Origin of the sequence: Thioclava indica (genome assembly GCF_000714545.1) — a bacterium.
Lineage (GTDB): Bacteria > Pseudomonadota > Alphaproteobacteria > Rhodobacterales > Rhodobacteraceae > Thioclava > Thioclava indica.
Genome location: NZ_AUNB01000021.1, coordinates 1 through 52,566, shown reverse-complemented (window position 1 = coordinate 52,566; position 52,566 = coordinate 1). Strand labels below are relative to the sequence as shown.

Here is a 52,566-nt window from a genome sequence, read left to right as displayed (position 1 = left end):
TCCCCGCCAATGACTTCCACCTGTTCCATGTCCGTTTTTATCCTCGATCTGCTCTTGCCCACACCCAAAGCGCCGTGCCTGCAAATATTTGCAGCCTGTTTGCAACTGGCCGGAGTGCCCCGTAGCGACAAGACTGTAGGGCGAATATGGTGTGAATATGGCACGATCAGGGGGCTTTCTGGGCTTGCGCGCAGGCTATAGCCGAATATAACCCGCACCAATTTGCGCGTCCCTCTACTTGGGGCGCGCGCGTTAGCCTGCGCCGAATCATCAAAGGGGAATCCCATGCCGAAGAGAACCGACATCAAGTCCATCCTCATCATCGGTGCCGGGCCTATTGTGATCGGGCAGGCTTGCGAGTTTGACTATTCCGGCGCTCAGGCGTGTAAGGCGCTGCGCGAAGAGGGCTACCGGGTGATCCTGGTGAACTCTAACCCGGCCACGATCATGACCGATCCGGGCCTTGCCGATGCGACCTATATCGAACCGATCACCCCTGAAATCGTTGCCAAAATCATCGAGGATGAGCGCCCCGACGCGCTGTTGCCCACGATGGGCGGGCAAACGGGGCTGAACACCTCGTTGGCGCTGGCAGATATGGGCGTGCTGGAAAAATTCGGGGTCGAGCTGATCGGGGCGAACCGCGGTGCCATTGAAATGGCCGAGGATCGCAAGCTGTTTCGCGAGGCGATGGACCGGATCGGGATCGAGAACCCCAAGGCCACGATCATCGCCGCCCCGAAACTGGATAACGGTCGTTACGATATCAATGCAGGCGTTGCCGAGGCGATGAACGCTCTTGAACATATCGGCCTGCCCGCGATCATCCGCCCCGCCTTTACCCTTGGCGGCACCGGCGGCGGCGTGGCCTATAACCGCGACGATTACGAGGCGATCTGCCGCTCGGGGCTGGATGCCTCGCCGATGGCACAAATTCTGGTCGATGAATCGCTCTTGGGCTGGAAAGAGTTCGAGATGGAGGTCGTGCGCGACCGTGCCGATAATGCGATCATCGTCTGTGCGATTGAGAACGTCGATCCGATGGGCGTGCATACCGGCGATTCGATCACTGTCGCCCCGGCCCTGACGCTGACGGACAAAGAATATCAGATAATGCGCAACGGCTCGATTGCCGTGCTGCGCGAGATCGGCGTCGAAACCGGCGGCTCGAACGTGCAATGGGCGATCAACCCCGAAGATGGCCGCATGGTCGTGATCGAGATGAACCCGCGGGTGTCGCGCTCCTCCGCGCTGGCGTCGAAAGCGACCGGTTTCCCGATTGCCAAGATCGCGGCGAAACTGGCGGTCGGCTACACGCTGGATGAGTTGGACAACGACATCACCGGCGTCACGCCCGCCAGCTTTGAGCCAACGATTGACTATGTCGTCACGAAAATCCCACGCTTTGCGTTTGAGAAATTCGCAGGCTCGAAAGCCGAACTCACCACCGCGATGAAATCGGTGGGCGAGGTGATGGCGGTTGGCCGGACCTTCCACGAGTCGATGCAAAAGGCGCTGTGCTCGATGGAAACGGGCCTCAGCGGCTTTGACGAGATCGACATCCCCGGCGCGCCCGAAAAGGCGGCTGTGATCAAGGCGATTTCGGCGCAGACGCCGGACCGCATCCGGCTGATTGCACAGGCAATGCGCCACGGCCTCAGCGACGACGAAATCCAGCACGCGACCGCCTATGACCCGTGGTTCCTTGCCCGCATCCGCGAGATTGTCGATGCCGAGGCCGAGGTTCGCAAACAGGGCTTGCCGCTGGACGCCAAGGGGCTGCGCGCGCTTAAAATGATGGGCTTTGGCGATGCCCGTCTGGCGACGTTGACGGGGCGCGACGAGGCACAGGTGCGCCGCGCGCGTCGCAATCTGGGGGTACAGGCCGCGTTCAAACGCATCGACACCTGCGCCGCCGAGTTCGAGGCGCAAACGCCTTACATGTATTCCACCTACGAGGCCCCCGCGATGGGCGATGTGGAATGCGAGGCCCGCCCGAGTGATCGCAAAAAGGTCGTTATTCTGGGCGGTGGCCCGAACCGGATCGGCCAGGGGATCGAGTTCGATTACTGCTGCTGTCACGCTTGTTTCGCGCTGACGGATGCGGGCTATGAAACGATCATGATCAACTGCAACCCCGAGACGGTCAGCACCGATTACGACACCTCGGACCGGCTGTATTTCGAACCGCTCACGCTCGAACACGTCCTGGAAATCCTGCGCGTCGAGCAGGACAACGGCACGCTGCATGGCGTGATCGTGCAGTTCGGCGGGCAGACGCCGCTCAAGCTCGCTAACGCCTTGGAGGCCGAGGGAATCCCGATTTTGGGCACCACGCCCGACGCGATTGATCTGGCCGAAGACCGCGAGCGCTTCCAGAAGCTGCTCAACGATCTTGATCTCAAGCAGCCGGTGAACGGGATCGCCCACTCCGACGCCGAAGCCTTTGAAATTGCAGGCCGCGTCGGCTATCCGCTGGTGATCCGCCCGTCCTATGTTCTGGGCGGGCGCGCGATGGAAATCGTGCGCGATCTGGACCAGCTCAAGCGCTATATCACCAACGCCGTGGTCGTGTCGGGCGACAGTCCTGTGCTGCTTGACAGCTATCTGTCGGGCGCGATTGAGGTCGATGTCGACGCGCTGTGCGACGGGGAAACCGTGCATGTCGCGGGCATTATGCAGCACATCGAAGAGGCAGGCGTGCACTCGGGCGACTCGGCCTGCTCGCTGCCGCCCTATTCGCTTGATGCCGCGACCGTGGCCGAGCTGAAGGTGCAGACCGAAAAGATGGCCTTGGGGCTGAATGTGGTCGGCCTGATGAACGTGCAATTCGCGATCAAGGATGGCGTGATTTACGTTCTTGAGGTCAACCCGCGCGCCTCGCGCACCGTGCCCTTTGTGGCCAAGGCGACCGATAGCGCGATTGCCTCGATCGCCGCGCGTCTGATGGCGGGCGAAAAGATGGCGGCTTTCCCGGCGCGCGCGCCCTACCCCGCAGGTGTTGGCCCCGACACGCCGCTGCCCTTCGCCGACCCGCTGACGCTGGCCGATCCGATCACGCCGTGGTTCTCGGTCAAAGAGGCGGTGATGCCGTTCGCGCGCTTCCCCGGTGTCGATACGCTGCTGGGGCCGGAAATGCGCTCGACCGGCGAAGTCATGGGCTGGGATCGCGACTTCCCGCGCGCCTTCTGGAAAGCGCAGCTTGGCGCGGGCACGGTTCTGCCCGATGCGGGCCGCGTGTTCTTCTCGATCAAGGATAGCGACAAATACGAAGAACTGGCCGATGCCGCGCGCGATCTGATCACGATGGGCTTTGAAATCGTGGCGACCAGCGGCACCGCGAAATGGCTGGCCACGCATGGTGTCGAGGCGCAATCGGTGCTCAAGGTCTATGAGGGCCGCCCCAATATCGTGGACCGTCTGAAAAACGACGAAATCGCGCTTGTATTCAATACCACCGACGGCTCGCAGGCGATTTCCGACAGCCGCGACATCCGCGCCGTCGCGCTTTATGACAAGATCCCCTATTTCACCACGGCGGCGGCAAGCATTGCTGCGGTGTCGGCGATCAAGAGCCGTAAAGAGGGCGATGTGAACGTGCGCAGCTTGCAGTGAGCGCGCGCTTAGCCCTACAAACAGCCAAGGGGACCAAGACATAAACGACATTCCAGAGTTCTTTGAGACAGACGAACAGCATGATGTTTTGCACTCGTTAGAACACGTTTTGCTTTGCAAAGAGAGACTCGAAGAAAATCCGGCGTCGGTTAAGTGGTTGCTGATTGCGCTGCAGTCAGCCCTGCAGGGAGCCTTGGTTTGCTATTTGTCAGGAACGATGAATACCGGTGCCCTGCGCGTCGACGCGGGGAAGGCATGGAACACTTATCTCAACGGGAAGTCTGGCCCGCCCGCAAAAGAGAAAGAGCTAGCGCCGCTCGGAAAATTGTTCGAGCGTGCGGTTTACGGAGTTCAAGATCGGAAGCATCCCGACAAGATTGGCTTTTCCCGCGACCGTGAATTCCCACTACTGCAAGTGAATGACGCTCAAACATGGCATGTCATGAATCTGATAGAGTTGCGAAATCAGTTCGAGCATTTTGGCCCGACCGGATGGATTATCGAACTCAGCGGGATACCGGAAAAAATCGAAGCCTGCGTCAATATCATCGAACAGATTGAGCACGATGGTTGGGCATTTCGTCATCTTGAAACTTCAGATCGAGCTCGCCTCGTCGCTTGCCTAAAAAAATTGCGCGATAGCATCGCCTGACCGTGCTATTTGCGCCCCACACTCACTGCCTCCGCATCGCCAGCCAGTTTTGCCACGCCGCGTCCGAGCCGTGAAACGCGTTCATGTCTACCGTGCCGGGCACGCCGGGAACCACGCCAGTGCCGCTATATTGCCAGAACGTCCAGCGCGCATCAGCGTAGCGTGAGGACGGATGCCCCGCGACCGAGCGCAGCCAGAAATCATAGCCTCGGAACTGATCGAGGCCGTTATCTTCCCAGAAATCAATCGTCGTGTAGATCACCGGTTTCGTCCCGTAATGCGCCTCAAGCGTGCGCAGGAACACCCGCATCTCGTCGCGCACTTTGGCGGCGTCAGGGCGGCGTTGGCAGCTAGGCGAGGTGTGGTTCCACTCGATATCCAGCACCGGCGGCAGGTCGCCCGAGTGGCGCTTGACTTGTTTGATGAACCAACGCGCCTGCTCGACAGCGGGGCGGCAGAAATAGAAAAAGTGATAGCCCCCTACCGGCACCCCAGCGGCCCGTGCCGCGCGGGCATTTTGATGAAAACCGGGGTCGATATGATCCCCCCCTTCCGAGGCCTTGAGCCATGCAAACGACACCCCGGCCGCACGCGCACGCCGCCAGTCGATCACACCCTGATAGCGCGCCGCGTCAATGCCGTGGATCGGCTGATTGATCGGGGACATGCCCGACCAACCATGCGGCGCGGTATCGCCGAAGCGCGCGGGAATACCATCGGCGCGAAACTGCATCGCGTTCAGCATCTTCGGCTCCATCAGCCGGGCCGATTTAGGCTTGCTCCCACATCCGGCAAGCGTCAACGCCGCCCCCGAGAGGAAAATCCGTCTTGAAAGGTCCATACGCCGCTCCCTGATACCGCACTGCGATCACGATTTCATGAGTAGGCCCGGCTGTCACGGGGGCAGTCGGGCCTTTTTAGGGATTCAGCGGTAATGCGCTGGCTATACTACAAAGCGCCAGGCCCATTGCGCGCGGCCAAAGCCCGCCGCCGTGATCATCCCATCCGCATTGCGATACATGCGGCAGGTGCAGGCGATTTCATCGCAGCGGACCATGCTTGGTGATGCCTATCGTCCAAGCGAAACGGCCCGCGCCTTTCGACGCGGGCCGGACACTATGTCGGATTAGGGGAGGTTCAGCCCTTGGCAGCCGCCAGCTCGTCCCAGCATGCCATCGCGTGACCGGCATACATGACGCCCGGTCCGCCACCCATCTGGATCGCCATCGCCAGCACATCACCCAGTTCCTCACGCGTGGCACCCGCTTTCATCAGCGCCTCGGTGTGGAACATGATGCAAGGCTCGCAGCGCAGCACGACCGCCATACCCAGCGCGATGAATTCCTTGGTTTTGGTATCCAGCGGGCCGTTATCCTTGACCGCTTTGGAAAGCGTCGCAAAGCCGCTCATCGTGTCGGGAATAGATTTGCCCATCACGCGCAGCTCGTTGCGCATTTCGTCGATCTTGGCTTTGTAGCTCATGTCAAAAATCCTTTTCGTTTCGCTTGTGGTCGGTGTCGCATGTCACGGTTAGCATAGCGTTGACTTGCATCAAGATTCCTCTGCAGCCCCGCTATGCCGCAATCGCATAGCGGCCGCGCAGCCGCCCATCAGGCGTGTCCGGCAGCCGCCGACAGCGTGCGCGGATCGACCCCCATCGCGGCCAATGCGCGGGTCCATTTCGTGGTGTAATCGTCATCAAGCGCAAGATCGGCATCGCCCTCGCTTGTCAGCCAGCCATTTTCTAGGATCTCGGCCTCAAGCTGGCCTGGCCCCCAGCCCGCATAGCCCAGCGCCATCAGCGCGCGATCAGGGCCACGCCCGGCGGCAATATCTTCCAAGATATCGCGCGTGCCCGTCATGCGCAACCGGTCGGAAATCCGCATTTGCCCCTCCTCGGCCCCCCAATCGGGCGAATGCAGCACAAAGCCGCGCCCGGTCTCAACGGGACCGCCAAACAGGATTGGCGCGTGAATCGCGTGATCGGAATTGGGTGGGGTAATGCCGAGATTTTGCAACAGTTCCGGCAGGTCCGGCTTGGGCAAAGGTTTGTTCACGATCAGCCCCATCGCGCCCTCGGGCGAATGGGCGCAGACGGCGACGACCGCGTGCTCAAAGCGTGGATCGCCCATTCCCGGCATCGCAATCAGCAGTTTTCCGGTCAAATCCATCGCCAAACCCCTCTCGCGCGGGATGCGCGTCTTTCTAAGGTGGTCCGACTGGGCCGCAGGTTCAAGGCCGAAGACATGTCACGACTGCCGCGTTTCTGCGACGGCGCGAAAAACGGCAATGCGCGCAATTGTTGCAGCCTTCTGTCGCGTTTGTGACTTTGGTCGCGCGCTTTGTGAGGCTAACCAAGGCAGATGATCAAACTTTTGTCCGTTCTCGCCCTCACCCTCGCCGTGTGTCCGCATTTGGTCGCGGCACAGCAAAGCGTTGAGCATCCCGCACCGCCACCACCGCCGGGAGTGGAGGGCGCGCAACTCCTGCAAGGCTGGATGCGCGCCGATGGCAGCCGCATGGCGGGGCTGTCGATTGATCTTAAGCCGGATTGGAAAACCTATTGGCGCGCGCCGGGCGATGCGGGCATCCCGCCCCAGATTGATTTCAAAGGCTCTGAAAACGTCGCGAACATCACGCTGCACTGGCCTGCGCCAGAGGTGTTTCAGTCCGCGGGAATGCGCACGATTGGCTATCAGGGCGATCTTCTTTTGCCGATTGAGATTACGCCCAAAGACCCCGCCAAGCCCGTCGATCTAAGCGCCCATGCAGCGATCGGGATTTGCGATCAGATTTGTGTGCCTGTGTCGTTGCATCTCCACGCCCATATCGCGGGCGACGGTCGCCCCGATCCGCAGATCAAGGCCGCATTGCAGGCCGAACCCAAGACGATTTCACTGCATGCAACGTGTAAAACGACGCCCGTGCGCGATGGTGTCAAACTGACCGCACGCTTTGATCTGCCCGCGGCTATCGGCCCCGAGGCGACCTTGTTTGAACTGCGCTCGACCCCGGTTTGGGTGTCCGAAAGCACCAGCCGCCGCGAAGGCGATACGCTGGTCGCGACGGCGGATTTCGTGCCGCCCGAGGCCAAACCGTTCGACCTTGATCTCAGCGATCTGCGCATCACCGTGCTGTCAGATCGCGGCGCGGTGCAGTTTGACGGCTGCACCGAATAAACGCGGCTCGCCCGAGCCTTAGGCTTCGGGGGGCGCAACGTGGCGAATATGCCCGCGCAGCAAGCGCGGCGCGATAATTCCCGCCCCGACCACGATCATTGCAGAGATCAGCGCAAAGCCCCCGAAAGCGGGCATCAACGCGCCCCCGTCCAGCATCGCGCGCCCCAGCGTGATCACGAACCCGACCACCAGCAGCGCCGCAACGCCTGCCAGAACGCCGCGCAGCCGCAAGACCCGCGTCCCATGGCGCACCGCCGTAATCTGACGCCCGAAATCAAGCTGGATGGCCAGCATCGCAGGCACCACGACCAATACGATCACCATCCCGAAACCAAGCCCGTAAACCAGCGTGACCACGGTAGATTTCAGGAATAGCGCCGAACTCGATTGTTCATACAACAGCGGTGCAAGCCCTAGAACGGTGGTTAATGTGGTCAGTAAAACCGGGCGCAGACGGTCTGATACCGCATCCACGATGGCAGGAATAATGCCACGTTTCTCAGCGTATTCATCGACGGTCGAGATCAGCACGATAGCATCGTTAATGATGATCCCGATCATCCCGATCCCGCCAACAACGGCAAACATCGACATCGGAAGTTGCCAGATATAGTGCCCCCAGATCGCGCCCACCGCGCCAAAGGGAATGACCGACATCACAACGACGGGCCGCGTCCAACTGGCGAAAATCCACGCCAGCACGATGTAAATCCCGATCAGACACATCGTCAGCCCGACCAGCGCATCCGACATGAAATCGCGCTCTTGCTGGGCCTGTCCCGACAACACCCAAGCCACGCCGCGTTCCTCGGAAATGCGCGGCAGGATCACGTCTTCGATCTGTCGGCTGATTTCATTGGCGCGCGCGGGATCGTCCTCGGAGATATCGCCGGTGACAGCCACCTGACGCACCCCGTCCTCGCGCCGGATCGTGGAAAACCCGGTTTGCGAGCGCACCGAGACGATATCGGCCAGCGGCACCCATTGCCCCGCAGGCGTGCGCAACTGCATCCGGTCGATGAAATCGGCGGCCAGTTCCTCGGGGGGCAGTTCCACCCGGATCGTGGCCGAGCGCACCCCGTCAGGAAAACTCGCCGCCTCGGTGCCATTGAGGCGCGCGCGCAGCTCACTACCCAAAGAGGCGATGTCAAAGCCCAGCGCCTCGCCCTGCGGCGTCAGATCCAGCGTGAGTTCCTGTTTGTCGTAGGCAAGGTTATCCTCGACCGCCGAGACCTCGGGGAACTGCGCCAGTGCGGTTTTGAAATCTTCGGCGGCATCCTTGAGGTCGCGCGTTTGCGCGCCCGAAAATTGTACCGCGATCCCGTCATCGGCCCCGCCCGAACGGAAGCGGCGGAAGCTAATCTCTTCGACCAACGGCAGGCGCGGCATTTCCTGTTGCAGCCGCGCGACGAAATCAAAGCTGGAATAGGGCCGGTAATCGGGGTCGATCACCTCAATCGAGATCGAGCCCAGCAGATCCGTGTCTTTGGTGTCGGCTGATGCGAGAGAGCGCCCCGATGCGCCCCCGATCTGCGCGATGGCATATTCCACCGGATTGACGCCGTATTCGTCCTCAAACTCCTTGGCGACGCGATCAATCGTGACCTGCATCGTGCGCATCATCTCGGTCGTGTCCGCACGTGTCGCGCCCTCAACCATCGAGAACGCACCGTTCACCGTGCTTTGCTCGGGCGGGTTAAAGAACCGCCATTGCACCTTGCCCCCCATCACGAACGACACCTGCCACGCCAACAGCGCAATCGCCGCTGCAATCACCGGATAGCGCAGCTTGACCACCGCGCGGGTGAACGGCTTCATCGCGCGGGCACGGAACCAGTCCAGCCCGGCATTCACCTTGCGCGAGGGCCAGTCATACCATTTCTGATCCGCGCTATGGGCCAAAGCGTGGCTCATGTGATTGGGCAGGATCAGGAAACATTCAATCAGCGAGGCCAGCAGCACCGCGATCACCGTGTAGGGAATATCGACAATCATATTGCCCATGCGCCCGCCGATCACGGTCAGACCGGCAAAGGCAATCACCGTGGTCAGCGTCGAGGCAAAGACCGGGGCCGCCATGCGCCGCGCACCGTGTTCGGCCGCGATCACTGGTGCCTCTCCCAAATGGCGCGCGCGGAAATCGGCATGCTCGCCCACCACGATCGCGTCATCGACCACGATCCCCAGCGTCAAAATCAGCGCAAAGATCGAGATCATGTTCAGCGTCATGCCGGAAAAATACATCACCGCCAAAGCCGCCGCCATCGAGGTCGGAATCCCCATCGCGACCCAAAACGCGGTGCGCGCATTGAGGAACAGGAACAGCAGCGCCAGCACCAGACCAAGGCCCAAAATCCCGTTGCCTAGCAACAAATCCAGACGCTGCGTGATCTTGTCCGAGCGCGTGCGCACGAGGTCCATTGACGTGCCCGCAGGCAGCGTGGGCTGCATCGTGTCGATGACACTTTCGACCTGTTTCTGGATCGCAATCGCATCCCCCGCAGCCGAGCGCGCGATGTTGATCACCACTGCCGGATGATCACCGACGAAATAGGCGCGGTTGCGATCTCCGCCATCGACGCGGATCTTGGCGACATCGCCCACGGTCAGTTGCGAACCATCATCCTCGGTGCGGATCACCAGCGCTGCAATTTCGGGCGCGGAACGCCGCTCGGTGCCAGTGGTGACACGCGCGGCGCCGCTTGCGACATCGCCTGCGGGATCGGTGGCGGCCTCGGCCGAAATCACGCTGATGATCTGGCTTAGCGTCACGTCATGGGCCATCATCGACACGGTGGGCACTTCGACCACCGTTTCAGGCGCGGCAATTCCCGCCAGCGCGGTGCGCGTCACGCCCTGCTGATAGAGCCGCACCACGGTTTCATCGCCCAAACGCCCAAGCTGTTCGGGCGAGAGTGGCCCGGTGATCACCAGATCGGTCACCGTGTCGCGCCAGACACCGCGTGAAACTTCGGGATCTTCAGACCCCTCGGGCAAATCGCCCGCCGTCGCCAGCGCGTTTTCGACGTCATTCACCGCGCGCGACATATCCCAGTCAGGTTCAAATTCCAGCGAAATGCGCGCCGATCCTTCCGAGGCGCGACTTTCCGAACTTTCCACCCCCTCGACCGCGATCAGCGAGGGTTCGAGCACCTGCACAATCGCGCGGTCCACCTCTTCGGCCCCCGCGCCTTCCCATTGCACCGAAACCGTGATCGATTCTTCGACCGAGTCGGGAAAGAACTGCGCGCGCATCCGCGGCACAGCCACGATCCCGGCGCAGAGCATGACCACCAGCACGATATTGGCCAGCGTGGCATGGCGCGTGAACAGACCGATCAGGCCGCGCGATTCCGGCAAGCCTTTGGTTTTGTTTGGATCGGCCATCTTATCCCCCGATCCGCGATTCTAGTTTTTCAACGGTGGCCACCGGCACTTCGTCTTGGTTTAACTCGGCCAGAAACCGTTTTTTGGCATTGTCGGGCATCGCCGTGTTGGCCTGCACGAAGGCGACCAGCTTGGCGCGGCGCTCGGCATCAAGAGTGACGGTATCGGCAGGTTCGGGCGCGCCGACCTGCCCCGGACGCAACGGACGTAGCTTGATCCCGCGCCCCAAAAGCGGCGTGCGCTCGGCCACGATCTCGGTCCCGGTTTTGAAATCGGCGCGAATAATCACATCATCGCCCTGACGGCGCAGCACGGTGACGGGGGCCTCTTGCAGACGGTCCTCAACGCCCAGCACCAGTACGGTATTTTGCGCATCCACTGCCGATGACGGAATCTCGGCCACGTTGTTCAAAGCAGGTTCTGCGAGGCGCACCGTCACGAAATCACCGGGGCGCAGCACCTGCGCGCCCTGAGCAATCGTGGCAAACAGCAACCGACCCGTCACCCCGGCCTCGACAGCGGCAGACACGCGCGAGAGCGTTCCTTGCGCCTCAATCGCGCCCCCTGCTGAGTCAAGCGAGACCGTAACCGGCAAATCGCGCAGATTGCCCTGCGCGTCAGTCAGGCGCGAGAATTGCCCGGTCGAGACGCGAAACGCCACTTCCAAAGCGCTTGGATCAATCAGCATGCCCAGCATTTCATTGCTCGACACCAGCCCGCCCCGAACGGCATTCACATCTGCCAGACGACCGCTGAACTCGGCGCGAATTTCGGTGTCGCGCAGCTTGCGCTCGGCCTCGGTGAGGGTGATTTTGGCACGCGTCAACCCGGTGCGCGCGCTGTCAAGTTGCGCCTGCGCCAAGGACAGGGCCGAACGGCGATTGAGCACCGCCTGATCGGCGGCCGATGCGGCCAGTTCCGAGGTTTCCAGCGTGGCCGTCGCACCCACGCCACGATCCGAAAGCGATTGCTGGCGGGCCAGCGCCTGAACGCGCAATTCGGCCTGACGCTGCGCGGCGATCACGTCATCACGCGAAATCGCCAGCGCGCGCTCAGATTGTGCCAAAGCAGCCTCTGCCTCAGAGACCGAGGCCACAGCACTGTCGCGCGCTGCCTGTGCCTCTGCGGGATCGAGCTTGACCAAAAGCTCCCCCTTCTCGACCGATGCGCCATCTTCGAAATTGGCAGCCAGTTCGACAATTGTGCCTCCGCTTGCGGCGCGCAATTCCAGCTCACGCGTCGAGTTCACCTCGCCATAAGCCGTCAGTGTGGGCGACAACGTGGTAAATTCCACCGCCATCACATTGGCCGCAAAGACGCGTTCACGCGCCGTCGGGGCGCGCCCTGCGCCCGCTTTGCGGGCCTCGATCGCGCTATAAATCGAAAACCCGCCGATCGCCAAAAGGCCAAGCGTCAGCGCCAGCAAAAACAGCCCCATCAGGGAACGGGTCAGGAACCGCATATCGTCTCCAGTGTCATCCTAGGTGGGGCGTTTCACAAACGCCCACAATCGCGCGAGGTCATGTTATCCTGCCAAACAAGGGCGAGGGAATGACTTTCTATACGCATCAAGGCGTCATTTCCGTCACTTTTTCACGAAACTGCGACCGTTTATCGCGCTTTAGCCTTGCTGATCCAGCCGCGCACGGATCGAAAGCAGATCGGCCCAGGCCTCGCGCTTGGCAGCCGGGTTGCGCAGTAGATACGCCGGGTGGAGCATTGGCAGAACGGGACGCCCGAACGCCTCGGCCCATGTGCCACGCAGCCGGGTGACCCCGCGTTTGCCCAAACCTGCCATGCAGGCGCCATTGCCCATCAGCACCACCAGATCGGGATCGGCCAGATCGACATGACGGGTCAGAAACGGCAACATCTGTGCGATTTCATCTGGATGAGGGTCGCGATTGCCCGGTGGCCGCCACGGCAAGACATTGGTGATATAAAGCCCCGCCAACGCATCGGGCGCGTCACGCGACAAGCCGATGGCCGCAAACATCCGATCCAGCAACTGCCCTGCCTGACCGACAAACGGCCGCCCCTTTTGGTCTTCCTCGCGCCCCGGTGCCTCGCCTACAATCATGACCCGCGCACGCGGAGCGCCATCGGCAAACACCGTGTTGCGCGCGCCCTTTTTGAGATCGCACAAATCATAGTCGTCAAGCGCGGCGCGCAATGCCTCAATCGACTCCGCCTTGCCCGCAAGATCGCGCGCATGTGCCAACGGATCGGGGCCGACAGCTTGCGCGATTTCGGCCACAGGGGGTAGATTCGCGCCAGCAGCAGTGGACTCGGGGGTGTCCGGCTTCGCCTCGACCCGCTTTTCCGGCAACGCGTAACAATCGACGGGATCATCGCCAATCGCCGTATCCACGCCCATCTCAAGCTGCCATTCCAGCGCAGCGAGGGCGGCGTAATAGTCCAGTTCGGGCGGGGCGTGAGTCTCCATCAGGCCAAGTTACGCGCGCGCGGGGCTGCGGTAAAGCGGCTGGACGCGCGCGCGCCCTTTTGCCATAAGCGGGCACAGTGAAAATCGGAGCAATCGCATGGCTTTTCGTCCACGCCACCTTCTGGGGATTGAACATCTCAGCCCCGAAGACATCCGCACCGTTCTCGACTTGGCCGATCAATATGTCGATTTTAACCGCCGCACGGTGAAAAAGACTGACGCGCTGGCGGGCATGACGCAAATCAACATGTTCTTTGAAAACTCGACGCGCACGCAGGCGAGTTTCGAGCTGGCCGGCAAGCGGCTGGGCGCGGATGTGATGAACATGGCGATGCAGACGAGTTCCGTGAAAAAGGGCGAGACGCTGATCGACACCGCGCTGACGCTGAACGCGATGCATCCCGATTTGCTGGTGGTGCGTCACGGCAGTTCAGGCGCGGTCGATCTGCTGGCGCAAAAGGTTGAATGCGCGGTGATCAATGCCGGGGATGGCAAGCACGAACACCCCACGCAGGCGCTGCTGGATGCGCTGACGATCCGGCGCGAAAAGGGGCGCATTCACCGCCTGACCGTTGCGATTTGCGGCGATGTGGCCCATTCGCGTGTCGCGCGCTCAAACCTGCTTTTGCTGGGAAAAATGGAAAACCGCGTGCGTCTGATCGCGCCGCCCACCCTGATGCCCTCGGGCGTGGCAGAGTTCGGCTGCGAGGTTTATGACGACATGCGTGAGGGTCTGAAAGACGCCGATGTGGTGATGATGCTGCGCCTTCAGAAGGAACGCATGGATGGCGGTTTCATCCCGTCCGAGCGCGAATATTTCCACCGCTACGGGCTGGATGCGGAAAAGCTCGCCTACGCCAAGGAAGACGCCATCGTGATGCATCCCGGCCCGATGAACCGGGGCGTGGAAATCGACGGCACGATTGCCGATGATATCCACCGCTCGGTTATTCAGGAGCAGGTCGAGATGGGCGTTGCGGTGCGTATGGCGGTGATGGATCTGCTGGCGCGCAACCTGCGTGAGGATCGCGGACGTGCGCTGGCAGGAGAAACCTATGTCTGAGATCGAACGCGACGAGGTTCTCAACTATCGCCCCGGCCCCGACAGCGAATTGCCGCTGGATGAGGGCGAGCACGTCGTCGCAACCTTCCTGCCCGACCGCAAACGCTACTGGACCGATCACGCGATTCTGGCGGTGCTGGGGGCGGTGCTGGTCTCGGCGGCGCTGTTTTGGCTCAACCGTCCCGCGCAAGTGCCGATTGCGGGCTTTGCCATTGTGATCGGGATGGCCGCGCGCGGGCTGTATTTTCGCTCTGAAGCCTTCGCGCGGCGTTGGCAACTGACCGACCGCCGCCTGATCGGCCCGCAGGGGCGTCAGGTGATGCTGCTAGAGCTTGCCACCGTGCGCGCGCTGATGGGCGATGTGCAACTGGTGACAAAATCGGGCGGCAAGCATCTGATCCGCCACCTCGCCGACGCCGGCCCCGTGGTCGCGCAGATCGAGCGTATGAAAAACCAACGCGCTGCCCAGCGCGCGACCGAGGGCGACGTCGAATGAACCCCGATCTCGCGCGCATCGACATCTTCCGCCTCAAGGAGGCCATGGCATGACCCTGTTCTTACAAAATGCCCGCCTGATCGACCCCGAGGCGCTAAGCGAAACCACCGGAAATATCGTCATCGATAACGGCAAGATCGCCGCGATCGGCGACATGTCCGCCCCGCCCGACGCGCAGGTGATCGACTGTGGCGGGAAATATCTGGCCCCCGGTATCGTCGATCTGGGCGTCAAGATTGGTGAACCCGGTGAGCGGCACATGGAGAGCTTCCGCTCTGCTGCGATGGCGGCGGCGGCGGGCGGGGTCACCACGATTATCGCGCGCCCTGACACGGCGCAGGCCATCGACAACCCCGAAACGCTTGAATTCGTCACCCGGCGCGCCGCTGACGCCCCCGTGCGCATCCTGCATATGGCGGCGCTGACCAAGGGGCGCGAAGGTCGCGAGATGACCGAGATCGGCTTTCTGCGCGATGTGGGCGCTGTGGCCTTCACCGATGGCACGCATGTCTGCGAGCAAACCAAGGTCTTGCAGCGCGCCTTCAGCTATGCTGCCAGCCTCGGCGCGCTGGTGATCGGCCATCCCCAAGACCCCGGCCTGTCCAAAGGCACGGTCGTAACATCGGGCAAATTCGCCAGCCTGCGCGGCCTGCCCGGCGTCTCGCCGATGGCCGAGCAGATGGGGTTGGAACGCGACCTCGCGCTCGTGGAAATGACAGGGCTTGCCTATCACGCCGACCAGATCACCACTGCGCGCGCCCTGCCCGCGCTGGCGCGCGCCAAGGCGGCAGGGTTGGATGTCACGGCGGGTGTGTCGATCCATCACCTGACGCTGAATGCCCTGGATGTGGGCGAGTATCGGACCTTCTTCAAACTCACCCCGCCTCTGCGTGACGAAGACGACCGGCTGGCCGTGATCGGCGCGGTGGGCGATGGCGTGATCGACGTGATCTGCTCCTTGCACACCCCGGCGGATGAAGAATCCAAACGTCTGCCATTTGAGGAAGCCGCCTCGGGCGCGGTCGGACTGGAAACGCTGCTGCCCGCCGCAATGCGCCTCTATCACGCGGGTCAGTTGACCCTGCCGCAACTGTTTCGCGCGATGTCATTGAACCCGGCGCGCCGCCTTGGCCTGCCCCAAGGACGGCTGGCCGAGGGCGCGCCCGCAGACCTCGTGCTGTTTGATCCGGATGCTCCCTTCGTGCTGGATCGCTTCAAATTGCGCTCGAAATCGAAAAATACACCTTTTGATACCGCCCGCATGGAGGGCAAAACACTTGCGACTTTCGTCGCGGGCGTGCAAGTTTATACCAGCGAAGAATAAAAATAACGCGAGCAGAGGCGAGGGCAGGCAATGCCAGGAGTTGAAAACGGGGCCACCTGGCTAGGGTTGGTGGCCGCTTTAGGCTATTTATTAGGGTCTGTGCCGTTTGGTATGGTCATCACGCGCATGCTTGGCATGGGCGATCTGCGCAAAATCGGATCGGGCAATATCGGCGCCACCAATGTGCTGCGCACCGGGAATAAACCGGCGGCGCTGGCAACCCTGCTGCTCGATAGCGGCAAGGGCGCGATTGCGGTGCTGATCGCGCGGTATTTCTTAGGCGAGACAGCGGCGCAGGTCGCGGGCGCCGCCGCCTTCATCGGTCATATATATCCGATCTGGCTGCGCTTTCACGGTGGCAAGGGCGTTGCGACCTTTCTTGGCACAATGATCGCGCTGGCTTGGCCTGTCGGGCTGGCCGCCTGTGCGGTGTGGCTGCTGACAGCGGTGGTGACACGGATCTCGTCGCTGTCTGCGTTGGTCTCGGCGGCGGCGACGGTGCCACTCGCCTATGCCTTCGGGCATCGCGACCTGATGATGCTGGCGGCGGGGCTTTCGGTGCTGATCTTTTGGCGCCATCGCAGTAATATCGCACGACTGGCCGCGGGCGTTGAGCCCAAAATCGGCAAAAAGGGCTAAACCCAAAGTGAGGGACCAAGTATGATGAGTTTCGGTGACAGCGTTCGCACCTGCGTAAAACAGAAATACGCAACCTTCGCAGGCCGCGCCCCGCGTGCGGAATTCTGGTGGTTCACCCTATTCTACACGCTCGTGCAAATTGCCACCAATATCCTCGACACGCTATTCTTCGGGGCCGGAGAGGTCGCAAGCGGCCCCGGCTTTTGGGCCTATAACAGCCAAGGGGGCCCGCTCTCGATTATCGCAGCTTTTGCACTTTTGGTGCCAGCGCTCGCCGTCACGGTGCGCCGGTTGCACGACAATGGGAAATCGGGTTGGTGGGTGCTGCTGTCCCTGATTCCGCTGATCGGCGGATTAATATTGCTGTTCTGCTTCGTGCAGCGCTCCCAGCCCGGTGACAATGCCTACGGCCCCGACCCGCACCGTCAGGTCTGAACCATCTTTCGGGGGCTCTGCCCCCGGCCTGCGGCCTCCCCCGGGATATTTCGCTCAAGAGGAAGACAGGCCGTTTTCCAACTTCCTCTTGATCCAAATATCCTGCGGGGGTCCGGGGGTGCAAAACCCCCGGCGCTCACCACCCGCGCTGCGCCAAATGCCGCAACCCGTTGGTGACATCCGCGCGCACAGCCAGTCGCAGCGCAGGCTCATCGCCCGCGCGCAGGGCGGCAAGGATCATGCGGTGATGACGCGGCGGCTCGTTGCGCTGCACCCGGCCGTAAAGCGCGCGCATCGTCGGCCCCAGTTGCAGCCAGACGGTCTCGGCGACAGCCAGAATCGCGGGCGATTGGGCGCGCAGATACAACGTGCGGTGAAAGTCCAGGTTGGTGCGGATATAGCTCACCGCATCATGTTTCGCGACCGCCTCGGCATTGGCGGTGTTGATCGCGCTCAGCCGGTCAATCAGCGCGAAATGGGCGCGCGGCAAGGCGCGGGCCGAGAGCTCCGGCTCGATCAACGCGCGCAGCGCGGCCAGCTCCTCGATACGCTCGTTGGACAGCTCGGGCGTGCTGACCCGCCCCGAGGCCGTCAGCGTCAACGCCCCCTCCGCCACCAGCCGGCGCAAAGCCTCGCGCACCGGCGTCATCGACACGCCATGCTGCTTGGCCAGACCGCGCAGCGTCAGCGCCTGACCGGGCAACAACTCACCCACCATGATCTGCTGGCGCAGGTAGCGATACAGCCGATCATGCGCGGCGGTTTCAATGGGGCGGGTGGAGATCGTCGTCATGGCAGGATTTGTGATCACATTCACACGCGCCGTCAATCGCGAAAGGTGCAATCACGCACAAGATCAGTCGCGAAACCGGATCGCATGCAGGCGCGAGCCCTCGCGTTTCAGCCAAGCACGTTCCGCCTTGAAGCTGGGTCGCAGACGCGCCACCTGCGCCCAAAACGCGCTGGAATGGTTCATCTCGACCAGATGGGCGACCTCATGCGCGGCGACGTAATCCAGCACGTCAGGCGGTGCCATGATCAGCCGCCAGCTATAAGACAGCGCCCCGGTGTGGCTGCAAGATCCCCAGCGCGAGCGGGTATCGCGCAGCGTGATTCGCGCAATCGGGCGATCAAGCATGGCTGCGTAATCCGCGCTCGCCTGATGCAGGCGCAAACGCGCGGCATGTTTGAAAAATGTCTCGATGCGCAAACCCAGCTTTTCGGGATCATTCGGGGCCAACAGCCGGTCCCCTTCAAGGCGCGGCGCGCGCAAGGTGGCGGGCTCCAACAGCAACTCGCGCCCCTCAAACGGCACAGTCTCGCCGAATCGCAGCACACGCGCGGGCGCGATCCCCCCAAGCGTGCGGCGCAGCCACTCGGCCTGACTGCGTGCAAAGGCCAGCGCCTCGCGCTCCGATGCCCCTTTCGGGATCGTCAGCGCCACGCGCCCATCCGCCCGCGACACCCGCAACGAGAACCGCCGCGCCCGCGCCGAGCGGCGCAAGACCAGCTCCAGCTCGGGCAGTTCGGGAATATGGGGCGGGCTGGGCACGCGGGCTCTCCTTAGGCAGTTGGGACGCAGATCGCAGATAACCGCACGAAAGGCTTTGACACCCAGCGGGAGGTGTGGCAGTTGGCTGCGACTCTGATATTACCAGCGCAGGAGATTTCCATGCCTAAAGAGGAATGGGGCGTCAAGCGTCTGTGTCCGCATTGCGCGAACCGCTTTTACGACCTGAACAAAGACCCGATGACCTGCCCGGTCTGCGCCAACAGCTTTACGCTGGAAAGCCTGACCTCGGCACGCGGCCGCACGCTTGTGTCAAGCAAGGCAAGCCCTGCCAAGGCTGATGAACCGGTTATCGAGGAAGAAGAAGACCTCGACACCGATACCAATGATGTCGAACTCGACGATGATCTTCTGGAAGATGACGACGACGACGATAACGTCTCACTCGACGAGATCGCCGATGTGAGCACGGAAGACAAAGAAGACAACTGATCACGGTTGACTTTGGATGGCATTGATAGGCGCGGCAGGGAGACCTTCCGCGCCTTCAGTCTGTATGCCGCAGGATGCCCCCACAGCGCGCATTGGGTGCATGCCAATTTTCCCCGTCGCGCAGAAAAACCCTCTTGCACCCGCGTGGCGCTTTGCCTATACGCCTCCCACGCAGCGCGGCCTTGGCCGATGCAGCACTACGATGGGGCCTTAGCTCAGCTGGGAGAGCGCCTGCATGGCATGCAGGAGGTCAGGGGTTCGATCCCCCTAGGCTCCACCAAATATTCCCATAAATGAATAGTGATACATCACGGCCGGCCCGCTTTTTTGCCATCTGATCCGCACGAAAACCCTGTGATAGCGCGGAAATGCTTGCATCATCGCGGCGGCGCGGCCATGCAGGTCGGCGTGACCCATTTTAATGATCAACCCGCGCTTTCTTTGGCTGACCTTGGCTGGTCGGCGTTTTTTGCTGATCAACTCACGCCTGAGGAAACCGCGCTGACCTGCATGCGCATCGCAAGCGTTCATCGCTCGCGGCTGACGGCGCAATCGCAAACGGGCGCGGTGCGGCTGGCCCTTGGGCATCAGGTCAAAACGACGGATTTTGCGGTTGGCGATTGGGTCTTGGTCGATCCGGAAACCCTGACGGTGCAACGCCGCCTGAGCCGCAAATCCTTGCTCGAACGCCACACTGAAGGGGCGCGCGTGCCGCAACTGATCGCGGCCAATGTGGACACGCTGTTCATCGTCACGTCCTGCAACGAGGATTTCAATCCCGCCCGGCTGGAGCGCTATCTCGCGCTGGCCAATGAGGCGGGCACGACCCCGGTGATCGTACTAACGAAAAGCGATCAGGCCGAGGATCCAGCGCAGTATCAGAAACAGGCCGAGGCGCTACAACGCGATCTTGTTGCGGTGACGCTGAATGCCAAGGCCGCAGATGCGATTGACACCTTGGCGCCGTGGTGCGGGGCGGGGCAGACGGTGGCCTTGGTGGGCTCATCCGGCGTCGGAAAATCGACCTTGCTCAATACGCTATCGGGCAAATCAGGGGACGCGGCCCAGCCCACCGGCGCTATTCGCGAAGATGATGCGAAGGGGCGTCACACGACCACCTCGCGCTCGCTCCATGCAATTGCGGGGGGCGGTTGGGTGATCGACACGCCTGGGATGCGCTCGCTGCATGTCAGCGACTCGGCGGCGGGGCTGGATATGCTGTTCGCCGAGATTACCGAGCTGGCCCCCAACTGCCGCTTTCGCGATTGCACCCATGCGCATGAGCCGGGTTGTGCGGTGCGCGCGGCGGTGGACGCAGGCACGCTTGACCCCGCGCGGCTAGAGCGGTGGCGCAAGCTGCAAGATGAGAACCGCCTGAATACGCCCGTGCTAACGGGGCCGCGTGGCAACCGGACCACGGTGCCACGCAAACGCCGCTGAGGCCCCCAGATCAGCGCCTAGACGTGCTGACCTGCGTTGACCTCAATCTCGGTGCCCGTGACATAGCTTGAGGCATCCGAGCACAGGAACCAGATTACATCGGCCACTTCCGAGGGCTGCCCAAGACGGCGCAGCGGCAGCGTATCGACGATCTTTTGCGTCCCCGGCGACAGGATCGAGGTCTCAATCTCTCCCGGCGCAATCGCGTTCACCCGCACACCAAGCGGGCCAAAATCATGCGCCATCTCGCGCGTCAGCGCTTTCAGCGCGGCTTTTGACGTTGAATAGGCCGCCCCCGCGAACGGATGCACCCGCGAACCCGCGATCGAGGTCACATTGACCACCGCGCCGCCTGCGGCGGACAACTCCTCAACCAGCCCACGCGCGAGCACGATGGAGGAGAAGAAATTGACGTGAAACACATGGCCCCAAGTCATCAGATCGGTATCGAGCGTATTCAGCCGCCCGCCATCGTCTGCCTTTGGTGAAATGCCCGCATTGTTCACCAGCGCATGTAGCTTGCCGCCATCAAGACGCTCACGGATCACCTCTACCGCGTTGATCGTGTCGGCGGGATCAGAGAGATCAATCTGAATGTGATCCTCACGCCCACCGCCCCACGGGCATTGCTCGGGGAAGGGTTGGCGTGAACAGGTAATCACCCGCCAGCCCTCGGCGGCAAAGCGTTTCACCGTGGCATGTCCGATGCCCCGGCTCGCCCCCGTCAGCAACATCACCTTGCGGTCATCCATATGTTCGTTTCTCCTTGCGCTGGGGCGACCCTATTGTGTTTTGGCACATGCGCAACGCCCTCGCTCTTTTCAAGGTGAAATTTAAGGGCTAGCAAGTGGAGGTCCGCGCCCCTCCTCAGGAACCAGCAGATGAGAAAACAGACGATGAACCAAGACTGGATCGCCACCGCCCGCACCTTGTCTGAGGCGCTACCCTATCTGCAACGCTATTCCGGCGCGGTGGTGGTGGTGAAATTTGGCGGCAACGCGATGGGCGATGAGGATGCGATGGCGGAATTTGCCCGCGATATCGTGCTGATGCGTCAGGTCGGCATGAACCCGGTCGTGGTGCATGGTGGCGGCCCGATGATCAACGAGATGCTGGGCAAGCTGGGGATCGAAAGCAAATTCGTGCGCGGCAAACGGGTGACTGACAAAGCCACGGTCGAGGTGGTCGAGATGATCCTCTCGGGACTGGTCAACAAGCGCATCGTGCAAGCGATCAACGATCAGGGCGGGCGCGCCGTGGGCATCTCGGGCAAGGATGACGACCTGATGGTATGTGAGGCCGACGACCCCGAACTGGGCTTTGTCGGGCGTCCGGTCGAGATGAACGTGCAGGTGATCCGCGATCTTTACAACGCCGGCATCATTCCGGTGATTGCGCCGGTTGCCACAGGCATGGCCGATAACGAGACCTTCAACGTCAATGGCGACACGGCTGCGGGGGCCATCGCGGGCGCGCTGCAGGCGGATCGTCTGTTGCTGCTGACCGATGTGGCAGGCGTGAAGAACAAGGATGGCGAAGTGATCACCGAAATGACGCCCGACGACATCGAGGCGCTGATCGGCGATGGCACGATTGCGGGCGGGATGATTCCGAAAACCGAAACCGCGCTCAAGGCGCTGAGCGAGGGCGTGCGCGCGGTGGTGATCGTGGACGGGCGGGTGCAAAATGCCTGTCTGCTGGAACTGTTCACCGAACATGGCGCAGGCTCGCTGATCCGCTCAACCACGCCGCGCGTGACCCCGCGCAGGCGCTGAGGGCATGCTCCCCGGCTTGCCCGAGGCCCTGGCCAGCCACCACCTTTTCGTCTCGGGCGCGCTGCATGAGGGGGCGCAGACGATTCTGCTGATCTCACCTGACGAGCCGGGCTTTTGGGCGCATGTCACCGCCCAACCCGAATTTCACGACAGCGCCCCAGATCCGCTGGATCGCTGGTCAAGCCGCGTGATCACGACGCTTGCGACACAGTTCGACGCACAGGCACGCTTTCCCTTTACCGGCCCGCCATGGCACCCGTTCGTGGCTTGGGCCATCGCCTCGGGGCAAAGTTTCGACTCGCCCATTCACTTGATGGTGCATGCGCGCATGGGGCTTTGGGCAAGTGTGCGCGGCGCGCTGGTAGTGCCATACCATCTGCCCCTGCCCACCTCCGCCGCCAATCCCTGCATCCGCTGCACCGCGCCCTGCACCACCGCCTGCCCCGTCGCAGCCCTTGGTCCGCAGGGCTATGACGTGCCCGCCTGTCACGCCCATCTCGACGCGCCCGACGGGGAAGCCTGTCGAAATTCGGGCTGTCTTGCACGGCGCGCTTGCCCCGCCGGTCAAAGCTATGGCAGGCTGGAAAAACAATCCGCATGGCATATGAGGCAATTTCACCCATGACCCCAATCGGCTACCGCCGCCTGATCCTCACCCGCCACGCAAAATCGAGCTGGGATGATCCGCGCATCGAAGACCAAGACCGCCCGCTCAATGCGCGCGGCCGCCTCGCCGCCACCGAGTTGGGCGATTTTCTCGCCTCGCGCGGGCTGGAACCCGAAGAGGTCATTTGCTCAACCGCGCTACGCACCCGCGAAACATGGGAGCGCGTGGCCGGTGCCGTGATCGAGACACGCCCCGAACTGCATTTTAGCGAGCGTCTCTATCACGCAGGCCCCGAGACCCTGCTTGAGGTGCTCAAAACGGCCCATGCGCCCACGGTGATGATGCTGGGCCACAATCCCGGCATTGCGGAATTTGCCCGCACATTGCTTGCGCGCGAGGTTCTTGACCCGGATTTCCGCCGCTTCCCGACCTGCGCCACGCTGATCGTCGATTTCCAAATCGAAAGTTGGGGCGATCTGGAATTGGGCCAGGGCGCGATGCTCGATTTCTTCACGCCCACGCGGTGATAAAAAAGGGCCGGGAAACCCCGACCCTTCTTCGCTCTTGAGAAATATCCCACGGGGGTCTGGGGGTGTGAAACCCCCAGCCTGTCCGCTTAGTGCCCCAGAATCTGGCTTAGGAACTGCTTGGTGCGATCCGATTGCGGGTTGTTGAAGAAATCATGCGGGTTGTTTTGCTCAACGATCTGACCGTCGGCCATAAAGATCACCCGGTTCGCCACGGCCTGCGCAAAGCCCATCTCGTGGGTCACACACAGCATGGTCATGCCCTCTTCGGCCAGCTCGATCATCGTATCAAGCACCTCTTTGATCATCTCGGGATCCAGCGCCGAGGTCGGCTCGTCAAACAGCATGATGCGGGGCATCATGCAGAGCGAGCGCGCAATCGCCACGCGCTGCTGCTGACCGCCCGAAAGCTGGCCGGGATATTTATCCGCCTGCTCGGGGATTTTCACCTTTTCAAGGAAATGCATCGCCGTTTCGATGGCTTCCTTCTTGGGCGTTTTACGCACCCAGATCGGGGCCAGCGTCAGGTTCTCAAGGATCGTAAGATGCGGGAACAGGTTGAAGTGCTGGAACACCATCCCCACTTCGCGCCGGATCTTATCGATATTCTTGAGGTCATTGGTCAGCTCAATCCCATCGACAATAATCTTGCCCTGCTGATGCTCCTCAAGCCGGTTGATGCAGCGGATCAGCGTTGATTTCCCCGAGCCGGACGGCCCCGCGATAACAATACGCTCGCCGCGCTGCACGGTCAGGTCGATATCGCGCAGAACATGAAACTGGCCATACCATTTGTTCATATTCTCGATTTGGATCGCGACCTCATCGCTGACCTGCATGTGGCTACGGTCAACTTCGCGTTCAAAATGTGGTTCGGTCATGTGCGTTCGCCCTTAGTGATTGTCACGTTGCAGCCGGTTCTCGAGATGCATCGAGTAGCGCGACATTGCGAAGTTCAGGATGAAGAAGATGGCACCGACAAAGACGAAGGGTTCCCAGTAAATCCCTTTCCAGTTGAAGTCGGCGCGGATGAAGTCGGGAATGCCCTTGAGCGGGTCAAACAGGCCCACAAAGACGACCAGCGTGGTGTCTTTGAACATCCCGATAAAGGTGGACACGATGCCCGGAATCGAGATTTTCAGCGCTTGCGGCAGAATGACCAGCCGTTGCGCCTTCCAGTAATCCAGACCCAGCGCATCCGCTGCCTCGTACTGACCGCGTGGCAGGGCGGCCAGCCCGCCCCGTATCACCTCGGCGATATAGGCAGCGGCAAACATCGTCACGAGGATCATCACCCGCAGAATGATGTCAAAATTCGTGCCCGGCGGCAGGAAGTAGTTCAGCAACAAAGAGGCGACGAACAGCAGCGTGATCAGCGGCACGCCGCGGATGAACTCGATGAAGATGATCGACAAACCCTTGACCAGCGGCATATCCGATTGCCGCCCCAGCGCGAGGATAATTCCCGCAGGCAACGACATCGCAATGCCCCCGACGCCCAGCGTGATCGCCAGCAAGAAGCCCCCGAACTTGGCCGAGTCGACATGCTCGATCCCCAGCGGGATGATTGAATGAAACAGATCAATCAGCGGCCCGACGGCGAGAAGGAAATACAAGATTGTCACGATCGCGCCGGCCGAGAAGCCCGCGATAGGGCCGAACTTGCCCACAAAGCTGAACACGATCCAGCCCAGGACGAACCCGGCTAGAACCAACAGCGGAGCCCAGACCGAGCCGCCCCAAAGCAGCCAGACGGCGAGGAACGGAAAGACCAGCGTGAACCAGACGACCTTTTTGGGCACCCACTGAAACATCAACGGGCCGACGGCCACGAACAGCAGCGCAAAGGTCAGAACCGGGCGCCAATACAGTTCGGACGGGTAAAATCCAAAGAGGAACTGGTGCCAGCGCTCGTGGATCATGGCCCAACACGCGCCGGTAGCCCCCGCGCCGTAGCGGTCGGTGATGATAGCGCGACACTCTTTAAGCGAGTTCGCATCCCAAACCCCATGGGCGAACCACGGGTAGAAATGCATCACGAAGCTATAGGCGACATAGAGACCCGCGAGCGTGAGAAGCGTGTTGACCCAGCCCGAGAACAGGTTCTCGCGCAGCCATTTGATGACCCCCGACTGACCAGTTGGCGCGGCCTGTTGGGGAAGCATTGTCTCGCGCACATAGGCGACGGTTTGGGCGTGCGTGTCGCTCATATCACCGCTCCTTCAGCTTGACGCGATTGTTGAAAATATTCATCCCGCCCGAAATCAGCAGCGAGATCACCAGATAGATCAGCATCATCAGCGTGATCGCTTCTAGCTCGCGCCCCGTTTGGTTCAGCGTGATGCCCCCAAGCGTGCCGCGCAGATCAAGATAGCCGACCGCGATGGCCAGCGAGGAGTTCTTCGTCAGGTTCAAAAACTGCGAGATCAACGGCGGGATAATCACCCGCAGCGCTTGGGGCAAAATCACCAGACGCATCGTGCGACTGGGCCGTAGCCCAAGCGCGAAGGCGGCTTCGGACTGTCCCTTTGACACAGCCATAATACCGGCGCGCACGATCTCGGCGATGAAAGCGGCGGTGTACAGGCTTAACCCCGCCCAAAGCGCCACAAAGGCGTTCGAGACGTTCGTACCCTTGGTAAAGTTAAAGCCCTTGAGCACCGGCTCCTCGGGGTTAATGCCCAGGACAGTGACAACGATTGCGACCGGAAGCAGCCAGATCAGCGCATTTTGCCACCATGTCGTGGGACGGACACCCGTGGCCGCCTGCACCTTCGTCGCGTTCTTGTTAACCGCTTTGGTGACAAACCAACTCGCCAGCAGCACCAGCACAATCGCGAGGAAATTCAGCGAAATCGGGGCCAGCGCGGTATCAAGAGAGCCGAGGCTGCGATCGAAATGGATTGAGGGGATCGCAGTATACCGGTTGGTAAAGGCAACCGATTCGAACAGCATCGAGGTTTTCGCCTCACCGGTCGCCGCGTTCACCTTATATTGGTTGGGGGACGGCGCGACTTCCGTCAGCAGCGCGAGCGCAACCAAGATCCAGAGCAGCACGGGAATGTTGCGAAACACTTCAACATAGATCGTCATCATGCGCGCAACGAGCCAGTTTTTCGACAGGCGCAGCACCCCGATGATAACCCCAAGAACGGTTGCCGCGATACAGCCCAAGAATGACACCCACAGCGTATTGAGCAACCCGACCAATAGCGCGCGGCCATGGGTCATGTCGTTGTTATACGGGATCAGGGCGTTGCCGATATCATAGCCGGCGCGTTGTCCGAGGAAACTGTAGTTGAAATCCTTACCCAGCGCGTTGAGGTTCTGGATCGTGTTATCGACCAGCCAGCCGACAAACCCCATCACCAGAAACAGCACCACAATCTGGATCGTCATCGAGCGATAACGCGTATCATATATAAGTTGGCTGAGCCGGAAGCCTTGGTGCTCCGGCGCGTCTGGCGCAGTCGTCATCTGTATTTCCCCTGTTGCCGTAGCGCTTGTTTTTATGTGGCCATTCTATGTCGGGCCTTGGGGATGCTGTCTTCCCCGCGCACGGTCTTTTGATAAAAGGTCAGGGGCGCGGAATGAACCGCGCCCCTGACAATGTTATCTTAGCGGAAGGGAGGAGCGTACATCAGGCCGCCCTGCGTCCACTGGGCGTTCAGCCCGCGGGCCAATCCGATCGGGGTCTGCTCGCCGATGGTTGCCGCAAAGATCTCGCCGTAGTTACCGTTGGCTTTGATCGCGTTCACAGCCCAGTCTTTGTCCAGACCGACCATTGCGCCAAGATCACCCTCGACACCAAGCAAACGCTTGATTTCCGGGTTGTCGGTGCTTTTTGCCAGCTCGTCGATATTGGCCGAGGTCACGCCGTATTCTTCGGCTGCGATCAGCGCATAAACCGTCCAGCGAACGATATCGGTCCACTGGTCGTCACCCTGACGAACGGCCGGAGCGAGCGGCTCTTTCGAGATGATTTCCGGCAGAATAACGTAATCGCTCGGGTTTGCGAAGGCTGCGCGCGTGGCAGCCAGCCCCGATGCGTCGGTGGTGTACGCATCACAAGCGCCAGCAAGGAACTGCTGCTCGCCTTCAGCATTCGAATCGACGGTGATCGGCTGATAGCTCATGTTGTTGGCTTTGAAGTAGTCCGCCAGGTTCAGCTCGGTCGTGGTGCCGGTCTGGATACAGATGGACGCGCCGTCGAGTTCCTTGGCCGAAGTCACGCCGGAATCTTTGCGCACCATGAAGCCCTGACCATCGTAGTAGTTGGTCGCGGTGAATTGCAGCTTCAGGTCGGTGTCGCGCGAGAACGTCCAAGTAGTGTTACGCGCCAGCAGATCGACTTCGCCCGAACCCAGTGCGGTGAAACGCGTCTGACCCGAGGTCGGCACGTATTTCACTTTCGAAGGATCGCCAAGCACGGCACCCGCGACAGCCTGACAGATCGCGACATCAAAGCCCGACCAGTTGCCGTTTGCATCGGGAGCGGCAAAGCCGACAAGCCCGGTGTTGACACCACAGATCAGCTCGCCGCGCGCTTTCACGTCGTCAAGCGTCGCTGCACCAGCAACACCGGCAGCCAAGGTGGCCGCAGTCAGCGCGCCGATAAACACGGATTTCTTCATTTTTACCTCTTCCTGTTTCGCCGTCCTGTGGGGAACGGTTCTTGGACGGCCCGCAATGGACCAAATTACAGTGCCCAGTGACACATCGTAACGAAAGTGTGGTCCAGATCAGGAAAGAAGGTCAAGGCTGCTTTCAGCTTTCCGTGAGACCATCTGCACAATTGATCGGCAATAGCCGTTGAATTAGGCGCATTCTTGGTCGGAAATGAAATCGCGCAGTCTCACGAATGGGCGAGCGACCAAATTCGCGCCGCTTGTAACAGCGCCTCATTTTTCAGAGAGGCGAGGTCATCGGCGTCTTCATCCGCGCCCCATTGCTCGCGCTGCCAGTCTTCGTCGATGCGTGACAAGTCCCACGCCTGCTGCGCATCCAACCGCCCGCGCGCCACGGCCAGCCCCAAAACAAGCGACCCGGTGAGCGAAATCAGATCATGCATCGCTGCCAGTGCAAACGGGCTGAGCGCGGCCAATTCGGCACGCAAACGCGCCATTGCTGCCGCGTCCTGATCGACCGGAATCACCCCGGATGTGACAGCAAGCCGCGCGTTAAATTCGTCGTCCGCCCAATCCAGCAGCGCATCCCAAGCCTGCGCCTGACGCGCCACCAGCTCTTCGGGGCCATCGGCGCGATAGCTTAGCAAGTCGGTGCCGCCATATTCGGCCAGCATGTCGACCACCTCGTCAAACTGCACCGCGACCTTGTCTATCGCAGCATTGGCCGAGCGGGTGACGGGCATGGTTTCAGGGCGGATCGCGCCGTCCTGAGACTCCCATTCCGCCACAATCGCCTGCGCCATAGCGCGGGTCGGCACGCGCAGTTCTGCCTTGGCGGGTGTGCGCAGCCGGCGACCATCCAGCAGGATACCGAAATCCTGCGCGCCGGCATCGACGCTCGCCTCTTTCCAGAATCGCTTCGCGGCCCATTCGCTCATGCGCGCATCCCCCACTCGTCAAACAGCGCCGTTTCCAGCGCGCCGAAATCATCGACCATGCGATGCGCACCCGCAGCTTCCAGCTCGACGGCGGGATGATAGCCCCAACGCACGCCGATGGTGCTGACCCCTGCGGCGCGGCCCATCTCGATATCATAGCTCGTATCGCCAATCATCACCGCATCCCCTGCCCCGACGCCCGACTCAGCCAGCGCGGTGGCGATCATCGACGGGTGCGGTTTGGAGGGGTGATCATCGGCCGTTTGCAGGCTGACGAAAATCCCCTCAAGCCCGTGATGTTCGATCAGCGCGCGCAGGCCCCGGCGCGATTTACCCGTCGCCACCGCCAGCAGCAGATCATCGCGCTTAGCCAGGCGATGCAGCAGTTCCGCCGCACCGGGATAAAGCGGCGCAGGATCGGCGGCGCGCGCGCTCATGTAGCTTTGCTTATAGCCCTCGACGATGCGCGCCTGCGTGTCGCCATCCAGATCCGGCGCAAGGCGCGCCACCGCGACGGGCAGCGACAGCCCCACGATCTGCAACACCGCCGAGGCTGCAGGGGCCGCCTGCCCCGCCGCCTCGAACCCCAGCCCCATCGCGTGGGTGATATGGGTCTGGCTGTCCGAAATCGTGCCATCGACGTCAAAGATCGCCAGCTTCATGCGAGATCCTCAAACGGGTCGGCGGGCACATCGCGCTCGTTCCAGCCCAGTGTGTTCCACGTGCGCTTCATGTGATCGGGCATCGGCGCGACCAGAGTGATCCGCTTGCCGCTGATGGGGTGATCGAAACTGATCTGGCGGGCGTGTAGGTGCAGCTTGCGGCTGATCTCTCCGCCCAGTTGCGCGCCCCAGCCATCGCCCAGATTTTCCTGCCCAGAGCCGCCATATTTGCCATCGCCCACAATCGGGTGGCCGATCTCGGCCATATGCGCGCGTAGCTGATGGGTGCGTCCGGTGATCGGCACCAGCGCCACCCAAGACACCCGCGTCCCCAGCGCATCCAGCACCGCGTAATCGGTTGTAGCGCGCTTGGCATATTCGGTCTGATCGACTTTCGAGGGGTGGATGCAATGCATCTTTTCGCCCTCGCCACCGCGCCCGTGCCCCGGCGCTTTCACCAGACCGAAACGGACCGTGCCCATTTTCGGGTTGGGCACACCGGCAACCGCCGCCCAATAGATCTTGCGCGTGGTCTTGGAGCGAAACGCCTCGGACAGGCGGCGCGCGACCCGATCCGTGCGCGCCAGCAGCAGCACGCCGGACGTGTCCTTATCCAGACGATGCACCAGCTTGGGCTTGTCCTTGTAGCCAAAGGTCAACGCCTCGGACAGTCCGTCAACATGGCGATTGCCCTGCCCCGAGCCGCCCTGACTGGGCAGCCCCGCGGGCTTGTTGAGCGCGATGATATGTTCATCCTTCCACAACACGCAGCCCTGAATGAACTGCGCATCAGCGTCAGAGATTCCCGCAACGTCATTGGGCGGTGGCGCATCGGGAATCGGCGGCACGCGCACGGTCTGGCCCGGCGCGATCCGCGTGTTGGCCTTGACCCGCCCGCCATCGACACGCAGATCGCCCTTGCGGCACATCTTTTCGATCATGCCTTGGGAAAGCTGCGAGAATCGCCGCTTGAGAAAGCGATCAAGACGTTGCTCGCCCTCATCCTCGGTGACCTGAACATGCTGCACACCGCTCATAATACTGCCCTCATCATTGACACGCCCGCAAACAACCCGACCAGCGCGACAAGAACCGATAACGCGATATAGCCAACCGCCATTCCGGTCTGGCCGCGCTCGATCAGCCGGTAGGCTTCCAGCGAGAATGAGGAAAACGTCGTGAAGCCGCCCAACATTCCGGTCGCAAGAAACGCGTTCCAATGGGTTAGCTGCCTGTCGCCCAGAAACACGATCAGCGCCCCCATGAAAAACGACCCGAGGATGTTGGCCGTAAGCACGCCCAGCGGCATCGGCTGCGGCCCAAAGGTGCGCATCACGCCCACCCCCAAAAGATAGCGCCCCGAAGCGCCGATCGCGCCGCCAAGCGCGACCTGCAAAACCGTTGTCAGCATTGGTGTCTCCTTTGTCGCCCTTGGACCGAAGGGGGCGGCAAATGTCAAGTTTGGCGGCGTGTGCGCTGTTTGGAGAACCAGTCGAGGCGCTTTTTCAGCTCACGTTCAAAGCCGCGCTCGACGGGTTGATACAGAACCGGACGCTTCATCGTCTCGGGAAAGAAGTTCTGCCCTGAAAAGCCGTCCTCGGAATCGTGATCATATTGATAGCCCGCGCCAAAGCCCTGCTCTGACATCAGCTTGGTTGGCGCGTTCAGGATATGCTTGGGTGGCGGTTCGGACCCCGTTTGCTTGGCCGCCGCGCGCGCCGCTTTATAGGCAACATAGCCCGCGTTCGATTTCGGCGCGAGCGCAAGATAGAGCACCAGTTGCGCCAGTGCCAATTCGCCCTCGGGGCTGCCAAGGCGCTCGTATGTATTCCACGCGTCGATGCTCAGGGTCTGCGCCTGCGGATCGGCCAAGCCAATATCCTCGACCGCCATGCGCGTCAGTCGACGCGCCAGAAAGCGCGGGTCTTCGCCGCCCTCCAGCATCCGCGCGAACCAGTAAACGGCGGCATCGGGGTCGCTGCCGCGCACCGATTTATGCAAAGCCGAGATCAGGTTGTAATGCTCATCGCCCGATTTGTCGTATTTCGCCGCGCGTTTCATCAACCGCGTTGAAAGGGCGTCGACATCAAGCGGCTTGTCCAATTTCCACGCCGCCACCTGTTCAATCAGGTTCAGCAGCGCGCGCCCATCGCCATCAGCCATCTCAAGCAGCGCCTCGCGCGCGGGCCCCGTCAGCGGCAAGGCCCGATCCAACGCCTGTTCAGCGCGCTGCGCGAGGCGTTCGAGATCGGCCAGATCAAGCCGCTCAAGGATCATCACCTGCGCGCGGCTTAGCACAGCGGCGTTCAGCTCAAAGCTGGGGTTTTCGGTCGTGGCCCCGACGAGAAGGATCGTACCATCCTCCATATGCGGCAAGAAGCTATCCTGCTGCGCCTTGTTGAAGCGATGGATCTCATCGACAAACAGCAAGGTGCCACGGCCTTGGGTGGCGCGCAGCTTGGCGGCTTCAAAGACTTTGCGCAGATCGGGCACGCCGGTAAAAATCGCGGAAATTTGCACGAAGGCGCGATCAGATGCATCCGCCAACAGCCGTGCAATCGTGGTTTTGCCCACACCCGGCGGCCCCCACAGGATCAGCGACCCAAGCGAGCCCGCCGCCAACATCGCGCCGAGCGGCGCATCGGGGCCAAGCACTTGCTCTTGCCCGATCACCTCGGACAGGGTGCGCGGACGAATACGGTCGGCCAGCGGGCGCGGGGCCTGCGGCGCGTCAGTGGAGGGATCAGAGGGGGTGTCAAACAGATCGGCCATAGGGGCGCAATCTAGTGCTTGCCGCGATCCGAGGAAAGCCCCCGCGCGAGCAGCCGCGCGGGGGAATGGCAAGCAAGTTCAGTGTAGGTTTTGCGAGAAGTCCATCGACACGACCTGATTGTTGATCCCGTCGATTTCCATCACCGGACCCATCGCGGTCATATCGACCCCGACACGCCCCGCCCAACGCGGCCAGTTCGCGTTGAGCAAAGTCAGAGCCGAGCGCGCGCCAAGACGCCGTGCGGCACTGCCGATCTCCATCACCAGCTTGGCATGAACGCGACGCCGGATTCCGGCAGGCACGTCATGGGCCACGAACAGACGCGAGCTTTCCCAGACGGTTTCAGACACCGGTGCCTCATCATATAGCAGGTTGGAGGGAATCGTGGCCAACAGCCCGCGCTGCGCATCGCGGATCATGTAGCTATAGATGCCGCATTTAGTGGTGGTGGGCGTCAAACGGTTGCCTGCCAGCACCTTGCCCAGCTCATCATGCACGACAACCCAGCGGCTGGCGGGGGTGTCATACTGGTCGTATTCCATGCCCATCGCCTCGGGCAGATCCCATTTGTTTTGCACGATGAACAGTTCGCGCCGCGCACGAAGCATGTTGGCGAACAACGTGCCGTGGTTGTGGAAATTATCGAATGAAAGTGTGGTGGTCTGCATGTCTTCCTCCTGCAGGGTTGGTTGGTCAAACAGCCGTGCGGAGGGCAACAAACACTAAAGCAGTCGATAGTCCTTTGCGCGTTGGATAGCTTCGGCCGTTGTTCTGGCCATCAACCTCGTTCGCGCAGAATTCAGCCGCGCCTTAAGGGCGCTTTCTGATATCCCCAGTTTCGCGGCTGCTGCCGCATGTCGATCGCCCCCAGCAACACAGCGCAGCGCCTCGATCTGGGCTTTCGTCAGGCTCTCGGGAGGCTGGGTCATCTCGTGTAATTCGGACACGATTCCGCCCAGCGCCGCGATCTCTTCGTCACTATATTCCCGGTCGTCGCGCGCGAAACTTGCGATGGTACGGGATTTAATCGGGCCACAGGAAATTGTGCACCCGAATTTGAGGCCGAATTTTCGCGCCTCGACGAAAAGATGAAACGGATCAGGCAGACCCGGATCACTCCATCGGATCGAACCGTTGACAGAAAACCCCCAGGCCGTCATTGGATCGCGCAACACAAACCCGTTTTCCGTGTAATGATCCAACCAAGCCTTACTATAGGTTTGGTAGGTCATTAGCGGGGCGGTAAAGCGGATATGCAATCCAACAAAATACCCAAGCGGCGCCCTGCGGCCCAGCTCTTTTAACTTCAGATCGATTCTGCTCTGTATCGACATATCTTTTTAGACAGGTTGGGGAAAAATCGGTCAACTTTAAAGTGAATTATACCGAGGCTTTTCTCGTTTCTTTTTAGATGACTACGCAATTTTTCACGGCTTGCAAAGTGCAGGATGTCAAAGTTCTTCAAGAATGATTAGGCCATTTCTAGGGCAAATCGCCATAAGCGCATAAAAAAACCCGCCGATGAGGGCGGGTTTTCGTCTTAGCCACTTTTTTAAGCGGTGAGCAGGATGCCCGAGGATCAATCCTCGGCGGCTTCTTCTGCTTCGACGCGGGCTTTGTCAGCTTTGCCTTTGGCAGCCGGATCACGGTCAACAAATTCGATGATCGCCATCGGAGCCATGTCGCCGTAGCGGAAGCCCGCCTTGAGGACGCGAACATAGCCACCCTGACGCTCTTTGTAGCGCGGGCCGAGGATTTCGAACAGTTTCGCAACATACTGATCTTGCTTGAGCTGGCTGGCAGCCTGACGGCGTGCGTGCAGATCGCCGCGCTTGGCAAGTGTGATCAGCTTTTCGATGACCGGGCGCAGTTCTTTGGCTTTGGGCAGGGTCGTTTTGATCTGCTCGTGCTCGATCAACGAGCCAGCCATGTTAGCAAACAGCGCTTTGCGGTGTTCGTGGGTGCGGTTTAGACGGCGGTAGCCGCGAGCGTGACGCATGTGAAGTCTCCAAATCTAGCGTTTTACTTTGTCAGGCTGGCGATGCGTGTCACCAACTCACCTTGGGATCTTTCGATCCAGATCGTCCCCGGCAGGTCCGGGCATTTGTGAGGGGCGTTTATCCAACGCCCCCCTATTCGTCAATCAGAACTGGTCTTCGAAACGTTTGGCCAGATCTTCGATGTTTTCCGGCGGCCAGTCTTCGACTTCCATCCCGAGATGCAGGCCCATGCCCGAAAGCACTTCCTTGATCTCGTTAAGCGACTTGCGCCCGAAGTTCGGCGTGCGCAGCATCTCTGCTTCAGTTTTCTGGATCAGATCGCCGATATACACGATGTTGTCGTTCTTGAGGCAGTTTGCCGAACGCACCGACAATTCCAGCTCGTCCACTTTCTTGAGCAGAAGCGGGTTGAACTCGAGACCGTCATCCGCGTCTTGCTTGCCAGCCGATTCCGGCTCGTCGAAGTTGACGAAGATCGACAGCTGGTCTTGCAGGATGCGCGCCGCGAATGCCACCGCATCATCTGCCGACAGCGAGCCGTCGGTTTCGACCTTCATCGTCAGCTTGTCATAATCCAGAACCTGACCTTCGCGGGTCGGGTGGACTTCGTAGGCAACCTTTTTGACCGGCGAGTAGATCGCATCAATCGGGATCAGACCGATCGGCGCATCTTCGGGACGGTTTTTGTCGGCTGCAACATAGCCCTTGCCCGTGTTGACGGTCAGTTCCATGAACAGATCGGCGCCGTCATCGAGATGGCAGATCACATGCTCTTTGTTGAGCACTTCGATGCCAGAAGTCTCGGTGATGTCGCCAGCCGTAACCACGCCCGGCCCTTTGGCCGAGATCGAGAGGCGCTTGGGCCCTTCGACATCCATACGCAGCGCCACACCCTTAAGGTTCAGCACCATGTCGGTCACGTCTTCACGCACACCGGCAACGGACGAGAACTCGTGCAGCACGTTGTCAATCTGAACGCTGGTGATCGCAGCGCCCTGCAGCGAGCTGAGCAGCACACGACGCAGCGCGTTGCCCAGCGTCAGGCCAAAGCCGCGCTCCAGCGGTTCCGCTACGATGGTCGCCTGGCGCAGCGGGTCATTGCCCGGCTTCACGTCAAGCTGCGTGGGCTTAATCAATTCGGCCCAATTCTTGTGGATCATGCGTTTGCCTCCATACTTGTCCCAGACCCATGTCCAAAGTCGGGACGCCCGAGGAAAAAACCGAAAAACACGGTCGGGCCGCGCGGCAATCCCGCACGGCCCGGCCGTTGAAACTTAGATCAGACGCGGCGACGCTTCGGCGGGCGGCAACCGTTATGCGCCATCGGCGTCACGTCGCGGATCGAGGTCACTTGCAGACCAACAGCCGCCAGCGCACGCAGAGCCGACTCACGACCCGAACCGGGGCCTTGAACTTCGACATCAACGGTCTTGAGACCGTGATCCTGCGCCTTTTTGGCAGCATCTTCGGCAGCCATCTGGGCAGCATAAGGCGTCGATTTACGCGAGCCTTTGAAACCCATCGTGCCAGCCGAGCTCCACGAAATCGCGTTGCCCTGCACGTCCGAAATCAGAATCTTGGTGTTGTTGAACGAGGAGTTCACATGCACAACACCAGTGGCGATATTTTTACGTTCCTTGCGCTTAGCGCGAACTTTTTCACGAGCCATCTGTCCTGCCTCCCCTTACTTCTTCTTGCCAGCGATAGCTTTCGCCGGACCTTTGCGCGTGCGCGCGTTGGTATGGGTGCGCTGGCCGCGCACGGGCAGGTTGCGACGATGACGCAGACCGCGATAGCAGCCGAGGTCCATCAGACGCTTGATGTTCATCTGGGTCTCACGACGCAGATCGCCTTCGACGGTCAGATTGGCGTCGATATACTCACGGATGGCAAGCACTTCGCTGTCGGACAGCTCGTTGACGCGACGGGTCGAATCGATACCAACGGCTTCGCAGATTTGACGCGCTGTGTGTTGACCGATTCCGGTGATGTAGGTGAGTGCGATCGGGACGCGTTTCCCGGTCGGAATGTTGACGCCAGCAATACGTGCCAAAGCGTTTATCCTTTCGTTGCGGTTCCGTGATCCCAGAACCTTTTTTCACAACACAAGGCCCGAAACTGGCGCTTCGGGCCCGTGATTTCTTCCCCGAAGAATCTTTCCCAAGCGGAAACGATTCTGACAAGAGACGCCGTGACCTAGAGGCAAACGCCCGCAGGGTCAAGCTTTGTTTAACAGATTAGCTCTGCTGATCGAGAACACGTGAGATTGCCTGCGAAACCGCGCTCATTTCGGCCAGACCATCAATCTGGAACAACTCGCCCGCGTGATAGTAATAGCCAATCAACGGTGAGGTCTTTTTGTAATATTCCATCAAGCGGGTGCGCAGGCTTTCCTCGTTGTCATCCGCGCGCCGTTTGAGGTTCGTGGACCCGCACACATCGCACTTGCCCGCAACTTTCGTCGGCTTGGTTTCGTCGTGATAGACCTCGCCGCAATCGCCACAGGTGAAGCGCCCGGTGATGCGTTTGACGAGCGCCTCGTCATCGACCTGCATCTCGATCACCGCGTCCAGCTTTTGGCCCATACGCGACAGCAACCGCCCCAGCGCATCGGCCTGCCCCAAGGTGCGCGGGAAGCCGTCAAAAATGAACCCTGCCCCCTCATCGGCGGCCAGTTTCTCTTCGATCAACCCGATCACGATCTCATCGGTCACAAGCTGACCCTTGGCCATCACCTCGGCAACCTTGTTGCCCATCTCGGTGCCCGAGTCCTTGGCTTCGCGCAGCATGTCGCCGGTTGACAGCTGCACCATGCCGCGCTCTTCGACCAAACGGCGGGCTTGGGTGCCCTTGCCAGCGCCGGGCGGTCCCAAAAGGATAATATTGGTCATCGTCTGTGTCCCCGATATCTCGATTTAGCGGCGTGCGGGCGGCTTGCGCGGCCCTTTCTTCTTGCCACGACCGCGCAGTTGCGAACGCTCGATCAGCCCTTCATATTGATGGGCCAACAGATGCGACTGGATCTGGTTGATCGTATCCATCGCCACCGACACAACGATCAGCACCGAGGTGCCGCCGAAATAGAACGGGATCGAAAGCTGCGAACGCAGGATCTCGGGCAGCAGACAGACAGCCGCCAGATAGCCGGCACCGATCACCAGAATGCGCGAGACAACGTAATCGAGATAGTCCTCGGTCTTTTTGCCGGGGCGAATGCCGGGCACGAAACCGCCTTGGTTCTTCAGATTCTCGGCCACCTCGTCGGATTTGAACGACACGTTGGCGGTGTAGAAATAGGCAAAGAACACGATCATCGCGACGTAGAACAGCAGATACAGCGGCTGACCCGGCCCGAAATAAGCCAGGATCGTCGACATCACAGGGCCGGTATTGGAGCCCGAGAAAGTCGCGATCGTCGTCGGCAGCAGCAACAGAGAGCTGGCAAAGATCGCCGGGATAACGCCTGCGGGGTTGACCTTGATCGGCAGATGGCTGGAGCCGCCATCATAGACCTTCATGCCAACCTGACGGCGCGGGTATTGAATATGGATCTTGCGCAAGGCGCGTTCCATGAACACCACAAAGGTAATCACCAAAGCGATCATCACGATCACGCCAAGGATCACCGGGGTCGAGATCGCACCCGCCCGGCCCTGCTCTAGGAAGCGCGCAAGGGCTGCGGGAATTTCCGCCACGATGCCGGTAAAGATGATCAGCGAGATGCCGTTGCCGATGCCGCGCGCGGTGATCTGCTCGCCCATCCACATCAAAAACATCGTGCCGCCCACCAGCGTCACCACCACAGCGGCAACAAAGAACAGGCCCGGATCATGCGCCAGATCGCCTTTTTCAAGGCTTACGGCCAAACCCCACGCCTGAAACGTCGCCAAAGCAACGGTCGAATAGCGCGTGATCTGGTTGATCTTTTTGCGGCCCTGCTCGCCCTCTTTCTTCATCTGCTCCAGCGCGGGGACCAAGGCGGTCAGCAGCTGGATGATGATCGAGGCCGAGATGTAGGGCATGATGCCAAGCGCAAACACGCCCATCCGCCCCAGCGCGCCGCCGGTGAACATCGACAGCACCCCGCCCAGACCCGAGCCGGCGCTTTGCATGAAGTCACGCAGCGATTGCGCGTCGATGCCGGGGACCGGAATGTAGGTGCCCAAACGGTAGATGATCAGCAAACCGATAGTGAAGAAGATGCGCTGGCGAAGCTCGGTGGCTTTGCCCAGGGCGTCCCAGCTCAGGTTCGCCGCCATTTGCTCTGCAGCAGATGCCATATGCCTGTCTCTTTCATGTAAGCAGCCGCCAGACCGTTTCCCGGTCGGGCGGCGCCTTGGAAAACTAAGACTGTGTAATCGGGCGCGCGCCCGCTCACAACAGCTTATTCAGCAGCAGTCGCCACCGTGATCTTGCCGCCAGCCTTTTCGACCGCGTCAATCGCGGATTTCGAAGCGCCGGTGACGGTGATCGTGACCTTCGAGGTCAGCTCGCCTTTGGCCAACACACGCACACCATCCAGCTTGCGACGCACCAGACCCGCTGCGATCAGCGCGTCTTCGGTGATCTCGGCTTTGCCGTCGAGTTTACCTTCGGCGATGAATTTCTCGATCTGGCCGAGGTTCACCACGTTGAATTTCTTTGCATTCGGGGGCGTGAAGCCACGCTTGGGCAAACGGCGATAGAGCGGCATCTGGCCGCCTTCGTAGCCGTTCAGAGCCACACCGGAACGCGATTTCTGACCTTTGATACCACGGCCAGCCATCTTACCCTTGCCCGAGCCGGGACCACGCGCAACGCGCTTGGCTTTCTTCGCAGCGCCGGGATTGTCGCTTAGTTCATGCAGTTTCATGTCGCTTCTCCTTGCCGGAACACCACCATCGAAGCGTTTTGGGTGGGACACGGCTTTTCGTGATTGATTCTTATGCGGGCACAGGGCCACCGGGGGCGTATAGACGTCTTGCAGACCTCATTCAAGAGATACATTATTTCGCTACCAAACACGACACACAATGAGATCTTAACTTATTCTGAAGGTAGTAATTCATGTATCCAATCACCCAAGGCTATTCCGAAGTATGTTCGCGTCTGGACACGCTACAGGACAACGGACATCAGGCCGAAAGTATGCTGGCGTCAACGTTCGTCTTTGAGAAAACCGCGAAAAGGATTGTCCGCTTCGGGCTTATAAATCGAGGTTTCACCACCAAGCATTGCGATGCAATTTTCGGAAGAGGAGGCTTTGAACACATCAAGACGCTTTACGATATTTTCGACAGGGACCACAAAACGCTTCAAACGATAGTTACGGAGGCTCACTGGTCCCAAGCGAAGGAAGCGATAACGTGGAGGAACAAAATCGTACATGGCGAGCGAGTCTATCCTCTCGAAGAATGCGCTGCCAAAGTGCCCCATATACGCGCGGCAATCGACAACTTACGGGATGATGCGATTGCACGCTTATCGTGTGATCCTTGGTCAAGATTTCCGACAGCGACAAAGTCAAAACTTATTTGGTTGAATATTCCTCAACCATCTCCAACCTCTCCGAGCTCGCCAATTACTGATTAGACGCAATGAAAACAAAACACGCCCCGGCTGTTTCCAACCGGGGCGTCTCTATCTTTACCAAACCAAGCTTACGCTCAGCCGCGCTCTTCGATGATTTTCACCATGTGCGGGATCTTGGCGACCATGCCGCGCACGGCGGGGGTGTCTTCAAGTTCGCGGGTGCGGTTCATCTTGTTCAGGCCCAGACCTTTGAGGGTCGCGGCTTGAATCGCGGGGCGACGGATCGGCGAGCCGATCTGTTTTACGACGATAGTTTTAGCCATTGTCCGTTCTCCTTACGCTTCCGCAGCTTCGGCGGGTGCCTCGGCCTCGGGTTTTTTCAGGATGTCGGCGACTTTCTTGCCACGACGCGCAGCCACCTGACGGGGGCTGGCTTCTTTGCCAAGACCGTCGAGCGTGGCGCGGATCATGTTATAGGGGTTCTGCGAGCCGATCGACTTCGCAACAACGTCCTGAACACCGAGCATCTCGAACACAGCACGCATCGGACCACCGGCGATGATCCCGGTACCAGCCGGAGCGGTGCGCATGACCACTTTACCAGCGCCGTGACGGCCCTCGATATCGTGGTGCAGGGTGCGACCGTCGCGTAGCGGCACGCGGATCATGTTGCGCTTGGCGGATTCAGTTGCCTTGCGGATCGCCTCGGGGACCTCTTTGGCCTTACCCTTGCCGAAACCGACGCGGCCGCGCTGATCGCCAACAACGACGAGAGCAGCAAAGCCGAAGCGCTTACCACCTTTAACGGTTTTGGAGACGCGGTTGATCGCAACCAGGCGATCTGCGAATTCCGGAGTCTCGTCGCGATCCTGGCGGCCCCGACGGTTATCACGTTCTGCCATGTGGCAAATCCTTTCAAGATGGCGCGCTTGCACGCCAGTTATGTCAATCCAAGTGGGCCGCTACAGGAACGCCCCCGGATCATCGGGGGGACGCGAACGTCCCCCACCAATCTTAGAACTTCAAGCCACCTTCACGCGCAGCATCGGCCAAAGCCTTGATCTTGCCGTGAAAGAGGAAGCCGCCGCGGTCGAAATAACAGGCTTCGACACCGGCTTTCTTGGCGCGCTCAGCGATCGCAGCACCGATTTTGGTGGCTGCTTCGACGTTGTTCTTGCCCACGACACCGAAATCTTTTTCGAGCGTCGAGGCCGAAGCCAACGTCACACCGTTCACGTCGTCGATCAGCTGAACGCTGATGTTCTTGGACGAACGATGCACCGAAAGACGGGCGCGACCAGCGGCCATCTTGCGCAGTTTGTTCCGGACGCGCAGGCGGCGCTTGAGGAACAGATCTCTTTTGCTGTTTGCCATTTTTGCGCCCCTTACTTCTTCTTGCCTTCTTTGCGGAAGACATACTCGCCCTTGTAGCGAATACCTTTGCCCTTATAGGGCTCGGGTGCGCGCCACTCGCGGATGTTGGCCGCAACTTGGCCCACCTGCTGCTGGTCGATACCTTCCACAACGATTTCGGTTTGCTTGGGGGCCGTAACGGTCACCCCTTGCGGAACCTCGAAGTTCACTTCGTGCGAGTAACCAAGCGACAGCTTCAGGACATTGCCCTGCATCTGCGCACGATAACCAACCCCTTGGATTTCAAGCTCTTTCTTGAAACCTTCCGAGACGCCCTGCACAAGGTTCGCAACCTGCGAGCGGGTCATACCCCACTGCTGGCGCGCACGCTTGGACGAGCCGCGCGGCGTGATTTTGACGGCGTTCTCTTCAATCGTGAAGGTCACGTCATCCGTGGCAGTGAATGTGCGGGTGCCCTTGGCGCCCTTCACTTCGATGGTCTGGCCCGACAGAGACGCTGTAACGCCGCTGGGAAGCTCGACCGGTTTTTTACCAATACGAGACATTGAGCCCTCCTTAGAACACGGTGCAGAGCACTTCACCGCCAACATTGGCAGTGCGTGCGGACGCGTCAGACATCACACCTTTAGAGGTCGAGACGATGGAAACGCCCAGACCCTGACGAACCGTCGGCACATCCTTCGCGCCCATATACACACGACGACCGGGGGTCGACACGCGCTTGAGTTCGCGAATAACGGGGGTGCCTTCGTAGTACTTCAGGCTGATTTCAAGCTCCGGGTGCCCTGCGGCAGTCGAAGCGGCTTCATAACCGCGAATATAGCCCTCGTCCGCGAGCACATCGAGAACCCAGGCGCGCAGCTTGGAGGCCGGGGTGCGGACGGTGGATTTACCGCGCATTTGCGCGTTGCGGATGCGGGTCAGCATATCGCCGAGGGGATCGTTCATAGACATATCTCGGTCTCCCTTACCAGCTCGACTTTACCATGCCGGGGATCTGACCGTAGGAGGCCAGTTCGCGCAGCATGATCCGCGAGAGTTTAAGCTTACGGTAGTAAGCGTGGGGGCGGCCGGTCAGTTCACAACGATTGTGAAGGCGGACAGCCGACGAGTTGCGGGGCAGTTCGGCGAGCTTCAGAGACGCTTTGAAACGCTCTTCCATCGGACGTTCTTGATCCGCGATGATTTCCTTAAGCGCGGCGCGCTTCGTCGCATACTGTTTGACCAGTTTTTGACGCTTCACTTCGCGCGCAACCATGGATTTCTTAGCCATTAATCTCTCTCCCCGCGATCAGCTGTTGAACGGCATGTTGAAAAGCTTCAACAGCGATTTCGCTTCGGCATCCACGTTGGACGTGGTGCAGATGATGATGTCCATGCCCAGCACTTCGTCGACTTTATCAAAGTCGATTTCGGGGAACACGATCTGTTCTTTCAGGCCCATGGCAAAGTTGCCACGACCATCAAAGGACGGTTTCACGCCACGGAAGTCACGCACGCGCGGCATTGCGACGTTGATCAGGCGGTCGAGGAATTCATACATCCGGTCGCCACGCAGCGTGACTTTGCAGCCCAGCGGCATTTCTTCCCGAACGCGGAAACCAGCGATCGACTTTTTCGCCATGGTCATGACGGCCTTTTGACCAGCGATGAGCGTCAGCTCCTCGGCGGCGTGCTTGACCTTCTTGGTGTCCTTGACGGCTTCACCGACACCCATGTTCAGGACGATCTTGTCCAGACGCGGGATCTGCATGTCGTTCTTATAGCCGAACTCTTCTTTCATCGCGGCGCGAATCTGGTCGGTATAAACGGCCTTAAGGCGCGGCGTATAGCTTGCTTGATCGAGCATCAGATCGCCTCCCCAGTGGTCTTGGCGAAGCGCACTTTCTTGCCGTCTTCCTCACGGAAGCCGACGCGCGTGGCTTTGCCATTTTTGTCCATCAGCGACAGGTTCGACAGGTCGATCGGCATAGCCTTGGGCTGGCGACCACCCTGTTCGGTCTGGGTCTGACGGGTGTGACGGATGGAGACGTTCACGTCTGCCACGACGGCTTTGCCGGCTTTGGGCGAGACAGAGGTGATTTCCCCCTGCTTACCTTTGTCTTTGCCAGCAAGCACGATGACCTTGTCACCTTTACGGAGCTTAGCAGCCATTACAGCACCTCCGGAGCAAGCGAGATGATCTTCATGAAGTTCTTTGCGCGCAACTCGCGCACGACCGGCCCGAAGATACGGGTACCGACCGGCTCACCACTGTTACCCAAGATGACGGCAGCGTTGCGGTCGAAACGGATGGCGGTGCCATCTTCACGACGAACTTCTTTGGCGGTGCGTACGACGACGGCCTTACGGACGTCCCCTTTTTTAACGCGGCCGCGCGGGATGGCTTCCTTGACGGAAACGACGATGACATCGCCAACCGACGCGTAGCGACGGTGCGAACCACCCAGGACCTTGATGCACTGAACTCGGCGAGCGCCGGAGTTGTCAGCAACATCCAGATTGGTCTGCATCTGGATCATTAGGTTTCTCCCGACCTATGGGGACCACCGTGCAGTCAGGGGCCCCAGGGTTTCGATTGAGCTGAACGCTCGTCTTGGCCGTTAGGCCGTGACGACCGTCCAACGCTTGGTCTTCGAGATCGGCGCGCATTCTTCGATACGAACAATGTCACCGGTCTTGAATTGGTTAGCCGCGTCATGGGCGCGGTATTTCTTGGATTTCCGGATCGTCTTTTTGAGAACCGGATGCGTGAAGCGGCGCTCAACCGAAACCGTGATGGTTTGGTTGTTTTTGTCCGAGGTCACGGTGCCTTGAAGGATACGTTTGGGCATGGAAGCTCTCCTTAGTTCGCGGCTTCAGCAGCTTTGTGGTTCAACACGGTCTTGATCCGCGCAACATTGCGGCGAACTTTGCGCATACGCGCGGTGTTCTCGAGTTGACCGGTGGCTTGCTGGAAGCGGAGGTTGAAGGCTTCCTTTTTCAGCGAAACGAGCTCGTCTTTCAGCTCATCAGGCGTCTTAGCCTTGAGTTCTTGGGCGTTCATCCCGGGTCCTTTCTTGGCATCAGAGGGCCCCTTAGGGTGACCCTTGATCTGATGGGTTATGTCGGTCCTGTTGTCAGGAACTCGCGGCATCTAACAGAGCGAATCGAGGATGGCAAGGATTCATTGGCCTTTGCCCCGCTTTGGCGTAAGCACGCAGGCAACCCCTACCCTATCGAGTCCGGAAAAGCCCATGTCCAAATCGAAATCCAAATCCAAATCGCCCGCGAAAGCCGCGAAAAAAGCCGACGCAAAAGCCAGCGAGAAGGCCGCGGCCAAATCTGCCGGCAAAGCCGGCGCAGCATCGCAGATCGAGTCGCTGTTTGCCACCCGCCTCTATCGCGCGCCGCTGTCGGCCTATGCGCCGAAAACCGACACCGCAGAGCTGGAACACTCGTGCTATGCCATCGCCGAGGATGACGAGGCCGGCCAGCAATGGTGCGAGGAGAACGACTACCCCGGCTATACCAGCTACGCCTCGCTGACCGACCTGCCCTGGCGCTTTCCGATCTTCAAGGACATCGTGAAGGCGCTGGACAAACATGTCGCGGGTTTTGCCAAGGATCTGGAATTCGATCTCGGCGAGGGCAAGCTGGTGCTCGAAGATATCTGGATCAACATCCTGCCCGAGGGCGGCACCCATTCGTCCCACATCCACCCCCATTCGGTGATTTCCGGCACCACCTATGTCGCGATGCCCGAGGGGGCTTCGGCGCTCAAACTCGAAGACCCGCGCCTTGCGATGATGATGGCCGCCCCCACCCGCATAAAAACCGCCCGCCGCGAGTTGCAACCCTTCATCTACATCAAACCCGAGATCGGCGAGGTGCTGCTCTGGGAAAGCTGGCTGCGCCACGAGGTGCCGATGAACATGGCCGAGGAGGAGCGGATCTCGGTAAGTTTTAATTATAAGTGGGTGGAGTGAGGTTGGGCGTGAAGTTCGATATGGGCTTTGAATTCTCTGCGGTTGCCCCAATGTCGGCTTCGATGAACTCACTCCGCAAATGGTAGTTTTAGGTGGCCGGTGTGGGCCATGCGAAGGTTATAGCGCCGGCACAGCATGAGCCATTCGGCTGTTTTGACGGCGTAATTGGCGAATTTTCCAGTTAACAACATCAGTTGGCAAACCAGAAATTGCTTGCTCTACCAACGCGTGATGCCCCTTGGCGCTGGCGCGCTCAAGCATGCGATGGACATAAACAGACGTTTTCATTCTTACGCGAAGCAATTTGTGGAACTGTGTCTTTGTCATTGAACCTTCTAGCATTCCTAGAGACACTGGTTTCAGAATTCCCATCCGCTTTAAGCTGGGCGGCACCTTATGAGTGAGATCAGGCCAAGCAAGGTCGATGACTTTTGATCCATGGAGGCGTCGTGCATGCAGCTGGTCCTCGGACACGGTCGGGTCATAGATAAGATACGCCTTGCCGGCATGTGGCAGGCCCTGTGCGGCGTCGCGCCATTCGGGCCTAGTCCAGTCATAATTGCGGCGTGCATAACGATAGCGTTTCTCAAACGGTGCATCTTGAGCAGAAAGCGACGATTGGGGCGCAAAAGCTACGACCGTGCAGCCGGGAGCCAACGGCGCGAACAAGCAGGCACCGTAACCGCCCATCGACGACCCGTACATGGAAACAGCCGGATAGCTGGAAAACAGGCCTTGATCGCGCAACTCCGTCAGATAGCTAGAAAGCTCGATCGAGCGGAACCAATCCTTAGCCTTGATCATCACTCCGAGTGATCCCCATTGCCGCTCCCGCACCATCTCATATCCCCAAGGCTTTCGAGGTCCTTGAGCCTCCAAGGAAGCTAGGTTGTCAAAGCTCACCACCAGCCGTTCTTGGCCCGGCACATGAGTGATGACGTGGTGTTCGGTTTCGTAGAAGCTGCCATTCGCAGCTTCTACCTCTTGTCGAATCCACTCGAAGTCGAGGTTTCGGGTATCAATGGGAGGCTGAGAGCTGGCTTCAGTCATAGTAATGTAAAGACTTTCCGGTACACTAAATCGTTGTGGTCAGATCCTTACGTCGCAGGACCGTGTGAGATGCCTATAAGCACAGCCAAACAGCTGCTTAAACGATAGCGCATCTCATTAACATCGCTTCCGGTGGGAACAATCGCAAACCGCATCGTTTGACGTTGCCACAGCCCGTGTTCAAAATCTAGGCTGTTGGTGAAGGTTTGCATCGATGCCATGACTGCGGACATCAGTTGCGTTGCAGAAAATCAGGGAAGTGGACTCTAAGCTGGCATCCTCCCCACAAACCAAAAGCCCCACCGTTTCCGGCGGGGCTTTCGTTTGTCTGTCATTAGAACCGGAGCATGGCCCGGCCAAAATCTGCGATTTTGCCTACACCATGCGGGGTCGTAGCTGCCAGTGACAGCTACGCCCTTATTACCAGTCCTGACGCTCGACGATACGGCAGGCGACCGAGAGTTTCGCAGCGCCGAGGCGCAGAGCCTCGCGGGCGATGGTCTCGTTGACGCCGTCGATCTCGAACATGACGCGGCCGGGTTTGACGCGGGCGGCCCAGTAATCGACCGAACCCTTACCTTTACCCATACGCACTTCGGTCGGCTTCGCGGTCACCGGGGTATCCGGGAAGATCCGGATCCAAACACGGCCCTGACGCTTCATGTGACGCGTGATCGCGCGGCGAGCCGCCTCGATCTGGCGTGCCGTGACGCGCTCGGGAGCGGTGGCCTTGAGGCCGAAGTGACCGAAGTTCAAGTCGAAGCCGCCTTTGGCTTCGCCGTGAATGCGGCCTTTGTGCATCTTGCGGAATTTCGTCCGTTTCGGTTGCAGCATGACTATCTACTCCCTCAGCGATGATCGCGACGCGGGCCGCGCGGTGCCGGACCCTCTTGGGCCTCAGCGTGCTTGCGGTCGCGAGCTTGCGGATCATGTTCCATGATCTCGCCTTTGAAGATCCACACCTTGATCCCGATGATCCCGTAAGGGGTCATGGCTTCGGACAAGGCGTAGTCGATATCGGCACGCAGGGTGTGCAGCGGCACGCGACCCTCACGATACCACTCGGTACGCGCGATCTCGGCGCCGCCAAGACGGCCAGCGACGTTCACACGAATACCCAGTGCACCGATGCGCATTGCGTTTTGCACCGAGCGCTTCATCGCGCGACGGAACGAAACACGACGCTCAAGCTGCTGAGCGATCGACTCGGCCACAAGCTGCGCGTCGAGTTCCGGCTTGCGGATTTCGACGATGTTCAGGTGCAGCTCGCTGTCGGTGAAGTTCGCCAGCTTCTTGCGCAGCGATTCAATGTCTGCGCCTTTCTTGCCGATGATGACGCCCGGACGTGCTGCGTGAATGGTCACACGGCATTTCTTGTGCGGACGCTCGATGATGACGCGGCTGACGCCGGCCTGCTTGGCTTCCTTGTGGATGAACTCGCGGATTTTGAGATCTTCCAGCAGCAGGTTGCCGTAGTCTTTGGTGTCGGCGTACCAGCGGCTATCCCAGGTGCGGTTGACCTGGAGGCGCATGCCGATCGGATTGACCTTCTGACCCATTACGCTTGCTCCTCGATCTGACGCACCTTGATGGTGATTTCCGAAAACGGCTTCATGATCTTGCCGAAACGGCCCCGTGCCCGCGGACGGCCACGCTTCATCACCAGGTTTTTGCCAACCCAGGCTTCGACAACGACAAGCTCGTCCACGTCAAGACCGTGGTTGTTCTCAGCGTTGGCGATTGCCGATTGCAGGCATTTCTTGACGTCGCCCGCGATCCGCTTCTTCGAGAAGGTCAGATCGGTGAGAGCTTTGTCGACCTTTTTACCGCGGATCATCGCAGCAACAAGGTTGAGCTTTTGCGGCGAGGTGCGAAGCATTTTGGTTTTTGCCATTGCTTCGTTGTCCGCCACGCGGCGCGGATTCTTTTCCTTACCCATGACGATTACTTCCTCTTGGCTTTTTTGTCAGCCGCATGCCCGTAATAGGTGCGGGTCGGCGAGTATTCACCGAATTTCTGGCCGATCATTTCCTCGGTGACGTTCACCGGGATATGCTTGTGGCCGTTATACACTGCAAACGTGAGACCCACGAATTGCGGCAGGATGGTGGAGCGACGCGACCAGATCTTGATCACATCGTTTTTGCCCGCATCGCGCGACTTCTCTGCTTTTTTCAGCAGATAGGCGTCAACGAAAGGGCCTTTCCAAACAGAACGAGACATATCTTAACGACCCTTTTTCTTCGCGTGACGCGAACGCAGGATGTACTGGTCCGTCTTCTTGTTGACGCGGGTGCGCTTGCCTTTGGTCGGCTTGCCCCACGGCGTAACAGGATGACGGCCACCCGAAGTGCGACCTTCACCACCACCATGCGGGTGGTCGATCGGGTTCATTGCAACACCGCGAACGGTCGGACGCACGCCCATGTGGCGCTTACGACCGGCTTTACCGAGGTTTTGGTTGCTATGATCGGCGTTGGACACGGCACCGATGGTGGCCATGCATTCCTGACGCACAAGACGCAGCTCGCCCGAGGACAAACGCAACTGTGCGTAGCCACCGTCACGACCCACGAACTGGGCGTAGGTGCCTGCGGCGCGTGCGATCTGGCCGCCTTTGCCGGGCTTGAGTTCGACGTTGTGAACAATCGTCCCGATCGGCATGCCCGAGAAGGGCATCGCGTTGCCGGGCTTCACGTCGGCCTTGGCCGATGCGATCACGCGGTCACCCAAAGCAAGACGCTGGGGTGCGAGGATATAAGCAACTTCATTGTCTTCATAGCGCACGAGCGCGATAAAGGCAGTGCGGTTGGGATCGTATTCGATACGCTCGACCGTGGCCGAGATGTCAAATTTGCGACGTTTGAAATCGACGATGCGATAGAGACGCTTTGCGCCACCACCTTTGTGCCACATCGTGATCCGCCCGGTGTTGTTCCGGCCACCAGTCTTGGTCAAACCCTCTGTGAGGGCTTTGACCGGACGGCCTTTCCAAAGCTCCGAACGGTCGATCAGAACCAGCCCACGCTGGCCCGGCGTCGTCGGTTTATACGACTTGAGTGCCATGCTTTCTGTCTTCCGTTAGCTTGAGACGGGTTGCCCCGCCTGCTTATGTGTAGGGCCCCGAAGGTCCCCGAATGCAAAAGTCACAGGCCCCGGAACGAATCCGAGGCCACGAGACTGGCGCGTAGCTAGCAGGGATGTGGGGAGGTGTCTATAGGCGCGCCCTTGTTTTGCGCTCAATTGCGCGAGGAACTGGCGCTTGGCACACGCAACAGGCAAACTGGCGGGCGAGGCATTAGACATAACAGGAGAAACCGATGTACCCAACCCGAATCCCAACGCGAAGAGTCGCGCTGATAACCGCGCTCATTGCAGCGAACCTGATGGCCCTCCCCGCTCTCGCCGATAGTTGGCGCGGCAGCTATGAGGTCACCGGCGTCAAGGGCGGGGATATGCTCAAGATGCGTGAAGGTCCGGGTGTCGGATACAAGGTGATCGTAGGGCTGCCCAACGGTACGCGGGTCAAGGTGCAGAGCTGTCAGCGCCTTGGCAATACGCGCTGGTGCGAGGTCACGCTTGAGCGCGCGCGCGGCCTTAAGGGCTATGTCTCGGAAAGTTATCTGCGCGAGAAGTGAGGCGCGGGGCATTGGCCCCTTCTCTCTCCCGCAAACAAAAAGGCCCCCGCTTGCGCGAGGACCTTTCCAATGTCTTGCCTCAGCCGGATTACAGGCCGGTGGAGACGTCGATCGTGTTGCCTTCTTCAAGCGTCACATAGGCTTTTTTCACGTCCGAGCGGCGACCGGGGGTGCCACGGAAACGCTTGGTTTTGCCTTTGATGATGGTGGTGTTAACCGCCTTCACCTTGACGCCGAAAAGGGTTTCGACGGCTTCTTTGATCTGCGGTTTCGAGCTGTCTTTCGACACTTCGAAAACCACCGCACCATGCTCCGAGGCCATCGTGGCTTTCTCGGTGATGATCGGCTTGACGATCACGTCGTAATGTTCGGGTTTCGCATTCATTTCAGGCTTGCTCATTTCAGACGGGCCTCCAGAGCTTCGATACCCGCCTTCGTGATCACCAGAGTGTCACGCTTGAGGATATCATACACGTTGGCACCCATCGAGGGCAGCACGTCGATGCCTTCGAGGTTGCGCGCGGCTTTGGCGAAGTTTTCATTCACCTCGGCCCCGTCGATCACCAGAACGCGCTTCCAACCCAGCTCCTTGGCAGCTTTTGCCAGATCCTTGGTTTTGGACCCTGCCATCTCAGCGTTCTCCAGAACGATCAGATTGCCGGTTGCGGCTTTGGACGACAGCGCATGCTTCAGACCGAGCGCCCGGAACTTCTTGGGCAGGTCGTGAGCGTGGCTGCGCGGGGTCGGGCCTTTATAGACGCCACCTTTGCGGAAGATCGGAGCCTTGCGCGAGCCGTGGCGTGCGCCGCCCGTACCCTTTTGGCGATAGATCTTCTTGGTCGAGTAGGACACGTCCGCGCGACCCAGCGTCGAGTGGGTGCCAGCCTGTGCTTTCGCACGCTGCCAGCGCACCACACGGTGCAGGATGTCGGCGCGCGGCTCGAGCCCAAAGATCTCGTCGGCGAGGTCGATCGAACCGGATTTACCGGCGTCGAGCTTGATCACATCGAGTTTCATTCTTTGTCTCCTTCAGGCGCAGCATCGCTACCTTCGGCCTTATCGGCCTCGATCGATGCTTCGGCGTCCTTGAGCGCGGCGGCTTCGGCTGCAGCAGCTTCGGCCTCAGCGGCCTGACGTGCAGCTTCTTCCTCGGCGGCGGCAGCGGCGGCAGCAGCTTCAGCAGCCTTATGCGCAGCTTCAGCAGCTGATTTCAGCGCAGCCGGATAGATCACATTATCAGAGATCGGCTTTTTCACCGCATCCTTGACCGTCACCCAACCACCTTTGGAACCGGGAACCGAGCCTTTGACCATGATCAGACCACGATCTGCATCGGTTTTCACCACTTGCAGGTTTTGGGTCGTCACGCGGGCAGCGCCCATGTGGCCAGCCATTTTCTTGCCTTTGAACACCTTGCCCGGATCTTGACACTGACCGGTCGAACCGTGCGAACGGTGGCTGATCGACACGCCGTGCGTGGCGCGCAGACCGCCGAAGTTGTGACGCTTCATGGCGCCCGCAAACCCCTTACCGATCGAAGTGCCCGCGATATCCACGAACTGACCTTCAAAGTAATGATCGGCGGTGATTTCCTCACCCACTTCGATCAGGTTTTCGGCGGCGACGCGGAATTCCGCGACCTTGCGCTTGGGCGCCACATTCGCCTTGGCGAAGTGACCACGCATTGCAGCGGTCGTGCGCTTGGCTTTCGCCTCGCCCGCGCCAAGCTGAACGGCGGTGTAGCCATCCGAGTCGGCGGTGCGCTGTGCAACAACCTGCAAGCTGTCGAGTTGAAGAACGGTCACCGGAACCTGGCGGCCATCTTCAAGGAAAAGCCGGGTCATACCCAACTTCTTGGCAATAATACCAGTACGAAGCATGTGACCCTCCTTACACCTTGATCTCGACGTCGACACCGGCAGCCAGGTCGAGCTTCATCAGCGCGTCCACGGTTTGCGGGGTCGGATCGACGATGTCGAGAAGACGCTTATGCGTACGGATTTCCCACTGGTCGCGCGACTTCTTGTCGATGTGCGGACCACGCAGAACCGTGAATTTCTCAATTTTATTGGGCAGCGGGATGGGCCCGCGCACCGTAGCACCCGTGCGTTTTGCGGTGTTAACGATTTCTTGAGTGCTGGCGTCCAGCACACGGAAATCGAACGCCTTGAGCCGGATACGGATATTTTGGCCGTTCATGTGTCATGCCTCTCGCATGGCGTGAAGATTGAGAGGCAGACGACACCTCATGCGCGCCTGCATCGAACCTTTAATCTAAGCTAGATCAGAGGCGTCCCCTACGGGGCTGCCCTGAGTCTGTCAAGAGCGAATGGCGCGCCTTGCAGCGCACCATCCAAATTCTTCTTCGCTGTCAGGTTTTCAAGGCCGGCAACCCGGCCCCGAACCCTTCAATCAAGCGAGGATTTTCGACACCACG

Annotated in this window: 65 protein-coding genes and 1 tRNA gene; 16 read left to right on the top strand and 50 right to left on the bottom strand. The window is 60.1% G+C overall.

What is annotated here, in order from left to right; genetic code table 11:
- Positions 1-305, bottom strand: a 305-nt coding sequence (locus DT23_RS19860) for a hypothetical protein (protein ID WP_205618230.1), incomplete at its 3' end; no start/stop codon positions are given.
- On the opposite strand from DT23_RS19860, the gene carB reads away from it, so the two are divergent.
- Positions 286-3,615, top strand: coding sequence for a carbamoyl-phosphate synthase large subunit (gene carB, locus DT23_RS08250; RefSeq protein WP_038130349.1), 3,330 nt, complete (start codon positions 286-288; stop codon positions 3,613-3,615). The two genes, DT23_RS19860 and carB, sit on opposite strands and share 20 nt — an antisense overlap.
- Positions 3,616-3,772: 157 nt before the next feature.
- Positions 3,773-4,267, top strand: a complete 495-nt coding sequence (locus tag DT23_RS08245; protein ID WP_156023890.1) for a hypothetical protein — start codon at positions 3,773-3,775, stop codon at positions 4,265-4,267.
- A 22-nt stretch (positions 4,268-4,289) separates the two neighbouring features.
- On the opposite strand, the gene DT23_RS08240 is transcribed toward DT23_RS08245, so the two are convergent.
- The 3 genes from DT23_RS08240 to DT23_RS08230 form a co-directional block, all read right to left on the bottom strand.
- Positions 4,290-5,108, bottom strand: coding sequence for a glycoside hydrolase family 25 protein (locus tag DT23_RS08240; RefSeq protein WP_051697141.1), 819 nt, complete (start codon positions 5,106-5,108; stop codon positions 4,290-4,292).
- A 296-nt stretch (positions 5,109-5,404) separates the two neighbouring features.
- Positions 5,405-5,749 carry a carboxymuconolactone decarboxylase family protein gene (locus DT23_RS08235; RefSeq protein WP_038130345.1) on the bottom strand — a complete coding sequence of 115 codons (345 nt, stop codon included), beginning with the start codon at positions 5,747-5,749 and terminating at the stop codon, positions 5,405-5,407.
- A gap of 128 nt (positions 5,750-5,877) precedes the next feature.
- Positions 5,878-6,438: a YqgE/AlgH family protein gene (locus DT23_RS08230; protein ID WP_038130344.1), complete on the bottom strand. Its 561-nt coding sequence runs from the start codon at positions 6,436-6,438 to the stop codon at positions 5,878-5,880.
- Positions 6,439-6,630: 192 nt separating this feature from the next.
- Here DT23_RS08230 and DT23_RS08225 point away from each other — a divergent pair, with 192 nt between their 5' ends.
- Positions 6,631-7,446: a protein-disulfide reductase DsbD domain-containing protein gene (locus DT23_RS08225; protein ID WP_038130343.1), complete on the top strand. Its 816-nt coding sequence runs from the start codon at positions 6,631-6,633 to the stop codon at positions 7,444-7,446.
- 18 nt (positions 7,447-7,464) lie between these two features.
- Here the strand turns inward: DT23_RS08225 and DT23_RS08220 are convergent, their stop codons facing one another.
- The 3 genes from DT23_RS08220 to DT23_RS08210 all read right to left on the bottom strand — a co-directional run bounded on the left by DT23_RS08220 (position 7,465) and on the right by DT23_RS08210 (position 13,279).
- A complete protein-coding gene (locus tag DT23_RS08220; protein ID WP_038130341.1) occupies positions 7,465-10,833 on the bottom strand; it encodes an efflux RND transporter permease subunit in 3,369 nt (1,122 codons plus the stop codon).
- A 1-nt stretch (position 10,834) separates the two neighbouring features.
- A complete protein-coding gene (locus DT23_RS08215) occupies positions 10,835-12,295 on the bottom strand; it encodes an efflux RND transporter periplasmic adaptor subunit (protein WP_038130339.1) in 1,461 nt (486 codons plus the stop codon).
- Positions 12,296-12,454: 159 nt separating this feature from the next.
- Positions 12,455-13,279: a uracil-DNA glycosylase gene (locus DT23_RS08210; protein ID WP_038130337.1), complete on the bottom strand. Its 825-nt coding sequence runs from the start codon at positions 13,277-13,279 to the stop codon at positions 12,455-12,457.
- A 97-nt stretch (positions 13,280-13,376) separates the two neighbouring features.
- Between DT23_RS08210 and DT23_RS08205 the strand changes: the two genes are divergently transcribed.
- The 5 genes from DT23_RS08205 to DT23_RS08185 are packed head-to-tail and all read left to right on the top strand — an operon-like array spanning position 13,377 to position 17,236.
- Positions 13,377-14,342 carry an aspartate carbamoyltransferase catalytic subunit gene (locus DT23_RS08205; RefSeq protein ID WP_038130336.1) on the top strand — a complete coding sequence of 322 codons (966 nt, stop codon included), beginning with the start codon at positions 13,377-13,379 and terminating at the stop codon, positions 14,340-14,342.
- On the top strand, positions 14,335-14,838 hold the full coding sequence (locus DT23_RS08200) for a hypothetical protein (RefSeq protein ID WP_051697140.1): 504 nt from the start codon (positions 14,335-14,337) through the stop codon (positions 14,836-14,838). The genes DT23_RS08205 and DT23_RS08200 overlap by 8 nt, the downstream gene beginning before the upstream one ends.
- Positions 14,839-14,887: 49 nt before the next feature.
- Positions 14,888-16,162: a dihydroorotase gene (gene pyrC, locus DT23_RS08195; protein WP_038130334.1), complete on the top strand. Its 1,275-nt coding sequence runs from the start codon at positions 14,888-14,890 to the stop codon at positions 16,160-16,162.
- A gap of 30 nt (positions 16,163-16,192) precedes the next feature.
- Positions 16,193-16,801, top strand: a complete 609-nt coding sequence (gene plsY / locus DT23_RS08190; RefSeq protein WP_038130333.1) for a glycerol-3-phosphate 1-O-acyltransferase PlsY — start codon at positions 16,193-16,195, stop codon at positions 16,799-16,801.
- Positions 16,802-16,822: 21 nt separating this feature from the next.
- Positions 16,823-17,236, top strand: a complete 414-nt coding sequence (locus DT23_RS08185; protein ID WP_205618229.1) for a DUF805 domain-containing protein — start codon at positions 16,823-16,825, stop codon at positions 17,234-17,236.
- Between the two features lie 136 nt (positions 17,237-17,372).
- Here DT23_RS08185 and DT23_RS08180 read toward each other — a convergent pair whose 3' ends face one another.
- Positions 17,373-18,029, bottom strand: coding sequence for a GntR family transcriptional regulator (locus tag DT23_RS08180; RefSeq protein WP_038130331.1), 657 nt, complete (start codon positions 18,027-18,029; stop codon positions 17,373-17,375).
- A 63-nt stretch (positions 18,030-18,092) separates the two neighbouring features.
- Complete coding sequence (locus DT23_RS08175; protein WP_038130330.1) at positions 18,093-18,788, bottom strand: M48 family metallopeptidase; 696 nt, start codon at positions 18,786-18,788, stop codon at positions 18,093-18,095.
- A 120-nt stretch (positions 18,789-18,908) separates the two neighbouring features.
- On the opposite strand from DT23_RS08175, the gene DT23_RS08170 reads away from it, so the two are divergent.
- From DT23_RS08170 to rsgA, 3 genes are all read left to right on the top strand, one after another.
- Positions 18,909-19,238, top strand: a complete 330-nt coding sequence (locus DT23_RS08170; RefSeq protein WP_038130328.1) for a TIGR02300 family protein — start codon at positions 18,909-18,911, stop codon at positions 19,236-19,238.
- A 204-nt stretch (positions 19,239-19,442) separates the two neighbouring features.
- Positions 19,443-19,518, top strand: a tRNA-Ala gene (locus tag DT23_RS08165).
- A gap of 128 nt (positions 19,519-19,646) precedes the next feature.
- Positions 19,647-20,678, top strand: a complete 1,032-nt coding sequence (gene rsgA / locus DT23_RS08160; RefSeq protein WP_038130355.1) for a ribosome small subunit-dependent GTPase A — start codon at positions 19,647-19,649, stop codon at positions 20,676-20,678.
- 17 nt (positions 20,679-20,695) lie between these two features.
- On the opposite strand, the gene DT23_RS08155 is transcribed toward rsgA, so the two are convergent.
- Positions 20,696-21,430 (bottom strand): SDR family NAD(P)-dependent oxidoreductase, encoded by a 735-nt coding sequence (locus DT23_RS08155; RefSeq protein WP_038130326.1) that lies wholly within the window; start codon positions 21,428-21,430, stop codon positions 20,696-20,698.
- A 144-nt stretch (positions 21,431-21,574) separates the two neighbouring features.
- On the opposite strand from DT23_RS08155, the gene argB reads away from it, so the two are divergent.
- Genes argB through DT23_RS08140 form a run of 3 tightly spaced genes read left to right on the top strand, consistent with a single transcriptional unit; the run spans position 21,575 to position 23,587 of the window.
- A complete protein-coding gene (argB, locus tag DT23_RS08150) occupies positions 21,575-22,453 on the top strand; it encodes an acetylglutamate kinase (protein WP_038130325.1) in 879 nt (292 codons plus the stop codon).
- A 4-nt stretch (positions 22,454-22,457) separates the two neighbouring features.
- On the top strand, positions 22,458-23,078 hold the full coding sequence (locus DT23_RS08145) for a hypothetical protein (RefSeq protein WP_038130324.1): 621 nt from the start codon (positions 22,458-22,460) through the stop codon (positions 23,076-23,078).
- Positions 23,075-23,587, top strand: coding sequence for a SixA phosphatase family protein (locus tag DT23_RS08140; RefSeq protein ID WP_038130322.1), 513 nt, complete (start codon positions 23,075-23,077; stop codon positions 23,585-23,587). Before DT23_RS08145 ends, DT23_RS08140 begins: the two co-directional genes overlap by 4 nt.
- Before the next feature lie 89 nt (positions 23,588-23,676).
- Here DT23_RS08140 and DT23_RS08135 read toward each other — a convergent pair whose 3' ends face one another.
- The 30 genes from DT23_RS08135 to rpmC form a co-directional block, all read right to left on the bottom strand.
- Positions 23,677-24,468, bottom strand: a complete 792-nt coding sequence (locus DT23_RS08135) for an amino acid ABC transporter ATP-binding protein (RefSeq protein ID WP_038130321.1) — start codon at positions 24,466-24,468, stop codon at positions 23,677-23,679.
- A 12-nt stretch (positions 24,469-24,480) separates the two neighbouring features.
- Positions 24,481-25,797: an amino acid ABC transporter permease gene (locus DT23_RS08130; RefSeq protein ID WP_038130319.1), complete on the bottom strand. Its 1,317-nt coding sequence runs from the start codon at positions 25,795-25,797 to the stop codon at positions 24,481-24,483.
- 1 nt (position 25,798) lies between these two features.
- Positions 25,799-27,064: an amino acid ABC transporter permease gene (locus tag DT23_RS08125; protein ID WP_038130318.1), complete on the bottom strand. Its 1,266-nt coding sequence runs from the start codon at positions 27,062-27,064 to the stop codon at positions 25,799-25,801.
- A 140-nt stretch (positions 27,065-27,204) separates the two neighbouring features.
- Entirely contained in the window at positions 27,205-28,221 is a 1,017-nt protein-coding gene (locus DT23_RS08120; RefSeq protein WP_038130317.1) for an amino acid ABC transporter substrate-binding protein, read from the bottom strand.
- A gap of 221 nt (positions 28,222-28,442) precedes the next feature.
- On the bottom strand, positions 28,443-29,153 hold the full coding sequence (locus DT23_RS08115; protein WP_038130316.1) for an ATP12 family chaperone protein: 711 nt from the start codon (positions 29,151-29,153) through the stop codon (positions 28,443-28,445).
- The gene (locus DT23_RS08110) at positions 29,150-29,815 is read right to left on the bottom strand and encodes an HAD-IA family hydrolase (protein ID WP_038130313.1); all 666 of its coding nucleotides are present in this window, start codon (positions 29,813-29,815) and stop codon (positions 29,150-29,152) included. The genes DT23_RS08115 and DT23_RS08110 overlap by 4 nt, the downstream gene beginning before the upstream one ends.
- Entirely contained in the window at positions 29,812-30,852 is a 1,041-nt protein-coding gene (locus DT23_RS08105; RefSeq protein WP_038130311.1) for an RluA family pseudouridine synthase, read from the bottom strand. The genes DT23_RS08110 and DT23_RS08105 overlap by 4 nt, the downstream gene beginning before the upstream one ends.
- The gene (gene crcB, locus DT23_RS08100) at positions 30,849-31,226 is read right to left on the bottom strand and encodes a fluoride efflux transporter CrcB (protein ID WP_038130309.1); all 378 of its coding nucleotides are present in this window, start codon (positions 31,224-31,226) and stop codon (positions 30,849-30,851) included. The genes DT23_RS08105 and crcB overlap by 4 nt, the downstream gene beginning before the upstream one ends.
- Before the next feature lie 44 nt (positions 31,227-31,270).
- A complete protein-coding gene (locus DT23_RS08095) occupies positions 31,271-32,587 on the bottom strand; it encodes a replication-associated recombination protein A (protein WP_038130308.1) in 1,317 nt (438 codons plus the stop codon).
- 78 nt (positions 32,588-32,665) lie between these two features.
- The gene (locus tag DT23_RS08090) at positions 32,666-33,256 is read right to left on the bottom strand and encodes an acyl-homoserine-lactone synthase (RefSeq protein WP_038130306.1); all 591 of its coding nucleotides are present in this window, start codon (positions 33,254-33,256) and stop codon (positions 32,666-32,668) included.
- A 54-nt stretch (positions 33,257-33,310) separates the two neighbouring features.
- Entirely contained in the window at positions 33,311-33,922 is a 612-nt protein-coding gene (locus DT23_RS08085; RefSeq protein ID WP_038130304.1) for an autoinducer binding domain-containing protein, read from the bottom strand.
- Between the two features lie 245 nt (positions 33,923-34,167).
- Positions 34,168-34,587 (bottom strand): 50S ribosomal protein L17, encoded by a 420-nt coding sequence (rplQ, locus tag DT23_RS08080; RefSeq protein ID WP_038130303.1) that lies wholly within the window; start codon positions 34,585-34,587, stop codon positions 34,168-34,170.
- A 144-nt stretch (positions 34,588-34,731) separates the two neighbouring features.
- Positions 34,732-35,748: a DNA-directed RNA polymerase subunit alpha gene (locus DT23_RS08075; RefSeq protein ID WP_038130301.1), complete on the bottom strand. Its 1,017-nt coding sequence runs from the start codon at positions 35,746-35,748 to the stop codon at positions 34,732-34,734.
- 119 nt (positions 35,749-35,867) lie between these two features.
- Positions 35,868-36,257 carry a 30S ribosomal protein S11 gene (gene rpsK / locus DT23_RS08070; protein WP_038130299.1) on the bottom strand — a complete coding sequence of 130 codons (390 nt, stop codon included), beginning with the start codon at positions 36,255-36,257 and terminating at the stop codon, positions 35,868-35,870.
- Positions 36,258-36,272: 15 nt separating this feature from the next.
- Entirely contained in the window at positions 36,273-36,641 is a 369-nt protein-coding gene (rpsM, locus tag DT23_RS08065; protein ID WP_038130297.1) for a 30S ribosomal protein S13, read from the bottom strand.
- Positions 36,642-36,825: 184 nt separating this feature from the next.
- Positions 36,826-37,479, bottom strand: a complete 654-nt coding sequence (locus DT23_RS08060) for an adenylate kinase (protein WP_038130295.1) — start codon at positions 37,477-37,479, stop codon at positions 36,826-36,828.
- A gap of 24 nt (positions 37,480-37,503) precedes the next feature.
- Positions 37,504-38,868 (bottom strand): preprotein translocase subunit SecY, encoded by a 1,365-nt coding sequence (gene secY, locus DT23_RS08055; protein WP_038130293.1) that lies wholly within the window; start codon positions 38,866-38,868, stop codon positions 37,504-37,506.
- Positions 38,869-38,972: 104 nt separating this feature from the next.
- Complete coding sequence (rplO, locus tag DT23_RS08050) at positions 38,973-39,440, bottom strand: 50S ribosomal protein L15 (protein WP_038130292.1); 468 nt, start codon at positions 39,438-39,440, stop codon at positions 38,973-38,975.
- Positions 39,441-39,724: 284 nt separating this feature from the next.
- The gene (locus tag DT23_RS19425) at positions 39,725-39,955 is read right to left on the bottom strand and encodes a hypothetical protein (RefSeq protein WP_156023889.1); all 231 of its coding nucleotides are present in this window, start codon (positions 39,953-39,955) and stop codon (positions 39,725-39,727) included.
- A 278-nt stretch (positions 39,956-40,233) separates the two neighbouring features.
- Positions 40,234-40,422: a 50S ribosomal protein L30 gene (rpmD, locus tag DT23_RS08045; RefSeq protein ID WP_038130290.1), complete on the bottom strand. Its 189-nt coding sequence runs from the start codon at positions 40,420-40,422 to the stop codon at positions 40,234-40,236.
- A 12-nt stretch (positions 40,423-40,434) separates the two neighbouring features.
- A complete protein-coding gene (gene rpsE / locus DT23_RS08040) occupies positions 40,435-41,001 on the bottom strand; it encodes a 30S ribosomal protein S5 (protein ID WP_038130288.1) in 567 nt (188 codons plus the stop codon).
- Between the two features lie 112 nt (positions 41,002-41,113).
- The gene (rplR, locus tag DT23_RS08035) at positions 41,114-41,473 is read right to left on the bottom strand and encodes a 50S ribosomal protein L18 (RefSeq protein WP_038130286.1); all 360 of its coding nucleotides are present in this window, start codon (positions 41,471-41,473) and stop codon (positions 41,114-41,116) included.
- A gap of 11 nt (positions 41,474-41,484) precedes the next feature.
- Complete coding sequence (rplF, locus tag DT23_RS08030; protein ID WP_038130284.1) at positions 41,485-42,018, bottom strand: 50S ribosomal protein L6; 534 nt, start codon at positions 42,016-42,018, stop codon at positions 41,485-41,487.
- Positions 42,019-42,028: 10 nt separating this feature from the next.
- On the bottom strand, positions 42,029-42,427 hold the full coding sequence (gene rpsH, locus DT23_RS08025) for a 30S ribosomal protein S8 (protein ID WP_205618228.1): 399 nt from the start codon (positions 42,425-42,427) through the stop codon (positions 42,029-42,031).
- Positions 42,428-42,440: 13 nt separating this feature from the next.
- Positions 42,441-42,746 (bottom strand): 30S ribosomal protein S14, encoded by a 306-nt coding sequence (gene rpsN, locus DT23_RS08020; RefSeq protein WP_038130280.1) that lies wholly within the window; start codon positions 42,744-42,746, stop codon positions 42,441-42,443.
- Between the two features lie 18 nt (positions 42,747-42,764).
- The gene (gene rplE / locus DT23_RS08015; protein ID WP_038130279.1) at positions 42,765-43,322 is read right to left on the bottom strand and encodes a 50S ribosomal protein L5; all 558 of its coding nucleotides are present in this window, start codon (positions 43,320-43,322) and stop codon (positions 42,765-42,767) included.
- Positions 43,322-43,627 (bottom strand): 50S ribosomal protein L24, encoded by a 306-nt coding sequence (rplX, locus tag DT23_RS08010; RefSeq protein ID WP_038130277.1) that lies wholly within the window; start codon positions 43,625-43,627, stop codon positions 43,322-43,324. The genes rplE and rplX overlap by 1 nt, the downstream gene beginning before the upstream one ends.
- Positions 43,627-43,995: a 50S ribosomal protein L14 gene (rplN, locus tag DT23_RS08005; protein WP_038130275.1), complete on the bottom strand. Its 369-nt coding sequence runs from the start codon at positions 43,993-43,995 to the stop codon at positions 43,627-43,629. Before rplN ends, rplX begins: the two co-directional genes overlap by 1 nt.
- An 81-nt stretch (positions 43,996-44,076) precedes the next feature.
- Positions 44,077-44,307: a 30S ribosomal protein S17 gene (rpsQ, locus tag DT23_RS08000; RefSeq protein WP_038130273.1), complete on the bottom strand. Its 231-nt coding sequence runs from the start codon at positions 44,305-44,307 to the stop codon at positions 44,077-44,079.
- Positions 44,308-44,318: 11 nt separating this feature from the next.
- Positions 44,319-44,519: a 50S ribosomal protein L29 gene (gene rpmC / locus DT23_RS07995; protein ID WP_038130271.1), complete on the bottom strand. Its 201-nt coding sequence runs from the start codon at positions 44,517-44,519 to the stop codon at positions 44,319-44,321.
- A 190-nt stretch (positions 44,520-44,709) separates the two neighbouring features.
- Here rpmC and DT23_RS07990 point away from each other — a divergent pair, with 190 nt between their 5' ends.
- Complete coding sequence (locus tag DT23_RS07990; protein ID WP_081847008.1) at positions 44,710-45,441, top strand: 2OG-Fe(II) oxygenase family protein; 732 nt, start codon at positions 44,710-44,712, stop codon at positions 45,439-45,441.
- Between the two features lie 117 nt (positions 45,442-45,558).
- On the opposite strand, the gene DT23_RS07985 is transcribed toward DT23_RS07990, so the two are convergent.
- The 6 genes from DT23_RS07985 to rplB all read right to left on the bottom strand — a co-directional run bounded on the left by DT23_RS07985 (position 45,559) and on the right by rplB (position 49,557).
- The gene (locus tag DT23_RS07985; RefSeq protein ID WP_038130270.1) at positions 45,559-46,491 is read right to left on the bottom strand and encodes a hypothetical protein; all 933 of its coding nucleotides are present in this window, start codon (positions 46,489-46,491) and stop codon (positions 45,559-45,561) included.
- A 420-nt stretch (positions 46,492-46,911) separates the two neighbouring features.
- The gene (gene rplP, locus DT23_RS07975; protein ID WP_038130266.1) at positions 46,912-47,325 is read right to left on the bottom strand and encodes a 50S ribosomal protein L16; all 414 of its coding nucleotides are present in this window, start codon (positions 47,323-47,325) and stop codon (positions 46,912-46,914) included.
- A 14-nt stretch (positions 47,326-47,339) separates the two neighbouring features.
- Positions 47,340-48,050, bottom strand: a complete 711-nt coding sequence (rpsC, locus tag DT23_RS07970) for a 30S ribosomal protein S3 (RefSeq protein WP_038130264.1) — start codon at positions 48,048-48,050, stop codon at positions 47,340-47,342.
- Complete coding sequence (gene rplV / locus DT23_RS07965) at positions 48,050-48,430, bottom strand: 50S ribosomal protein L22 (RefSeq protein ID WP_038130262.1); 381 nt, start codon at positions 48,428-48,430, stop codon at positions 48,050-48,052. The genes rpsC and rplV overlap by 1 nt, the downstream gene beginning before the upstream one ends.
- Before the next feature lie 5 nt (positions 48,431-48,435).
- Entirely contained in the window at positions 48,436-48,714 is a 279-nt protein-coding gene (gene rpsS / locus DT23_RS07960; RefSeq protein ID WP_038130260.1) for a 30S ribosomal protein S19, read from the bottom strand.
- A 3-nt stretch (positions 48,715-48,717) separates the two neighbouring features.
- Positions 48,718-49,557: a 50S ribosomal protein L2 gene (gene rplB, locus DT23_RS07955; RefSeq protein ID WP_038130259.1), complete on the bottom strand. Its 840-nt coding sequence runs from the start codon at positions 49,555-49,557 to the stop codon at positions 48,718-48,720.
- Positions 49,558-49,877: 320 nt separating this feature from the next.
- On the opposite strand from rplB, the gene DT23_RS07950 reads away from it, so the two are divergent.
- On the top strand, positions 49,878-50,129 hold the full coding sequence (locus DT23_RS07950) for an SH3 domain-containing protein (protein WP_240473572.1): 252 nt from the start codon (positions 49,878-49,880) through the stop codon (positions 50,127-50,129).
- Positions 50,130-50,217: 88 nt separating this feature from the next.
- Here the strand turns inward: DT23_RS07950 and DT23_RS07945 are convergent, their stop codons facing one another.
- The 4 genes from DT23_RS07945 to rpsJ are packed head-to-tail and all read right to left on the bottom strand — an operon-like array spanning position 50,218 to position 52,328.
- Positions 50,218-50,514 carry a 50S ribosomal protein L23 gene (locus DT23_RS07945; protein ID WP_038130351.1) on the bottom strand — a complete coding sequence of 99 codons (297 nt, stop codon included), beginning with the start codon at positions 50,512-50,514 and terminating at the stop codon, positions 50,218-50,220.
- A gap of 11 nt (positions 50,515-50,525) precedes the next feature.
- Positions 50,526-51,146, bottom strand: a complete 621-nt coding sequence (gene rplD / locus DT23_RS07940) for a 50S ribosomal protein L4 (protein WP_038130256.1) — start codon at positions 51,144-51,146, stop codon at positions 50,526-50,528.
- Positions 51,143-52,009 (bottom strand): 50S ribosomal protein L3, encoded by an 867-nt coding sequence (rplC, locus tag DT23_RS07935; protein ID WP_038130255.1) that lies wholly within the window; start codon positions 52,007-52,009, stop codon positions 51,143-51,145. Before rplC ends, rplD begins: the two co-directional genes overlap by 4 nt.
- Before the next feature lie 10 nt (positions 52,010-52,019).
- Positions 52,020-52,328: a 30S ribosomal protein S10 gene (gene rpsJ / locus DT23_RS07930; protein ID WP_038130254.1), complete on the bottom strand. Its 309-nt coding sequence runs from the start codon at positions 52,326-52,328 to the stop codon at positions 52,020-52,022.
- Between the last annotated feature and the right edge of the window lie 238 nt (positions 52,329-52,566).

Excerpts from the sequence above, each read along its gene's own strand:
- carB (WP_038130349.1), top strand. The coding sequence starts at position 286 with ATGCCGAAGAGAACCGACATCAAGTCCATCCTCATCATCGGTGCCGGG.
- DT23_RS08240 (WP_051697141.1), bottom strand. The coding sequence starts at position 5,108 with ATGGACCTTTCAAGACGGATTTTCCTCTCGGGGGCGGCGTTGACGCTT.
- DT23_RS08235 (WP_038130345.1), bottom strand. The coding sequence starts at position 5,749 with ATGAGCTACAAAGCCAAGATCGACGAAATGCGCAACGAGCTGCGCGTG.
- DT23_RS08230 (WP_038130344.1), bottom strand. The coding sequence starts at position 6,438 with ATGGATTTGACCGGAAAACTGCTGATTGCGATGCCGGGAATGGGCGAT.
- DT23_RS08225 (WP_038130343.1), top strand. The coding sequence starts at position 6,631 with ATGATCAAACTTTTGTCCGTTCTCGCCCTCACCCTCGCCGTGTGTCCG.
- DT23_RS08220 (WP_038130341.1), bottom strand. The coding sequence starts at position 10,833 with ATGGCCGATCCAAACAAAACCAAAGGCTTGCCGGAATCGCGCGGCCTG.
- DT23_RS08215 (WP_038130339.1), bottom strand. The coding sequence starts at position 12,295 with ATGCGGTTCCTGACCCGTTCCCTGATGGGGCTGTTTTTGCTGGCGCTG.
- DT23_RS08210 (WP_038130337.1), bottom strand. The coding sequence starts at position 13,279 with ATGGAGACTCACGCCCCGCCCGAACTGGACTATTACGCCGCCCTCGCT.
- DT23_RS08205 (WP_038130336.1), top strand. The coding sequence starts at position 13,377 with ATGGCTTTTCGTCCACGCCACCTTCTGGGGATTGAACATCTCAGCCCC.
- DT23_RS08200 (WP_051697140.1), top strand. The coding sequence starts at position 14,335 with ATGTCTGAGATCGAACGCGACGAGGTTCTCAACTATCGCCCCGGCCCC.
- pyrC (WP_038130334.1), top strand. The coding sequence starts at position 14,888 with ATGACCCTGTTCTTACAAAATGCCCGCCTGATCGACCCCGAGGCGCTA.
- plsY (WP_038130333.1), top strand. The coding sequence starts at position 16,193 with ATGCCAGGAGTTGAAAACGGGGCCACCTGGCTAGGGTTGGTGGCCGCT.
- DT23_RS08185 (WP_205618229.1), top strand. The coding sequence starts at position 16,823 with ATGATGAGTTTCGGTGACAGCGTTCGCACCTGCGTAAAACAGAAATAC.
- DT23_RS08180 (WP_038130331.1), bottom strand. The coding sequence starts at position 18,029 with ATGACGACGATCTCCACCCGCCCCATTGAAACCGCCGCGCATGATCGG.
- DT23_RS08170 (WP_038130328.1), top strand. The coding sequence starts at position 18,909 with ATGCCTAAAGAGGAATGGGGCGTCAAGCGTCTGTGTCCGCATTGCGCG.
- DT23_RS08155 (WP_038130326.1), bottom strand. The coding sequence starts at position 21,430 with ATGGATGACCGCAAGGTGATGTTGCTGACGGGGGCGAGCCGGGGCATC.
- argB (WP_038130325.1), top strand. The coding sequence starts at position 21,575 with ATGAACCAAGACTGGATCGCCACCGCCCGCACCTTGTCTGAGGCGCTA.
- DT23_RS08145 (WP_038130324.1), top strand. The coding sequence starts at position 22,458 with ATGCTCCCCGGCTTGCCCGAGGCCCTGGCCAGCCACCACCTTTTCGTC.
- DT23_RS08140 (WP_038130322.1), top strand. The coding sequence starts at position 23,075 with ATGACCCCAATCGGCTACCGCCGCCTGATCCTCACCCGCCACGCAAAA.
- DT23_RS08135 (WP_038130321.1), bottom strand. The coding sequence starts at position 24,468 with ATGACCGAACCACATTTTGAACGCGAAGTTGACCGTAGCCACATGCAG.
- DT23_RS08130 (WP_038130319.1), bottom strand. The coding sequence starts at position 25,797 with ATGAGCGACACGCACGCCCAAACCGTCGCCTATGTGCGCGAGACAATG.
- DT23_RS08125 (WP_038130318.1), bottom strand. The coding sequence starts at position 27,064 with ATGACGACTGCGCCAGACGCGCCGGAGCACCAAGGCTTCCGGCTCAGC.
- DT23_RS08120 (WP_038130317.1), bottom strand. The coding sequence starts at position 28,221 with ATGAAGAAATCCGTGTTTATCGGCGCGCTGACTGCGGCCACCTTGGCT.
- DT23_RS08115 (WP_038130316.1), bottom strand. The coding sequence starts at position 29,153 with ATGAGCGAATGGGCCGCGAAGCGATTCTGGAAAGAGGCGAGCGTCGAT.
- DT23_RS08110 (WP_038130313.1), bottom strand. The coding sequence starts at position 29,815 with ATGAAGCTGGCGATCTTTGACGTCGATGGCACGATTTCGGACAGCCAG.
- DT23_RS08105 (WP_038130311.1), bottom strand. The coding sequence starts at position 30,852 with ATGAGCGGTGTGCAGCATGTTCAGGTCACCGAGGATGAGGGCGAGCAA.
- crcB (WP_038130309.1), bottom strand. The coding sequence starts at position 31,226 with ATGCTGACAACGGTTTTGCAGGTCGCGCTTGGCGGCGCGATCGGCGCT.
- DT23_RS08095 (WP_038130308.1), bottom strand. The coding sequence starts at position 32,587 with ATGGCCGATCTGTTTGACACCCCCTCTGATCCCTCCACTGACGCGCCG.
- DT23_RS08090 (WP_038130306.1), bottom strand. The coding sequence starts at position 33,256 with ATGCAGACCACCACACTTTCATTCGATAATTTCCACAACCACGGCACG.
- DT23_RS08085 (WP_038130304.1), bottom strand. The coding sequence starts at position 33,922 with ATGTCGATACAGAGCAGAATCGATCTGAAGTTAAAAGAGCTGGGCCGC.
- rplQ (WP_038130303.1), bottom strand. The coding sequence starts at position 34,587 with ATGCGTCACGCTCGCGGCTACCGCCGTCTAAACCGCACCCACGAACAC.
- DT23_RS08075 (WP_038130301.1), bottom strand. The coding sequence starts at position 35,748 with ATGATCCACAAGAATTGGGCCGAATTGATTAAGCCCACGCAGCTTGAC.
- rpsK (WP_038130299.1), bottom strand. The coding sequence starts at position 36,257 with ATGGCTCGTGAAAAAGTTCGCGCTAAGCGCAAGGAACGTAAAAATATC.
- DT23_RS08060 (WP_038130295.1), bottom strand. The coding sequence starts at position 37,479 with ATGACCAATATTATCCTTTTGGGACCGCCCGGCGCTGGCAAGGGCACC.
- secY (WP_038130293.1), bottom strand. The coding sequence starts at position 38,868 with ATGGCATCTGCTGCAGAGCAAATGGCGGCGAACCTGAGCTGGGACGCC.
- rplO (WP_038130292.1), bottom strand. The coding sequence starts at position 39,440 with ATGAAACTGCATGAACTAAGCGACAATCCCGGCGCTGCGAAGAAAGCC.
- DT23_RS19425 (WP_156023889.1), bottom strand. The coding sequence starts at position 39,955 with ATGTACGATTTTGTTCCTCCACGTTATCGCTTCCTTCGCTTGGGACCA.
- rpmD (WP_038130290.1), bottom strand. The coding sequence starts at position 40,422 with ATGGCTAAAACTATCGTCGTAAAACAGATCGGCTCGCCGATCCGTCGC.
- rpsE (WP_038130288.1), bottom strand. The coding sequence starts at position 41,001 with ATGGCAGAACGTGATAACCGTCGGGGCCGCCAGGATCGCGACGAGACT.
- rplR (WP_038130286.1), bottom strand. The coding sequence starts at position 41,473 with ATGGCAAACAGCAAAAGAGATCTGTTCCTCAAGCGCCGCCTGCGCGTC.
- rplF (WP_038130284.1), bottom strand. The coding sequence starts at position 42,018 with ATGTCTCGTATTGGTAAAAAACCGGTCGAGCTTCCCAGCGGCGTTACA.
- rpsH (WP_205618228.1), bottom strand. The coding sequence starts at position 42,427 with ATGTCTATGAACGATCCCCTCGGCGATATGCTGACCCGCATCCGCAAC.
- rpsN (WP_038130280.1), bottom strand. The coding sequence starts at position 42,746 with ATGGCTAAGAAATCCATGGTTGCGCGCGAAGTGAAGCGTCAAAAACTG.
- rplE (WP_038130279.1), bottom strand. The coding sequence starts at position 43,322 with ATGCTCGATCAAGCAAGCTATACGCCGCGCCTTAAGGCCGTTTATACC.
- rplX (WP_038130277.1), bottom strand. The coding sequence starts at position 43,627 with ATGGCTGCTAAGCTCCGTAAAGGTGACAAGGTCATCGTGCTTGCTGGC.
- rplN (WP_038130275.1), bottom strand. The coding sequence starts at position 43,995 with ATGATCCAGATGCAGACCAATCTGGATGTTGCTGACAACTCCGGCGCT.
- rpsQ (WP_038130273.1), bottom strand. The coding sequence starts at position 44,307 with ATGCCCAAACGTATCCTTCAAGGCACCGTGACCTCGGACAAAAACAAC.
- rpmC (WP_038130271.1), bottom strand. The coding sequence starts at position 44,519 with ATGAACGCCCAAGAACTCAAGGCTAAGACGCCTGATGAGCTGAAAGAC.
- DT23_RS07990 (WP_081847008.1), top strand. The coding sequence starts at position 44,710 with ATGTCCAAATCGAAATCCAAATCCAAATCGCCCGCGAAAGCCGCGAAA.
- DT23_RS07985 (WP_038130270.1), bottom strand. The coding sequence starts at position 46,491 with ATGACTGAAGCCAGCTCTCAGCCTCCCATTGATACCCGAAACCTCGAC.
- rplP (WP_038130266.1), bottom strand. The coding sequence starts at position 47,325 with ATGCTGCAACCGAAACGGACGAAATTCCGCAAGATGCACAAAGGCCGC.
- rpsC (WP_038130264.1), bottom strand. The coding sequence starts at position 48,050 with ATGGGTCAGAAGGTCAATCCGATCGGCATGCGCCTCCAGGTCAACCGC.
- rplV (WP_038130262.1), bottom strand. The coding sequence starts at position 48,430 with ATGGGTAAGGAAAAGAATCCGCGCCGCGTGGCGGACAACGAAGCAATG.
- rpsS (WP_038130260.1), bottom strand. The coding sequence starts at position 48,714 with ATGTCTCGTTCTGTTTGGAAAGGCCCTTTCGTTGACGCCTATCTGCTG.
- rplB (WP_038130259.1), bottom strand. The coding sequence starts at position 49,557 with ATGGCACTCAAGTCGTATAAACCGACGACGCCGGGCCAGCGTGGGCTG.
- DT23_RS07950 (WP_240473572.1), top strand. The coding sequence starts at position 49,878 with ATGGCCCTCCCCGCTCTCGCCGATAGTTGGCGCGGCAGCTATGAGGTC.
- DT23_RS07945 (WP_038130351.1), bottom strand. The coding sequence starts at position 50,514 with ATGAATGCGAAACCCGAACATTACGACGTGATCGTCAAGCCGATCATC.
- rplD (WP_038130256.1), bottom strand. The coding sequence starts at position 51,146 with ATGAAACTCGATGTGATCAAGCTCGACGCCGGTAAATCCGGTTCGATC.
- rplC (WP_038130255.1), bottom strand. The coding sequence starts at position 52,009 with ATGCTTCGTACTGGTATTATTGCCAAGAAGTTGGGTATGACCCGGCTT.
- rpsJ (WP_038130254.1), bottom strand. The coding sequence starts at position 52,328 with ATGAACGGCCAAAATATCCGTATCCGGCTCAAGGCGTTCGATTTCCGT.